The sequence below is a fragment of the Pseudomonas sp. TE3911 genome (genome assembly GCF_054062775.1).
On record NZ_JBSSFP010000001.1, the window covers coordinates 4978259 to 5035929 of the forward strand.

Annotated in this window: 50 protein-coding genes and 2 pseudogenes (2 of these 52 running past the window's edge); 29 read left to right on the forward strand and 23 right to left on the reverse strand. The window is 60.2% G+C overall.

All coding sequences use genetic code 11. From position 1 onward, the window contains the following. From hemE to ACVWXD_RS22620, 11 genes and pseudogenes are all read right to left on the reverse strand, one after another. A protein-coding gene (gene hemE, locus ACVWXD_RS22570) for a uroporphyrinogen decarboxylase (protein ID WP_032890274.1) crosses the window boundary here: on the reverse strand, positions 1 to 452 show its beginning. The gene continues 616 nt to the left of window position 1, outside the view; 452 of the gene's 1068 nt are visible here — the first part of the coding sequence; it begins with the start codon at positions 450 to 452; the stop codon falls past the left edge of the window. 240 nt (positions 453 to 692) lie between these two features. After that, on the reverse strand, positions 693 to 2111 hold the full coding sequence (locus ACVWXD_RS22575) for an FAD-dependent oxidoreductase (RefSeq protein WP_099602017.1): 1419 nt from the start codon (positions 2109 to 2111) through the stop codon (positions 693 to 695). A 32-nt stretch (positions 2112 to 2143) separates the two neighbouring features. After that, positions 2144 to 6589 (reverse strand): glutamate synthase large subunit, encoded by a 4446-nt coding sequence (gene gltB / locus ACVWXD_RS22580; protein WP_122753833.1) that lies wholly within the window; start codon positions 6587 to 6589, stop codon positions 2144 to 2146. Positions 6590 to 6942: 353 nt separating this feature from the next. Then, complete coding sequence (locus ACVWXD_RS22585; RefSeq protein ID WP_095186123.1) at positions 6943 to 8505, reverse strand: SPOR domain-containing protein; 1563 nt, start codon at positions 8503 to 8505, stop codon at positions 6943 to 6945. A 10-nt stretch (positions 8506 to 8515) separates the two neighbouring features. Next, positions 8516 to 9616, reverse strand: coding sequence for a 3-dehydroquinate synthase (gene aroB / locus ACVWXD_RS22590; protein ID WP_122682122.1), 1101 nt, complete (start codon positions 9614 to 9616; stop codon positions 8516 to 8518). Between the two features lie 125 nt (positions 9617 to 9741). Beyond that, positions 9742 to 10260 (reverse strand): shikimate kinase AroK, encoded by a 519-nt coding sequence (aroK, locus tag ACVWXD_RS22595; RefSeq protein ID WP_010213757.1) that lies wholly within the window; start codon positions 10258 to 10260, stop codon positions 9742 to 9744. Positions 10261 to 10264: 4 nt separating this feature from the next. Continuing rightward, positions 10265 to 11521 (reverse strand): annotated as a pseudogene (locus tag ACVWXD_RS22600) (type IV pilus secretin PilQ); the annotation flags it as partial. Between the two features lie 138 nt (positions 11522 to 11659). Beyond that, positions 11660 to 12631 (reverse strand): pilus assembly protein PilP, encoded by a 972-nt coding sequence (locus ACVWXD_RS22605; RefSeq protein WP_181643786.1) that lies wholly within the window; start codon positions 12629 to 12631, stop codon positions 11660 to 11662. After that, positions 12628 to 13179: a PilN domain-containing protein gene (locus ACVWXD_RS22610; protein ID WP_095186126.1), complete on the reverse strand. Its 552-nt coding sequence runs from the start codon at positions 13177 to 13179 to the stop codon at positions 12628 to 12630. Before ACVWXD_RS22610 ends, ACVWXD_RS22605 begins: the two co-directional genes overlap by 4 nt. Further along, a complete protein-coding gene (gene pilM / locus ACVWXD_RS22615) occupies positions 13176 to 13832 on the reverse strand; it encodes a type IV pilus biogenesis protein PilM (RefSeq protein ID WP_181643787.1) in 657 nt (218 codons plus the stop codon). The genes ACVWXD_RS22610 and pilM overlap by 4 nt, the downstream gene beginning before the upstream one ends. 23 nt (positions 13833 to 13855) lie before the next feature. After that, positions 13856 to 14002, reverse strand: coding sequence for a hypothetical protein (locus tag ACVWXD_RS22620; RefSeq protein WP_158234805.1), 147 nt, complete (start codon positions 14000 to 14002; stop codon positions 13856 to 13858). 51 nt (positions 14003 to 14053) lie between these two features. Here ACVWXD_RS22620 and ACVWXD_RS22625 point away from each other — a divergent pair, with 51 nt between their 5' ends. Beyond that, positions 14054 to 16513 carry a penicillin-binding protein 1A gene (locus tag ACVWXD_RS22625; RefSeq protein WP_371854028.1) on the forward strand — a complete coding sequence of 820 codons (2460 nt, stop codon included), beginning with the start codon at positions 14054 to 14056 and terminating at the stop codon, positions 16511 to 16513. Between the two features lie 211 nt (positions 16514 to 16724). On the opposite strand, the gene ACVWXD_RS22630 is transcribed toward ACVWXD_RS22625, so the two are convergent. From ACVWXD_RS22630 to rpmE, 3 genes are all read right to left on the reverse strand, one after another. Next, positions 16725 to 17993, reverse strand: a complete 1269-nt coding sequence (locus ACVWXD_RS22630) for a malic enzyme-like NAD(P)-binding protein (protein WP_032890259.1) — start codon at positions 17991 to 17993, stop codon at positions 16725 to 16727. A 181-nt stretch (positions 17994 to 18174) separates the two neighbouring features. After that, positions 18175 to 18981: a thermonuclease family protein gene (locus tag ACVWXD_RS22635; protein ID WP_095186128.1), complete on the reverse strand. Its 807-nt coding sequence runs from the start codon at positions 18979 to 18981 to the stop codon at positions 18175 to 18177. A 14-nt stretch (positions 18982 to 18995) separates the two neighbouring features. Continuing rightward, positions 18996 to 19226: a 50S ribosomal protein L31 gene (gene rpmE / locus ACVWXD_RS22640; RefSeq protein WP_049710411.1), complete on the reverse strand. Its 231-nt coding sequence runs from the start codon at positions 19224 to 19226 to the stop codon at positions 18996 to 18998. Positions 19227 to 19448: 222 nt separating this feature from the next. Here rpmE and ACVWXD_RS22645 point away from each other — a divergent pair, with 222 nt between their 5' ends. The 10 genes from ACVWXD_RS22645 to ACVWXD_RS22690 all read left to right on the forward strand — a co-directional run bounded on the left by ACVWXD_RS22645 (position 19449) and on the right by ACVWXD_RS22690 (position 32247). Beyond that, entirely contained in the window at positions 19449 to 21668 is a 2220-nt protein-coding gene (locus ACVWXD_RS22645) for a primosomal protein N' (RefSeq protein ID WP_122753829.1), read from the forward strand. Positions 21669 to 21778: 110 nt separating this feature from the next. Next, on the forward strand, positions 21779 to 23515 hold the full coding sequence (argS, locus tag ACVWXD_RS22650) for an arginine--tRNA ligase (protein ID WP_457371336.1): 1737 nt from the start codon (positions 21779 to 21781) through the stop codon (positions 23513 to 23515). Between the two features lies 1 nt (position 23516). Continuing rightward, entirely contained in the window at positions 23517 to 24218 is a 702-nt protein-coding gene (locus ACVWXD_RS22655) for an SPOR domain-containing protein (RefSeq protein ID WP_457371337.1), read from the forward strand. A gap of 258 nt (positions 24219 to 24476) precedes the next feature. Then, complete coding sequence (gene hslV / locus ACVWXD_RS22660) at positions 24477 to 25007, forward strand: ATP-dependent protease subunit HslV (protein ID WP_010563201.1); 531 nt, start codon at positions 24477 to 24479, stop codon at positions 25005 to 25007. A gap of 37 nt (positions 25008 to 25044) precedes the next feature. After that, positions 25045 to 26382, forward strand: coding sequence for an ATP-dependent protease ATPase subunit HslU (hslU, locus tag ACVWXD_RS22665; protein ID WP_032890250.1), 1338 nt, complete (start codon positions 25045 to 25047; stop codon positions 26380 to 26382). Positions 26383 to 26531: 149 nt separating this feature from the next. Beyond that, on the forward strand, positions 26532 to 26909 hold the full coding sequence (locus tag ACVWXD_RS22670; RefSeq protein ID WP_032890248.1) for a gamma-butyrobetaine hydroxylase-like domain-containing protein: 378 nt from the start codon (positions 26532 to 26534) through the stop codon (positions 26907 to 26909). A 249-nt stretch (positions 26910 to 27158) separates the two neighbouring features. Continuing rightward, positions 27159 to 28838: a class II poly(R)-hydroxyalkanoic acid synthase gene (phaC, locus tag ACVWXD_RS22675; RefSeq protein ID WP_095186132.1), complete on the forward strand. Its 1680-nt coding sequence runs from the start codon at positions 27159 to 27161 to the stop codon at positions 28836 to 28838. Between the two features lie 144 nt (positions 28839 to 28982). After that, positions 28983 to 29828: a poly(3-hydroxyalkanoate) depolymerase gene (phaZ, locus tag ACVWXD_RS22680; protein ID WP_032890243.1), complete on the forward strand. Its 846-nt coding sequence runs from the start codon at positions 28983 to 28985 to the stop codon at positions 29826 to 29828. Between the two features lie 88 nt (positions 29829 to 29916). Further along, complete coding sequence (gene phaC / locus ACVWXD_RS22685) at positions 29917 to 31599, forward strand: class II poly(R)-hydroxyalkanoic acid synthase (protein ID WP_032890241.1); 1683 nt, start codon at positions 29917 to 29919, stop codon at positions 31597 to 31599. Positions 31600 to 31626: 27 nt separating this feature from the next. Further along, a complete protein-coding gene (locus ACVWXD_RS22690) occupies positions 31627 to 32247 on the forward strand; it encodes a TetR/AcrR family transcriptional regulator (RefSeq protein ID WP_032890239.1) in 621 nt (206 codons plus the stop codon). 7 nt (positions 32248 to 32254) lie between these two features. Here the strand turns inward: ACVWXD_RS22690 and ACVWXD_RS22695 are convergent, their stop codons facing one another. Next, the gene (locus ACVWXD_RS22695) at positions 32255 to 32950 is read right to left on the reverse strand and encodes a response regulator transcription factor (protein ID WP_032890237.1); all 696 of its coding nucleotides are present in this window, start codon (positions 32948 to 32950) and stop codon (positions 32255 to 32257) included. A 336-nt stretch (positions 32951 to 33286) separates the two neighbouring features. On the opposite strand from ACVWXD_RS22695, the gene ACVWXD_RS22700 reads away from it, so the two are divergent. From ACVWXD_RS22700 to ACVWXD_RS22725, 6 genes are all read left to right on the forward strand, one after another. Next, the gene (locus ACVWXD_RS22700; protein WP_032890638.1) at positions 33287 to 33868 is read left to right on the forward strand and encodes a fimbrial protein; all 582 of its coding nucleotides are present in this window, start codon (positions 33287 to 33289) and stop codon (positions 33866 to 33868) included. A gap of 101 nt (positions 33869 to 33969) precedes the next feature. Then, the gene (locus ACVWXD_RS22705; RefSeq protein WP_401380827.1) at positions 33970 to 34737 is read left to right on the forward strand and encodes a fimbrial biogenesis chaperone; all 768 of its coding nucleotides are present in this window, start codon (positions 33970 to 33972) and stop codon (positions 34735 to 34737) included. Positions 34738 to 34745: 8 nt separating this feature from the next. Then, a complete protein-coding gene (locus ACVWXD_RS22710) occupies positions 34746 to 35510 on the forward strand; it encodes a fimbrial biogenesis chaperone (RefSeq protein ID WP_179179634.1) in 765 nt (254 codons plus the stop codon). Positions 35511 to 35668: 158 nt separating this feature from the next. Beyond that, the gene (locus ACVWXD_RS22715) at positions 35669 to 38269 is read left to right on the forward strand and encodes a fimbria/pilus outer membrane usher protein (RefSeq protein WP_457371338.1); all 2601 of its coding nucleotides are present in this window, start codon (positions 35669 to 35671) and stop codon (positions 38267 to 38269) included. A 2-nt stretch (positions 38270 to 38271) separates the two neighbouring features. Beyond that, complete coding sequence (locus ACVWXD_RS22720) at positions 38272 to 39219, forward strand: fimbrial protein (RefSeq protein WP_260367458.1); 948 nt, start codon at positions 38272 to 38274, stop codon at positions 39217 to 39219. A gap of 18 nt (positions 39220 to 39237) precedes the next feature. After that, the gene (locus ACVWXD_RS22725; RefSeq protein WP_032890229.1) at positions 39238 to 39759 is read left to right on the forward strand and encodes a fimbrial protein; all 522 of its coding nucleotides are present in this window, start codon (positions 39238 to 39240) and stop codon (positions 39757 to 39759) included. A 70-nt stretch (positions 39760 to 39829) separates the two neighbouring features. Here the strand turns inward: ACVWXD_RS22725 and ACVWXD_RS22730 are convergent, their stop codons facing one another. The 3 genes from ACVWXD_RS22730 to ACVWXD_RS22740 all read right to left on the reverse strand — a co-directional run bounded on the left by ACVWXD_RS22730 (position 39830) and on the right by ACVWXD_RS22740 (position 41592). Next, a complete protein-coding gene (locus ACVWXD_RS22730; RefSeq protein WP_099602009.1) occupies positions 39830 to 40777 on the reverse strand; it encodes a phasin family protein in 948 nt (315 codons plus the stop codon). A gap of 12 nt (positions 40778 to 40789) precedes the next feature. After that, positions 40790 to 41212, reverse strand: coding sequence for a phasin family protein (locus ACVWXD_RS22735; protein ID WP_032890224.1), 423 nt, complete (start codon positions 41210 to 41212; stop codon positions 40790 to 40792). Positions 41213 to 41316: 104 nt separating this feature from the next. Next, complete coding sequence (locus tag ACVWXD_RS22740; protein WP_053140503.1) at positions 41317 to 41592, reverse strand: polyhydroxyalkanoic acid system family protein; 276 nt, start codon at positions 41590 to 41592, stop codon at positions 41317 to 41319. A gap of 144 nt (positions 41593 to 41736) precedes the next feature. On the opposite strand from ACVWXD_RS22740, the gene ubiE reads away from it, so the two are divergent. The 12 genes and pseudogenes from ubiE to ACVWXD_RS22800 all read left to right on the forward strand — a co-directional run bounded on the left by ubiE (position 41737) and on the right by ACVWXD_RS22800 (position 51874). Beyond that, the gene (ubiE, locus tag ACVWXD_RS22745; RefSeq protein WP_003171186.1) at positions 41737 to 42507 is read left to right on the forward strand and encodes a bifunctional demethylmenaquinone methyltransferase/2-methoxy-6-polyprenyl-1,4-benzoquinol methylase UbiE; all 771 of its coding nucleotides are present in this window, start codon (positions 41737 to 41739) and stop codon (positions 42505 to 42507) included. Further along, positions 42507 to 43130 carry a ubiquinone biosynthesis accessory factor UbiJ gene (locus ACVWXD_RS22750; protein WP_095186134.1) on the forward strand — a complete coding sequence of 208 codons (624 nt, stop codon included), beginning with the start codon at positions 42507 to 42509 and terminating at the stop codon, positions 43128 to 43130. The genes ubiE and ACVWXD_RS22750 overlap by 1 nt, the downstream gene beginning before the upstream one ends. Continuing rightward, positions 43127 to 44731, forward strand: a complete 1605-nt coding sequence (ubiB, locus tag ACVWXD_RS22755; RefSeq protein ID WP_032890218.1) for a ubiquinone biosynthesis regulatory protein kinase UbiB — start codon at positions 43127 to 43129, stop codon at positions 44729 to 44731. The genes ACVWXD_RS22750 and ubiB overlap by 4 nt, the downstream gene beginning before the upstream one ends. A 41-nt stretch (positions 44732 to 44772) precedes the next feature. Then, on the forward strand, positions 44773 to 45165 hold the full coding sequence (gene hisI / locus ACVWXD_RS22760; RefSeq protein WP_032890216.1) for a phosphoribosyl-AMP cyclohydrolase: 393 nt from the start codon (positions 44773 to 44775) through the stop codon (positions 45163 to 45165). A gap of 2 nt (positions 45166 to 45167) precedes the next feature. Beyond that, the gene (locus ACVWXD_RS22765; RefSeq protein WP_003209299.1) at positions 45168 to 45500 is read left to right on the forward strand and encodes a phosphoribosyl-ATP diphosphatase; all 333 of its coding nucleotides are present in this window, start codon (positions 45168 to 45170) and stop codon (positions 45498 to 45500) included. A gap of 26 nt (positions 45501 to 45526) precedes the next feature. After that, positions 45527 to 45805, forward strand: coding sequence for a twin-arginine translocase TatA/TatE family subunit (locus ACVWXD_RS22770; protein WP_032890214.1), 279 nt, complete (start codon positions 45527 to 45529; stop codon positions 45803 to 45805). A gap of 10 nt (positions 45806 to 45815) precedes the next feature. Next, positions 45816 to 46226: a Sec-independent protein translocase protein TatB gene (tatB, locus tag ACVWXD_RS22775; RefSeq protein WP_095186135.1), complete on the forward strand. Its 411-nt coding sequence runs from the start codon at positions 45816 to 45818 to the stop codon at positions 46224 to 46226. Beyond that, positions 46223 to 47014, forward strand: a complete 792-nt coding sequence (tatC, locus tag ACVWXD_RS22780) for a twin-arginine translocase subunit TatC (RefSeq protein WP_032890209.1) — start codon at positions 46223 to 46225, stop codon at positions 47012 to 47014. Before tatB ends, tatC begins: the two co-directional genes overlap by 4 nt. Further along, positions 47011 to 47718, forward strand: a complete 708-nt coding sequence (locus tag ACVWXD_RS22785; RefSeq protein ID WP_032890208.1) for a 16S rRNA (uracil(1498)-N(3))-methyltransferase — start codon at positions 47011 to 47013, stop codon at positions 47716 to 47718. The genes tatC and ACVWXD_RS22785 overlap by 4 nt, the downstream gene beginning before the upstream one ends. 277 nt (positions 47719 to 47995) lie before the next feature. Further along, positions 47996 to 48964: pseudogene (locus tag ACVWXD_RS22790) on the forward strand (methyl-accepting chemotaxis protein); the annotation flags it as partial. Between the two features lie 144 nt (positions 48965 to 49108). Continuing rightward, positions 49109 to 49822 (forward strand): methyl-accepting chemotaxis protein, encoded by a 714-nt coding sequence (locus ACVWXD_RS22795; RefSeq protein ID WP_371854030.1) that lies wholly within the window; start codon positions 49109 to 49111, stop codon positions 49820 to 49822. A gap of 144 nt (positions 49823 to 49966) precedes the next feature. Continuing rightward, positions 49967 to 51874, forward strand: a complete 1908-nt coding sequence (locus tag ACVWXD_RS22800; RefSeq protein WP_163034937.1) for a methyl-accepting chemotaxis protein — start codon at positions 49967 to 49969, stop codon at positions 51872 to 51874. 26 nt (positions 51875 to 51900) lie between these two features. On the opposite strand, the gene ACVWXD_RS22805 is transcribed toward ACVWXD_RS22800, so the two are convergent. The 5 genes from ACVWXD_RS22805 to mdoH form a co-directional block, all read right to left on the reverse strand. Continuing rightward, entirely contained in the window at positions 51901 to 52635 is a 735-nt protein-coding gene (locus ACVWXD_RS22805) for an amino acid ABC transporter ATP-binding protein (RefSeq protein WP_032890203.1), read from the reverse strand. Then, entirely contained in the window at positions 52628 to 53587 is a 960-nt protein-coding gene (locus ACVWXD_RS22810; protein ID WP_457371339.1) for an amino acid ABC transporter permease, read from the reverse strand. Before ACVWXD_RS22810 ends, ACVWXD_RS22805 begins: the two co-directional genes overlap by 8 nt. Positions 53588 to 53767: 180 nt before the next feature. Further along, complete coding sequence (locus tag ACVWXD_RS22815) at positions 53768 to 54565, reverse strand: transporter substrate-binding domain-containing protein (protein WP_032890199.1); 798 nt, start codon at positions 54563 to 54565, stop codon at positions 53768 to 53770. A gap of 220 nt (positions 54566 to 54785) precedes the next feature. Continuing rightward, positions 54786 to 55586: a transporter substrate-binding domain-containing protein gene (locus tag ACVWXD_RS22820; protein WP_032890197.1), complete on the reverse strand. Its 801-nt coding sequence runs from the start codon at positions 55584 to 55586 to the stop codon at positions 54786 to 54788. A gap of 184 nt (positions 55587 to 55770) precedes the next feature. Continuing rightward, on the reverse strand, positions 55771 to 57671 hold the 3' portion of the coding sequence (gene mdoH, locus ACVWXD_RS22825; RefSeq protein ID WP_032890196.1) for a glucans biosynthesis glucosyltransferase MdoH. 670 nt of this gene lie beyond the right edge of the window; 1901 of the gene's 2571 nt are visible here — the last part of the coding sequence; its start codon lies off the right edge, out of view; its stop codon occupies positions 55771 to 55773.

Sequence of the window (57671 nt, forward strand, 5' to 3'; positions counted from 1 at the left end):
GTCCAAGGGCTGCCCGAGAAGCCGATCAGTGGCACACGGCCGTTCAGCTCGCGGCGGATAGTGCTGACGGCGTCCATCACGTAGCCGAGGTCTTTGTGCGGATCAGGGATCGGCAAGGCTTCGATATCGGCCAGGGTGCTGACGACTTTCTTGAAACGCGGGCCTTCGCCGGTCTCGAAGTACAGGCCTTGGCCCATTGCATCAGGGATGGTGAGGATGTCGGAAAAGAGGATGGCCGCGTCCAGTTGAGGGTAGCGGTCCAGCGGCTGCAGGGTGACTTCGCAGGCGAACTCCGGGTTCATGCACAGGCTCATGAAATCGCCGGCGTGGGCGCGACTGGCGCGGTATTCCGGCAGGTAGCGACCGGCTTGACGCATCATCCACACAGGGGTGACGTCCACGGGTTGCTTGAGCAGGGCACGAAGGAAACGGTCGTTCTTGAGGGCAGTCATGTCGGCATCCGCAAAAAAAGTGCGGGCATTTTCTCAGAGCGCGACGCAAAAGGCACGGCAAGAGCGGTGCCTTTTGTCTATCGGGTCAATTTGTCGCGGACATGGAAGCGCTGCAAAACCAATGTGGGAGGGGGCTTGCACCCGATAGCGGTGTGTCAGTCTCAGTATCTGTCACTGAACCACCGCTATCGGGGGCAAGCCCCCTCCCACATTTTTGACCGCACTTCAGCCTGAAATGGGTTAGACGTTCAGGTAGTCCAGGATCCCTTCGGCGGCATTGCGGCCTTCGAAGATCGCGGTCACCACCAGGTCAGACCCGCGCACCATGTCGCCACCGGCAAAGATTTTCGGGTTGCTGGTCTGGTGCTTGTACTGGCCTTGTTCCGGGGCTACCACACGGCCCTGGCTGTCGGTTTGGATCTCGAACTGCTCGAACCACGGCGCCGGGCTTGGGCGGAAACCGAAGGCGATGACCACGGCGTCGGCCGGGATGATCTCTTCGGAACCCGGGATCGGCTCGGGGCTGCGACGGCCACGGGCGTCCGGTTCGCCGAGACGGGTCTCGACCACCTTCACACCTTCGACACGGTCTTCACCGACGATCGCAATCGGCTGACGGTTATAGAGGAATTTCACGCCTTCTTCCTTAGCGTTCTTCACCTCTTTGCGCGAACCCGGCATGTTGGCTTCGTCACGGCGATACGCGCAGGTCACCGACTTGGCGCCCTGACGAATCGAGGTACGGTTGCAGTCCATCGCGGTGTCGCCACCGCCGAGTACCACGACCTTCTTGCCTTTCATGTCGACGAAATCTTCCGGCGACTTTTCAAAGCCCAGGTTGCGGTTGACGTTTGCGATCAGGAAGTCGAGCGCGTCATACACGCCAGGCAGATCCTCACCGGCAAAGCCGCCCTTCATGTAGGTGTAAGTACCCATGCCCATGAACACGGCATCGTATTCGGCGAGCAGTTGCTCCATGGTGATGTCTTTGCCGATTTCGGTATTGAGGCGGAACTCGATACCCATGCCGGTGAACACTTCACGACGGTGGCTCAGTACGGTTTTTTCCAGCTTGAACTCGGGGATACCGAAGGTCAGCAGGCCACCGATTTCCGGGTTCTTGTCGAACACCACCGGGGTCACGCCGCCACGCACCAGCACGTCGGCACAGCCAAGGCCCGCCGGGCCCGCACCGATGATCGCCACGCGCTTGCCGGTCGGCTTGACCTTGGACATGTCCGGGCGCCAGCCCATGGCGAACGCGGTGTCAGTGATGTACTTCTCCACCGAACCGATGGTCACCGCACCGAAGCCGTCGTTCAGGGTGCAGGCACCCTCACACAGACGGTCCTGCGGGCACACCCGGCCGCAGACTTCCGGCAGGGTGTTGGTCTGGTGCGACAGCTCGGCGGCGGCGAGGATGTTGCCCTCGGCCACCAATTTCAGCCAGTTGGGAATGAAGTTGTGCACCGGGCACTTCCATTCGCAATACGGGTTACCGCACCCCAGGCAGCGATGGGCCTGGTCGGCCGAGTGCTGGGGTTTGAAGGGTTCGTAGATTTCCACGAACTCTTTCTTGCGTTGACGCAACAGTTTCTTCTTCGGATCTTTGCGCCCGACATCGATGAACTGGAAGTCGTTATTCAGACGTTCAGCCATGTTAAAACCTCATCAAACTCTTCAGGCGCATATCACTGCGGGTTGGCACGGATGCTGGAAAGCAACGATTTCAGGTTGGCAGCCTTGGGCTTGACCAGCCAGAAACGACGCAGGTAATCATCGAGGTTCTCGGCGAGGTTACGGCCCCATTCGCTGCCGGTCTCCTCGACGTACTCGTCCAGCACGTGCTGCAAGTGGTTCCGGTAGGATTCCATGGCTTCGCCGCTGATCCGCTGGATCTCGACCAACTCGTGGTTGACCTTGTCGACGAAGGTGTTGTCCTGGTCGAGCACGTAGGCGAAACCGCCAGTCATGCCCGAACCGAAGTTGTAACCGGTCTTGCCCAGTACCGCGACAAAGCCCCCGGTCATGTACTCGCAGCAGTGATCGCCAGTGCCTTCCACCACGGTGTGGGCACCGGAGTTACGCACGGCGAAACGCTCACCGGCAGTACCCGCGGCGAACAGCTTGCCACCGGTAGCGCCGTACAAGCAGGTGTTACCGATGATGGCACTCTCCTGGCTCTTGTAGACGCTGCCTTTAGGCGGAACGATCACCAGCTTGCCGCCGGTCATGCCCTTGCCCACGTAGTCGTTGGCGTCGCCTTCCAGGTACATGTGCAGGCCGCCGGCGTTCCACACGCCAAAGCTCTGGCCAGCGGTACCCTTGAAGCGGAAGGTGATTGGCGCTTTCGCCATCCCTTGGTTGCCATGCTTGCGCGCGATTTCACCGGAGATGCGTGCGCCGATGGAACGGTCGCAGTTGCAGATATCCAGAGCGAATTCGCCACCACTGGCGTCATTGATAGAGGAACCGGCCATTTCGACCATCTTCTCGGCCAACAGGCCTTTGTCGAACGGCGGGTTGCGATCCACCTGGCAGAATTGTGGCTTGTCTGCCGGGATGTGATCGCTCCCCAACAACGGCGTCAGGTCCAGGTGCTGTTGCTTGGCGGTCTGGCCTTCGAGGATGTCCAGCAGATCGGTGCGACCGATCAGCTCTTCCAGCGAACGCACGCCCAGCTTGGCCAGCCACTCACGGGTTTCTTCGGCGACGTAGGTGAAGAAGTTCACCACCATGTCGACGGTGCCGATGTAGTGATCCTTGCGCAGCTTCTCGTTCTGAGTGGCGACGCCGGTGGCGCAGTTGTTCAGGTGGCAAATGCGCAGGTATTTGCAGCCCAGGGCGATCATCGGCGCGGTGCCGAAACCGAAACTCTCGGCGCCGAGGATCGCGGCCTTGATCACGTCGAGGCCGGTTTTCAGGCCGCCGTCAGTCTGCACACGGACCTTGCCGCGCAGGTCGTTGCCGCGCAGGGTCTGGTGAGTTTCGGCCAGGCCGAGTTCCCAAGGTGCGCCGGCGTACTTGATGGAGGTCAGCGGGGATGCACCGGTACCGCCGTCGTAGCCGGAGATGGTGATCAGGTCGGCATAGGCCTTGGCCACACCGGCGGCAATGGTGCCCACGCCCGCTTCCGCTACCAGTTTCACCGAGACCAGCGCCTGCGGATTGACTTGTTTCAGGTCGAAAATCAGCTGCGACAAGTCTTCAATCGAGTAGATGTCGTGGTGCGGCGGTGGCGAAATCAGGGTCACGCCAGGCACTGCATAACGCAGCTTGGCGATCAGACCGTTGACCTTGCCGCCTGGCAGCTGGCCGCCTTCACCGGGCTTGGCGCCCTGGGCAACCTTGATCTGCAGCACTTCGGCATTGACCAGGTATTCCGGGGTCACGCCGAAACGGCCAGTGGCAACCTGCTTGATTTTCGAGCTCTTGATGGTGCCGTAGCGCGCCGGGTCTTCACCGCCTTCACCGGAGTTGGAACGCGCGCCCAGGCGGTTCATGGCTTCGGCCAGTGCTTCGTGAGCCTCAGGCGACAGAGCGCCGAGGGAAATACCGGCGGAGTCGAAGCGCTTGAGGATCGATTCCAGCGGCTCAACTTCGCTGATGTTCATCGGCGTGTCCAAGGTCTTCACCTTGAACAGGTCGCGGATCATGGACACCGGGCGGTTATCCACCAGCGAGGTGTATTCCTTGAACTTGGCGTAGTCGCCCTGCTGCACGGCGGCTTGCAGAGTGCTCACCACGTCCGGGTTGTACGCGTGGTATTCGCCACCGTGCACGAACTTGAGCAGGCCGCCTTGCTGGATCGGCTTGCGCGCGCTCCAGGCTTCGGCAGCCAGGGCTTTCTGTTCGGCTTCGATGTCGACGAAACGCGCGCCTTTGATACGGCTCGGCACACCACGGAAGCTCAGGTCGCAGACTTCTTCGGACAGGCCGATGGCTTCGAACAATTGAGCACCGCGATAAGACGTGACGGTGGAGATGCCCATCTTGGACAGGATCTTCAACAGGCCTTTGGTGATGCCTTTACGGTAGTTCTTGAACACCTCATAGAGGTCGCCCAGCACTTCACCGGTACGGATCAGGTCGCCCAGCACTTCGTACGCGAGGAACGGGTACACCGCCGAGGCGCCGAAGCCGATCAACACCGCGAAATGATGCGGGTCGCGGGCGGTGGCGGTTTCGACAAGGATGTTGGAGTCGCAGCGCAGGCCTTTTTCGGTCAGGCGGTGGTGCACCGCTCCGGTGGCGAGCGAAGCGTGGATCGGCAGCTTGCCTGGGGCAATATGGCGGTCGGTCAGCACGATCTGGGTACGACCGGCGCGCACAGCTTCTTCGGCCTGGTCGGCGACGTTGCGCACAGCGGCTTCAAGGCCGAGGCTCTCGTCGTAGTTCAGGTCAATGATCTGGCGGTCGAAACCTGGACGCTCCAGGGTCATCAACGAACGCCACTTGGCCGGGGAAATAACCGGCGAGCTGAGGATCACGCGGGAAGCGTGCTCAGGCGATTCCTGGAAGATGTTGCGCTCGGCACCGAGGCACACTTCCAGGGACATCACGATGGCTTCGCGCAGCGGGTCGATCGGTGGGTTGGTCACCTGGGCGAACTGCTGGCGGAAATAGTCGTACGGCGTGCGCACGCGCTGGGACAGTACAGCCATCGGCGTGTCATCGCCCATGGAGCCGACGGCCTCGTAACCTTGCTCGCCGAGCGGACGCAGCACTTGGTCGCGCTCCTCGAACGTGACCTGGTACATCTTCATGTACTGCTTGAGCTGGTCAACGTCATAGAAAGCCGAACCGTGGTCGTTGTCTTCCATGGTCGCCTGGATGCGCAGGGCGTTCTTGCGCAGCCATTGCTTGTACGGGTGACGGGACTTCAAGCGGTTGTCGATGGCGTCGGTGTCGAGGATCTGCCCGGTTTCGGTGTCCACGGCGAGGATCTGGCCAGGGCCTACGCGACCTTTGGCGATGACGTCTTCAGGCTTGTAGTTCCACACGCCGATTTCCGACGCGAGGGTGATGAAACCGTTGGTGGTGGTGACCCAGCGCGCTGGGCGCAGACCGTTACGGTCGAGCAGGCACACCGCATAGCGGCCGTCGGTCATAACCACGCCAGCCGGGCCGTCCCACGGCTCCATGTGCATCGAGTTGTACTCATAGAACGCCCGCAAATCGGGGTCCATGGTCTCGACGTTCTGCCACGCAGGCGGAATGATCATGCGCACGCCGCGGAACAGGTCGATGCCACCGGTGACCATCAGTTCGAGCATGTTGTCCATGCTGGAGGAGTCGGAACCGACGCGGTTAACCAGCGGGCCGAGCTCTTCCAGGTCCATCAGATCGTTGGCGAACTTGGTGCGACGGGCCACGGCCCAGTTGCGGTTGCCGGTGATGGTGTTGATCTCGCCGTTATGGGCGAGGAAGCGGAATGGCTGGGCCAGCGGCCATTTCGGCAGGGTGTTGGTGGAGAAGCGCTGGTGGAACACGCAGATCGCTGTTTGCAGGCGCTCATCGCTCAGGTCTGGATAGAAGGCGGTCAAGTCCGCCGGCATCATCAGGCCTTTATAGATGATGGTCTTGTGGGAAAAGCTGCAGATGTAGTGGTCGGCATCGGCGGCGTTGGCCACGGACGAGCGACGACGGGACGTGAACAGCTTGATTGCCATGTCCTGGTCGCTCAGGCCGTCACCGGCGATGAACACTTGTTCGATCTGCGGCAGGCGCTCCAGGGCCAGGCGGCCGAGCACGCTGGTGTCGATTGGCACTTTGCGCCAGCCGACCAGTTGCAAGCCGGCAGCGACGATCTCGCGGTTCATGTTCTCGCGAGCGGCTTCGGCTTTGACCGGGTCCTGGTTGAAAAACACCATGCCCACGGCGTACTGCTTGGGCAGGTCGACAGCGAAATGCTCTTTGGCGACCGCGCGCAGGAATTGGTCGGGCTTTTGAATCAGCAAGCCACAACCGTCACCGGTCTTGCCGTCGGCGTTGATCCCACCGCGGTGGGTCATGCAGGTCAGGGCCTCGATGGCCGTTTGCAAAAGGGTATGACTGGGCTCGCCCTGCATATGGGCTATCAGGCCGAAACCGCAGTTATCCTTGAATTCATCGGGTTGGTACAGACCTGCTTTCATAGACACTTTCTCACCAGGCTGCCTCTTATACCGAGGCAAATTTCTTTTCAATTCAACCGGTTACCTTCCACGCCGAACGTACGCCGGCTTAGCGGGGGCAAAAGGGAGGTCATTGTACACACCGACACAGACGCTCACAAATTTAGCGACGAAATGTCGCAAATCTATGTCGCATTTATGAAAGGTTTAAAGCGATATGCTGTGCTAGTCAAAACTTTTTTAATTCTGACCGCTACGACTCAAAAGCTACTGTGACGCAGACACCACAAAGCGCGCGGCTTCTGGGAAGCTGCACGCACTTGAGGATTTTTTTGAGGTGCCGGGAGGGCGGCTTGGGTAAAGCCGCCGGATCTTCAGCGAGTTGCTGCCAGTTCTTGTTGAACGCTGGCAACAGTGCGAGGCCAAGGTTTACCAGCCTGAACCTTCGCTGGCAAGGATTTGATCGCAGAATCAGCTGCTGCACGGCTGGAGAAGTTGCCGTAGGTGATCACGTAAAGAGGCTTGCCGTTGAGCACTTTCTTGAAATAACGGTACTCGCCGCCCTGCTCTTTCACGAAGGCCTGAGCGTTGGCTTCGGAGCTGGTGCCGAGGATCTGCACCACGAAGTTACCGGTCGGCTGGCTGGCGTACCAGCTGCTGCCGGCGGCGCCTGCTTTGGCGACAGTGGCAGGTTTTTCCGCAGGCTTGGTCACCGGCGCGGGTTTGGCTGCTGGAGCAGGCGCTACGGGCTTGGTGACAGGTGCAGGCTTGGCAGTCGCGATAGTTGGCGCTGGCGTCGGCACTGCGGCTGGCTTGGCGGCCGGCTGACCCGCTGGCACACCCGCAGGTGGCGCGGTGGTAGTCACGGTCGGCGGTGTAGCGCTGGAGCCCTCTACGGGCACGCCGTCGTCGCCTTCGGAGATGCCACCGGCTTCTTCGGCGAGTGGGCCGCGCATCACAGGCTGACCAACCATTGGCAGGTTGGTCGGTTGGCCGGAATTGGCGAACTCGACATTCGGCGTGGGTTTACCCAGTGGCAACTGCGCCTGTTCGGTTGGCGCGCTGGCGGTGGTCGGCGCCTTGTTGCGACCCGGGATCAACCAGGCGGCGGCAACAGCGACCACGACAACGGCAGAAATCGCCAGTACGTGCTTCTTAGGCATAGTGAACCCCATCTTTGGACGCTTGACCGCAGAGCGGCTGGCAATCATGGCTTCGATCATTGCATCGCGGGCAACCTGGTTGATGGTGCCAGGCCAGCCGTCGGAGCTTTCGTGAATATCAGAGATCTGATTTGCCGTGAAAAGTTCGATACCGGCCCCGGCGCCTTCGAGGCGTTGAGCCAGGTATTCACGGGTTTCTTCCTCTTCGTACGGCTGCAGTTCGATGACGTGGAACAGCTCCTGATCACCACTGATCTGCTCCAGATCGGCGATCAGCGACGACTCACCGAACAGGAACACATGGGGACGACCTTCCGGCGTACCCGCCGCCAGCGCCAACAGCGCTTCCAGTGCGGATTCGTCGAGCTGCTCGGCGTCATCCACCAGCAGGTAGACTTCCTGGCCGGTCAGGCCAAGTTGCACGATTTGTTTGAGAATCGCGCTCGGCTCAGCAGTGGATACGTCCAGGGCCTGGGCAACCTGGCGCAGCACGCCGGCCGCATCACCGGCACCACGGGCAGACACCACCACGCTCTGTACCGATTGTTTGTTGGTGCTGGCAACCAGGGCCTGGCGCAGCAAGGTCTTGCCGCTGCCCAACGGACCGGTCACGACCAGCAGTAGCTGGCTGTAGCGCGCCAAGTGGTGCAGCTGCCCGAGCACCGGCTTGCGCTGGGCCGGGAAAAATTTGAAACCAGGCACCCGTGGAGCAAAAGGGTCGTGGCTTAACTGGTAATGGCCGAGGAACGCCTCGTCGGCATGCAAACTAGTCATCGGGATCTTATTAACCTTTAAGCTGGGCCAGGGCGCGGTAATCCGCTCCCAGCGTGGCCTGTAAAATCTCTTTCGGATAATCGTCGGTCACTAACGCTTCGCCCATGCGGCGCAGCAGCACCAGTCGTAGTCGACCGTCGATCACTTTCTTATCTATCGCCATGTGTTCGAGAAAGTCGGCCTCGGTCATCTCCTCAGGCGGAATGACCGGCAAACCGGCGCGCTGGAACAGGCGGATACCGCGATCACGCTCCTGGGCGCTGATCCAACCCAGGCGTTGCGACATCTCAAGTGCCATCACCGTGCCAGCCGCTACAGCCTCCCCGTGCAACCACACACCATAGCCCATGTGCGTTTCGATCGCATGGCCGAAGGTGTGGCCGAGGTTCAAAGTGGCCCGTACACCGGATTCCCGTTCGTCGGCATTCACCACCAGCGCCTTCGCGGCACAGGAGCGGGAAATCGCTTCGGTGAGCGCCACCTGGTCGAGGCCGCGCAAGGCGTCCACGTGTTCTTCCAGCCAGGTCAGGAACGGCTCGTCGCAAATCAGCCCGTACTTGATGACTTCCGCCAGGCCCGCCGACAGCTCGCGTGGTGGCAGGGTGTTGAGGGTCGCGGTATCGATCAGCACGGCTTGGGGCTGATAAAACGCGCCTACCATGTTTTTGCCAAGCGGATGGTTGATACCTGTCTTGCCGCCCACCGACGAATCGACCTGGGACAGCAGGGTGGTCGGCACCTGAATAAAGTCCACGCCACGCTGGTAGCAGGCCGCCGCAAAGCCGGCCATGTCGCCGATCACACCGCCGCCCAAGGCAATCACGGTGGTGCGACGGTCATGGCGCGCGGTCAGCAGGCCATCAAAGATCAGTTGCAGGGTTTCCCAGTTCTTGTGGGCTTCGCCGTCGGGCAAAATCACGGAAATCACTGAGTACGCCGCCAGGCTGCGGCTCAGACGCTCAAGATACAGCGGCGCGACCGTTTCGTTGGAGATGATCGCCACTTGCCGCCCGGCAATATGCGGTGCGAGCAACTCGGGCTGGTCCAACAGACCTTCGCCAATATGGATCGGGTAGCTGCGCTCGCCTAGATCGACCTTAAGTGTCTGCATGTGTCCCCGCGTTGAAGATGTGTTGACGACCGGCAACGTCGAGACCCGACGTCGCCTGATGGCTCTACGCCACACCCTGCAGGGTGATAGCGCGCCGCCGAGAATAGCGCATTTCGGGCCTGGCTTTAACGGGGTGGCAGCCGTTGCAGGCGCTCAAGAATGTCGAGGACCACCATGCGAGGCGGCCGCTCATCGGTTTCCACCACCAGATCGGCGATTTCCCGATACAGCGGATCGCGCAGCGTGAGTAGGTCCCGCAAGGTTTTTTCCGGGTTGGCCGTGCGCAGCAACGGGCGATTACGATCACGGGCGGTGCGGCCTACCTGCTGCTCGACCGACGCATGCAAATAGACCACCCGACCACCGGCATGCAGCGCCCGACGATTTTCATCGCGCATCACCGCGCCACCGCCGGTGGCCAATACCACGCCGTCGCAGCCGCACAGCTCAGCGATCATCGCCTGCTCGCGGTCACGAAAGCCCAGCTCGCCTTCTTTATCGAAGATCCATGGGATATTGGCACCCGTGCGCAATTCAATTTCCTTGTCGGAATCTTTGAATGGCAGGCGCAGCTCTTTGGCCAGCAAACGGCCGATGGTGCTTTTTCCAGCCCCCATCGGTCCTACAAGAATCAAATTTCGCACAGAATCAACGACTCACAGCAATCGCCTGGTTATTCATAATACGCGGAGTCAGGAATACCAGCAGCTCGGATTTTTTATCCGCCACCACATCGCGCCGGAAAAGGCGGCCAAGATACGGCACATCGCCCAAAAATGGCACTTTATCTACCACTTTGCTTTGGGTATTGGAGAAAACACCGCCAATGACGATCGTCTCTCCATCCTTGACCAACACCTTGGCGTTGACCTCGTTTTTCTTGATCGGCGGTACGTCGTTGAGTTTATTGAGGTAGTCGGGCTCATCCTTGGTGACTTTGACCACCATGATCACATGGTCATCGGGGGTGATTTGCGGGGTAACCTCCAATGAAAGGGAGGCCTCCTTGAACGACACCGACGTCGCACCTTGGGAGGTGGATTCCTGGTAGGGAATTTCCGTGCCCTTCAGAATGCGCGCGGTTTCCTTGTCGGAGGTGACCACCTTGGGCTGTGAGACGATTTCTCCATTGCCGGTTTTCTCCATGGCGGTCAGTTCCAGGTCGAGCAGCAGGTTGTCGGTGATATACGCAATGCCCAGGCCGGAGGTACCAGTAAGCGAACCCAGATCTACGAACGGCGAGCTGGGTGCATTTTCAGGAGTTTGGGCACCGTCCGACTGAGGCTTCTGAATACCTCCGGCGGCCCAATTCCCTCGATTGAGGCGACCTCCCCAGCGCGCACCCAGGCTTTTGTCGTAGTCGACGTTGGCCTCGACAATCCGCGCCTCGATCATCACCTGGCGCACCGGGATATCCAACTGCGCCACGATCCGGCGCAGCTCTTCCAAACGCTCGCCGGTCTGGTAGGCAATGATGTTGTTGGTGCGGTCATCTACGGCCACCGAACCGCGCTCATCCGTCGTTCCTTCAAAGCCGTTCACCGACTGGAACAGCTTGGCCAGGTCCGCCGCCTTAGCGTAGTTGACCTGCAATAATTCACGCCGCAGGGGCGCCAGGTCGGCCATCTGCTTGCGCGATTCCAGCGTGAGCAATTCACGAGCGGCCAACTCCTCGGCGGGCGCCACCAGTAGCACTCCGGCCTTTATCCGTTTATCCAAACCTTTAGTTTGCAGCACAAGATCCAGCGCTTGATCCCAGGGCACATGCTTGAGGCGTAGGGTGATGGAGCCCTGCACATCGTCGCTGACCACCAAGTTGAGGCCGGCCACATCGGCGATTTGCTGCAATACGGCGCGCAGACCAATATCCTGGAAGTTGAGGCTCAGCTTTTCACCTGTATAGGCGCCCGACACCGCATTCCCGGGAGGCGGTAGCTGGATAAGATCCACACGATTGGGCACAGCAACAGCCATCGGTGCCGTGAACGCTATCCATAGCGCCACACCGAAGGACGAGAAAGTCCTTTTCATTGTTTGATTCCGTTATGAGTGGAGGTTTAATACGAGGGTTCGCGGGCGCTCCAGCCATGCGCCCTGTTCATCGGGAAACAACTCGACCAGCTCGATATGGCCGTCATGAATCGCTGTGATTCGACCATGATCCGGCCCGAGGTAATCGCCGACCGCCAGGCGATGCAACGTAGAGGCCTGGCGCAGCAGGACGAAAGTCTGCGCCCCGCGGGACAACGTGCCGACCATGTCGAACTGATCCACAGAGAGACCTTCCAAGGCTCCACGCGAACGAGCCAGGTCTGGGGCAACAGCCGCCCGTCCACGCGAGTGATCGACGTGCAAGGCAAGGAGCTGGAACGGATCACGTAGACCGGAGGCGTCGTAGACAAAGGGTTGTTCTTGCAGGGCTGGCGCGCCCCGTTTAACGCTTTTCTGGCTACGCCAATAGCTCTTGGCCAGCAGATCAAGCCGCAGTAGCTTGCCATCACTTCGGAGAGCAACGTCATGCACCGTAGCGATGCGCGAGAGGCCACCTAGGGCACTCAGAAACGTCGCCAGGTCGTGATAGGCGCCGGTGACGCCGACCTGGACAGGCTGTTCGTTATAGAGTGGCCGAGACAGCTCATCCAACGGCGTGACGCTCTCTATCACCAACCCATTAGCCAGTGCTAACCGAGCGATGTCCTCCAGCAAGCCGGGCACCTCGGACTCACCAGGCAATTGCTGAAGAAGCCCGCTGACCTTTTCCTGCATCAGTTGGAACTGGCGAGCCTGGTCTTCAAGATCCGCGGCCACGTCAGTTTTTTCCGCGCGTTGCTGCTGCAGGGCAACACCTTGAACCTCGACCTGTCGCAATCGCTCCCGTGATGAGCTCAGGTATAGAAGGTCACCCACCACCAGCACTATGCCGGCCAGCGCACAGCCCAGCAGGACTTTGCCAGGTAAGGGCCATTTTGCAGCGTTGTGAGTCAGCGCGGAAAATTCGAGCCTGGGCAGGCTCATGGCTGGGCCTCGGAGGATTCTCCCTGGCGTACCATCAACTGGAATTCGTTGGTGCCGCGAGCGCCGTCGGCTCGCACATGTTGCAGGCGCGTAGAGTGTGCACCTTCGGAGGCTTCCAGGCGGCGCATCAACTGGGCAATGTCCTGGCTGGATTCAGCGCTGCCACTGATACTCACCGTATCGCCTTTGGCGACGACCTCATGCAAATGCACGCCATCAGGGACCGCACGGGCCAACTGATCGAGCAGTTGTGCGCCGGCGGAGCGATTATCGTGCAAGTCTTGTACGACCTTCATGCGTTCCGCCAGTTGCTGGCTTTGCACCTGAAGGTCATCAATGGTCTTGATACGCGAGTCCAGCACGGCGACGTCCTTGCTCGCATGATTATTGCGCGTCACCTGCCGGTCGATCGCCTGGTCGATCACCTGATCCGCCAGCCACACCGCCGCAAGCGCCACGCAGGCAAACGCCGCCAGCAGCATCAGGAAATATTTACGCCGCCGTTCCGCCAGCGCCTGGCGCCAAGGCAAAAAATTGATTCGTGTCATCCAGCGAAACTCCTCAGGGCCAACCCGCAAGCGACTCCCATCCCAGGGGCATCGACGACCCACTGTGTACCATCAACTCGATGGCCAAGTGTGAAGCTGGCGAAATCCTGACTGCAAGCGTGCGCCAATGCAAACTCTTCGATGTCCACGACACTGGTCGCCAACCCAGCCAGCGCCAAAACGGCTTCACGGGCCTCGACGTGCTCCTTGAGACAGGCTGCCAGCAATACCTCGACCCGCGCTGCCCCCTGCGCCGAAATGCCCTGAACCTGAAAATCCAGTGCCACTTCATCCAGCGGATAAGGAATGTATTGATCTGCTTCCATCTGAATCCTCCAGGCCATTTCGTCATCACTCAGCCCTGCAGGCATTTCAATTACCCGAGTAATCACCGAAGGCCCCGCAACGGCAACAGCCGCCCGCTTGGCCGACGTGCCAAGCCGAGACAGTGCGATGTAAAGCGCCTGCCCAATACCTTCCAGGTCCAGCAGGGTGCCATCGACTACCGAATGGGCAGACAGCGCCTGTGTGGCGTAGCTTTGCACGGTGTAACCGCTGGCTGAACGACTGATTTCAACCAGCTTGATCCCCGCTTCATTGATGTCGACGCCCAGGACGGTGTCGTCTTTTCGCCTGAAAAATCCCTTTTCCATAAAACTCCCCAAAACTTTCCCTGTCATAACGCCTGATTGCGGCTGGGCGCCGCGCATTCGGTCGGCATGTTGAAGTGGCGCGAATGACGCCCCAACCCGAAAAATGCTTTAATGCCCAGCGTTTTTTCCCGCTTTTTCTCTGCTGCCCGGGTCGATCCATCGTTTGCCATGCATGCCCCGACGCCTAACTCATTCTTTTCTCTGGAAATCCAAAAGCCTTGATTCGTCTGCTGAAGTTTTTCGGGTACTCCATTGTCGCGATCGTCTGCGGGCTACTGCTCGTACTCAGCGGGGCCTACCTCTACCTTAGTCCGGGTTTACCCTCCGTAGAGGCACTCAGAAGTATCCAGTTGCAGATTCCTTTGCGGGTCTACAGCAGCGATGAAAAACTGATCGCGGAGTTCGGCGAAATGCGCCGCACACCGATCCGTTTTGCCGACATTCCGCCCAATTTCATCAGCGCCCTGCTGTCAGCCGAAGATGATAATTTTGCCAACCACTATGGCGTCGACCCCAGCAGCCTGGTTCGCGCCGCCACACAATTGGTAAAAAGCGGACACATTCAATCCGGCGGCAGCACCATCACCATGCAGGTGGCGAAGAACTTCTTCCTCACAAGCGAACGCAGCTTTTCGCGTAAAGCCACCGAGATCCTGCTGGCATTGCAGATCGAGCGTCAGCTGACCAAGGACGAGATCCTTGAGCTTTACGTTAACAAGATCTACTTGGGTAACCGCGCCTACGGCATCGAAGCCGCGTCCCAGGTGTACTACGGCAAGTCCATTCGCGACGCCAGCCTGGCGCAGATGGCGATGATTGCCGGCCTTCCAAAGGCGCCTTCGCGCTTCAACCCACTGGCCAACCCGGCGCGCAGTAAAGAGCGCCGCGACTGGATCCTTGGGCGCATGTACAAACTGGGCAAGATCGACCAAGCCGCTTATGAAAGCGCGATAGCCGAACCACTGAACGCCAGCTATCACGTACCGACGCCGGAAGTGAACGCACCTTATATCGCTGAAATGGCACGTGCGGAGATGGTCGGCCGTTATGGCAGCGAGGCCTACACTGAAGGCTTCCGCGTGACGACGACGGTTCCGAGCAACTTGCAGGACATCGCCAATGACGCAGTGCATTCCGGCCTGATCACTTACGACCAGCGCCACGGCTACCGAGGCCCTGAATCGCGCTTGCCGGGCAAAACCCTGAGCGCCTGGACGACCGAGCTGGGTAAACAGCGCGCGATCAGCGGGCTGGAGCCGGCCATCGTCACCCAGGTGAAGAAAGATGGCCTGCAGGTACTGACACGCACCGGCGAAGCCCACGTAGCCTGGGACAGCATGAAGTGGGCACGCCCGTTCCTGAACACCAACAGCATGGGCCCGATGCCCAAGCAGCCGTCAGACGTCGCGCAAGTGGGCGACCTGATCCGCGTGCTACGCCAGAAAGACGACAGTCTTAAATTCAGCCAAGTACCGCTGGCCCAAGGTGCGCTGGTCTCGTTGGACCCGCAGAACGGTGCAATCCGCGCCCTGGTGGGTGGCTTCGCCTTTGAGCAGAGTAACTACAACCGTGCCACCCAGGCCAAGCGCCAGCCGGGCTCAAGCTTCAAGCCGTTTATCTATAGTGCCGCACTGGATAACGGCTACACCGCCGCCAGCCTGGTCAACGATGCACCGATCGTGTTTGTCGACGAGTACCTGGACAAGGTCTGGCGCCCGAAAAACGACACCAACACGTTCCTTGGCCCTATCCGTATCCGCGAGGCGTTGTACAAGTCGCGCAACCTGGTGTCGATCCGCTTGCTGCAGGCGATGGGCGTCGGCAAGACCATCGATTACATGACGCGTTTTGGCTTCAGCAAGTCAGACCTGCCTCCTAACCTGTCCCTGGCGCTCGGCACAGCAACCCTCACGCCGATGGAAATCGCCACCGGCTGGAGCACGTTTGCCAACGGCGGCTACAAAATCGCGCCGTACCTGATCGACAAGATCGAAAGCCGCAATGGCGACACCCTGTTCACCGCCAACCCACCGCGCGTGCCGGGTGATGTGGTCAACGGCGTGGCGGCCACTGACGGGTTGGCAGCGCCGAGCAACGGCGGTATTACCATCGAGCCGACACCAGGCGCCTCGCCAGCCGTAAACACCGCTGCAACCGAACCACAGGCACCTGCCGTGGCCGAGCGCATCGTGGATGGCCGCACGACGTATATCCTCAACAGCATCCTCGAAGACGTGATCAAGAAAGGCACCGGACGCCGCGCACTGGCCTTGGGCCGTGCGGACATCGCGGGCAAGACCGGTACCACCAACGAATCCAAGGACGCCTGGTTCTCCGGCTATAACGCCGACTACGTGACTACCGTGTGGACTGGCTATGACCAGCCCGAAAGCCTCGGTCGTCGAGAGTTCGGTGGCACCGTCGCACTGCCGATCTGGATGAGCTACATGGGCGCAGCCTTGAAAGACAAACCGCTGCATACCCAGCCGGAGCCGGAAGGCATCCTTAGCCTGCGAATCGACCCGGTGAGTGGCCGTGCGGCATCGCCAAGCACGCCGAATGCGTACTTCGAACTGTTCAAGAGCGAAGACACGCCGCCGTCGGTCAATGAACTGGGTAACGGCGTTGCACCGGGCAGCCCGCTGCCGGCAGATGAGGCGGCGCCGATCGACCTGTTCTAACGGAGTCTGTGTTTGAACACAGATCCAATGTGGGAGGGGGCTTGCCCCCGATACCAGTGGAGCAGCCAACTCATCAAGTGGCTGACACTCCGCCATCGGGAGCAAGCCCCCTCCCACCTTTGGTTCTGCGCAGGCCGTGGTTTTTATAGCCACACAGCAAAAAGCCCCGACTCGCGAGAGCCGGGGCTTTTTGTTGGTGCGCTACAACGGCTTAGCCGTTGAACACATCATCCACGCTTTGCAGCGGGTAGTTCTTCGGATACGGCAGGGTGGCCACACCGGTCTCGATGGCGGCTTTGGCCACGGCATCGGAGATCAGGGTGATCAGGCGCTTATCCATTGGTTTCGGAATGATGTACTCACGACCGAATTCCAGCTTGGCACCACCGTAGGCATCGCACACGTCCTGAGGCACCGGCAGCTTGGCCAGTTCACGCAGGGCATTGGCGGCGGCTACTTTCATCTCTTCGTTAATGCGCTTGGCGCGAACGTCCAGGGCACCACGGAAGATGAACGGGAAACCCAGAACGTTGTTGACCTGGTTCGGGTAGTCCGAACGACCGGTGGCCATGATCACGTCGTTGCGGGTGGCGTGAGCCAGTTCCGGCGAGATCTCTGGGTCCGGGTTGGAGCAGGCGAATACGATCGGGTTGGCCGCCATGGACTTCAGACCTTCGGCGCTCAGCAGGTTCGGGCCGGACAGGCCGACGAACACGTCTGCACCGTCAAGGGCGTCAGCCAGGGTGCGCTTGGAGGACGGGTGGGCAAACATCGCCTTGTACTGGTTCAGATCGGTACGCTCGGACTGGATCACGCCCTTGCTGTCGACCATGTAGATGTTTTCCAGCTTGGCGCCCATGCTCACGATCAGCTTCATGCAGGAGATAGCCGCGGCACCGGCGCCCAGGCAGACGATTTTGGCGTCAGACAGGGTTTTCCCAGCGATTTCCAGGGCGTTGATCATGCCGGCCGCGGTAACGATCGCGGTGCCGTGCTGGTCATCGTGGAATACCGGAATGTCGCACTGCTCGATCAGGGCCTTTTCGATCTCGAAGCACTCAGGTGCCTTGATGTCTTCCAGGTTGATGCCACCGAAGGTGATGGAGATACGCTTGACGGTGTCGATGAAGGCCTGCGGGCTCTCGGAATCGACTTCGATGTCGAAAACGTCGATGCCGGCGAAGCGCTTGAACAGCACGCCTTTACCTTCCATGACTGGCTTGGAAGCCAATGGGCCGAGGTTGCCCAGGCCAAGAATCGCGGTGCCATCGGAAATCACTGCAACCAGGTTGCCCTTGCCTGTGTACTTGTACGCCAGCTCGGGATCACGAGCGATTTCACGTACGGGCTCAGCCACGCCGGGGCTGTAGGCCAACGACAGATCGCGGGCGGTGGCAGTGGCTTTGGTGAGCTCTACACTCAGCTTTCCTGGACGAGGATGGGCATGATATTCGAGAGCGGCAGTTTTCAAATCAGACATATCGGCATTCCGCTTTTACTGTTGGTCGACGGACCGCCGAGGATACTCGTGTCGTAAAGCCCCTACAAGACTGGGCAGTCACAGGTGTCAAGGCCCCGAAACGACGTACTTTAGTCTAAAGCCACGGTATACAAGGGCTAGACTGTTCACAATCGACATAAAAAATGTCTACAATTTTTTATTAAAACGTCAATTTGATCATGCTGGAATCGGTCAGCGGCAACAGCCAACGCGCATGATCGTGTTTCAGGCCGCCGCGCTTGGAGCGATCCTGCACCCAACCCCGAGCCTCGACTACCTTGCCTTGCAGACCATTAAGCAGACCGACATCGAATGTGTGGGCCAGATCGGGTGCAATGCGTAATACCAGTGAACGCTCCAATTCTATCCAGATGCCACCTCGATTGCGTTCGATCTTGCTTACGCGGCCGCTGACCAAGGCAAAGCCGGATTGCTTGAGCTGCGCCACGGGCTGTATTGGCGATTGCCGCCAGAGGCCCAGACTTGCCTGACGGGCGCGGTTTTCAGCGGCTTGCTGGCAGGCGACGAGATCCACATTGGGTGCGACGCCCACCTGGAATCCAAGGCCCTCAGCCAGCAATTGCGCCTCCAGGTTCTCGCCATTGCCACCGTAAAGGTGGGCCAGGGTACGACCGTAATGATCTTTAGGCTCGCGCCCCGGCACCAGGCCGACGCGACCGCCGCTGGCCGCCACCAACGCCTGCAAACGCTGGCGAGCGGCGACAGAATAGGGCTCATCGGTTCGGCCCTTTTTGCCGGTCTCCGGCGCATTAAGGCCGATCATCCGCACGCTGCGGCCATCCTTGAGACGTACGGTATCGCCATCAACCACACGCTGCACCTCGACCTGGGACACGGACGTCGGTGCAGGGCAAAACACCTCGGCCTGAACAGCCGACAGCCAAATCCCAGGCACAAAAAAGGCGCCCGCAAGGGACGCCTTTTTCAACAGCTGGCAAAAGCCCATAAGGCCTTTGAGCCTTACTCTGCTGGAGTAGCAGGCTTCTTGCCGAAAGCACCAAAGCGATCTGCGAAGCGCTGTACGCGGCCGCCGGTGTCCAGAGTCTTCTGCTTACCGGTGTAGAACGGGTGGCACTCGTTGCATACGTCAGTACCCAGTGGCTTGCACAGGTTCGAGCGAGTTTCGAACTTGTTGCCGCAGCTGCAGGTTACTTCGATGGTTTCGTACGCTGGATGGATATCGGCTTTCATGGCACTTCCTCGGGCTAGCGTGCCGCCACTCGACACTATTGTCGAATACCGCACGTAATTAGGCCGCGGATTCTACCAGACCTTTTTAAACGCGCAAGCGGCCCTTGCGGCCGATTCCCAACATAAAAGCTCCTTTCATCAGAAAACCATGGCATACCCAAGCCTTGCCCTGTCTGCTAGGCTCCCGCCCTTCCTCATCACCCTCCTTATATGGAACCCCGCGTGCCCGACGCTATTTTGCGCCTAGCCCTGCCCTCGCCCCTGCGCCGCCTGTTCGACTATCGGGCCCCGGCCGGCGTGCTGCGAGCGCAATTGCAGCCAGGCATGCGCGTGCGCGTGCCCTTTGGCCGACGGGAAATGATCGGCGTTCTGATAGAAGTCGCCGATCACAGCGAAGTCCCGGCCGAAAAGCTCAAACCGGCCCTGGCCATCCTGGACGCCACCGCACCATTGCCGCCCGCGCTGTTCAAGCTGTGCCTATGGACCGCCCAGTATTACCAGCACAGCCTGGGCGACACCTTGAGCTGGGCGCTGCCGGTGCTGTTGCGTCAGGGCGAGTTGGCCGAAGCACGCCAGGAGCGTTTCTGGTCGACGGTGCCCGGTGCCCGTCTCGATGACCCGCGCATCGCCCGTGCCCCGCGCCAGCGTGAAGCCCTGGCAACCCTGGCCCAGCATCCACACGGCGTAGCGCATCAGCTATTGAGCAAGCTGATGCTGAGCAAGGACAGCCTCGACCTGCTGCTAGCCAAAGGCCTGGTGCAGGTGGAAATCCGCAAGCACGCCCCCGACCCGCGCCACGAACATTGGCTGGCCCAGCCGGAATTACCGCTGAACCCCGAGCAACGCGCGGCGTATGAAGCGATTCGCGCAGGTTTCGACAGTTTCCATGCGTTCCTGCTGGCCGGCGTCACCGGCAGCGGCAAGACCGAAGTCTATTTGCAGTTGATCCGCGAAACCCTGCAGGCCGGCAAGCAGGCACTGGTGTTGATCCCTGAGATCAACCTCGGCCCGCAAACCCTGGCGCGTTTCGAACAGCGCTTCAACGCTCGCATCGCACTGGTGCACTCGGCGGTCAACGACCGTGAACGTCTCGAGTCGTGGCTGGCCGCGCGAGATGGCGAGGCTGACATTATTATCGGCACCCGTTCGGCGCTGTTTACGCCGATGAAAAACCCCGGCCTGATCATCATCGACGAGGAGCACGACGGCTCCTATAAACAGCAGGAAGGCCTGCGTTACCACGCCCGCGACCTCGCACTGGTGCGCGCGCGCCAGGAAGACATTCCGATTGTGCTCGGTTCGGCTACCCCATCCCTGGAAAGCCTGCACAACGCCTACACCGGCCGTTATGGGCTCCTACGCTTGAATGAGCGCGCCGGCGGCGCCAAGCAGCCTCGCTTCATGCGCCTGGACGTCAAAAGCCGTCCGCTGGACAGCGGCATTTCCGGGCCGATGCAGCAAGCCATCGGCCAGACCCTTGCCGCTGGTCAGCAAGTATTGGTGTTTCTCAACCGCCGCGGCTTTGCGCCGACACTGCTGTGCCATGACTGCGGCTGGATGTCTGAGTGCGAGCGCTGCGATGCGCGCATGACCGTGCACCAACGCCACGGCGAGCTGCGCTGCCACCACTGCGGCCATGTGGAACGTGTGCCTCGCCATTGCCCACAGTGCGGCAAGGTGGACCTGCGTCCGGTGGGCGCGGGCACCGAACGTGCCGAAGAGCGCTTGGGCATTCTGTTTCCGGATTACCCGGTACTGCGAGTCGACCGCGATAGCACGTCGCGCAAAGACGCGATGAATCAGCTGTTCGCCACTATTCAGAAAGGCCAGCCGTGCATCCTGGTGGGCACGCAGATGCTCGCCAAAGGGCACCACTTTCCACGGGTGACACTGGTGTCGATCCTGGATGCCGACGGTGGTTTGTTCTCCGGGGACTTCCGCGCCAGCGAGCGCATGGCGCAGTTGATCGTGCAGGTCGCGGGTCGTGCCGGGCGCGCGGAGGAACCGGGCAAGGTGATTATTCAGACCCACCTCGCTGACCATCCTTTGCTGATCCAACTGACCGAACAAGGCTATTTTGCCTTCGCCGAACAAGCACTGAGCGAACGCCGTTCCGCCGGCCTGCCGCCGTTTGCGCACCTGGCATTGCTGCGAGCAGAAGCGCACAAGCCCGGCCAGGCCGAAGGTTTTCTTGATGAAGCATGCAGCGTCGCCGAAGGTTTACTGGGCGAACTGAGCCTGACCGGCATCGAACTGCTCGGCCCGGTGCCCGCGCCCATGGAGCGCCGCGCCGGACGCTATCGCGCTCAGCTACTCTTGCAGGCAACCTCACGCGCACCGCTGCATCGACTATTAAGTAGCTGGCTGCTTGCCCTGGAGCAAATGCCCAGCGGCCGACAAGTGCGATGGTCGTTGGATGTAGACCCGGTAGATTTGTATTAACCCAGGCCACAGGTCCCACGAAGGTTGGCAAGCCCGCCCTCGCCACGGATAATGCCCAGTTTTTCCACCTGCGCATCGCGCGCCGCCGCTTGCGGTCGAAAGAGAACACCATGAAAGACACCATTCGCCAGCTGATCCAACAAGCCCTCACCCAACTCGTCAACGAAGGTGTGTTGCCTGAAGGCCTGACGCCGGCGATCCAGGTGGAAAACACCCGAGACAAGACCCACGGCGACTTCGCCAGCAACATCGCGATGATGCTGTCCAAGCCGGCTGGCATGAAGCCGCGCGACCTGGCGGAAAAAATCATCGCCGCGCTGCCGGCTGATGAGAGTGTGACCAAGGCCGAAATCGCCGGCCCTGGTTTTATCAACTTCTTCCAAAACACCCAGGCCCTGGCTTCGCGCCTGGATGCAGCCCTCGCCGATGCCAAGATCGGCGTACGTAAGGCCGGCCCGGCTCAGCGCGTGGCCATTGACCTGTCGGCACCTAACCTCGCCAAAGAGATGCACGTCGGCCACCTGCGCTCGACCATCATTGGCGATGGCGTGGCGCGGGTGCTGGAGTTCCTGGGCGACACCGTGATCCGCCAGAACCACGTGGGCGACTGGGGCACCCAGTTCGGCATGCTGATGGCCTATCTGCAGGAAAACCCGATCACCAGCAACGAGCTGTCGGACCTGGAGAACTTCTACCGCGCCGCCAAAAAGCGTTTCGATGAATCCGAAGAGTTCGCCGACCGGGCCCGTGGCCTGGTGGTGAAACTGCAGGCCGGTGACAAGGAATGCCTGGATCTGTGGGGCCGCTTCCGTGATATCTCGCTGTCCCACTGCCAGGAAATCTACGAGCTGCTCAACGTCAAGTTGACCATGGCCGACGTGATGGGTGAAAGCGCCTACAACGACGACCTGATCAATGTGGTCAACGACCTCAAGGCCAAGGGCCTGCTGGTCGAGAGCAACGGCGCGCAGTGCGTGTTCCTCGAAGAATTCAAGACCGCCGACGGCGAGCCGCTGCCGGTGATCATCGTCAAGGCCGATGGTGGCTACCTCTACGCCACCACCGACTTGGCCGCCGTGCGCTACCGCAGCGGCGTGCTCAAGGCGGATCGCGCGCTGTATTTCGTCGACCAGCGCCAAGCCCTGCACTTCCAGCAGGTGTTCGAAGTGGCGCGCCGTGCGGGCTTCATCACCCACCCGATGCACATGGAACACATGGGCTTCGGCACCATGAACGGCGCCGATGGCCGTCCGTTCAAGACCCGCGACGGCGGCACGGTGAAGCTGATCGACCTGCTGAACGAAGCCCAAGAGCGTGCCTACAACCTGGTGAAGGAAAAGAACCCGGACCTGGCCGAAGCCGACCTGCGCAACATCGCCCGCGTAGTGGGGATTGGCGCGGTGAAATACGCCGACCTGTCCAAGCACCGCACCAGCGACTACAGCTTCAACTTCGAACTGATGCTCAACTTCGAAGGCAACACCGCGCCGTACCTGCTGTACGCCTACACCCGCGTGGCCGGTGTGTTCCGCAAGCTGGGCAAGGACTTCAGCGAAGTCGAAGGCCAGATCGTGCTGGACGCGCCTCATGAACAGGAACTGGCCGCCAAACTGGCGCAATTCGGCGAAGTGCTGAACAGTGTCGGCGAGAAAGGCACGCCGCATATCCTCTGCACCTACCTGTATGAAGTCGCCGGATTGTTCTCCAGCTTCTACGAGAACTGCCCGATCCTCACCGCCGACGACGAAGCCCAGAAGCAAAGCCGCCTGCGCCTCGCCGCACTGGCTGGACGGACCCTCAAGCAAGGCCTGGAACTGTTGGGCCTGGAAACTCTGGAGCGTATGTAAGTTGGCTGCCAAGAAAAAACCTGCACCCAAGCGCGGCGCCAGCCGCTACCAGGCCCCGGCGAAGAAGCCGATTCCGGGCTGGTTGTGGATGGCCATCGGCCTCACGGTTGGCGCGTTTATCGTGTTCCTGATGAAGCTGGACCCAGGCCAGGGCGATGACGTCAAACGGGTCAAACAGGAACAGCAGAAAGCCACGAAAATGGCCGAAGCCAATAAGACAGCGCCTAGCCCGACTGCACCAGTGAAGCCGAAATACGACTTCTACACGTTGCTGCCGGAATCGGAAGTGATCGTGCCGCCTGACGCCGTGCCGGAGAAAACCCTGCCGACGCCGCAAGTGCCGCCCCCCCCGGTGACCCCAGCGGAAGCCGCGAAAATCGACACTGCGCGGGCCCAGGCAGCGCTGGCCGGGATTACTCCGCCGCCCGCACCACCGGTTGCGGAGACCAAAGCCGCACCTGTGACCAAGTTCTTCCTGCAAGCGGGCTCGTTCCCGAAACAGGCGGATGCGGATCGTGTGCGTGCGCAGATTATTCTGCTGGGCCAGACGGTGACGGTGGAGTCCGGCACTGTAAAGGACGCGACCTGGTATCGCGTCCTGGTGGGGCCGTTCAGCAACCGCGAACAGCTGACCGTGGCACAGAAACAATTGGCCGGCGCAGGGTTTAGCAACCTGTTGTTACAACAACGCCAGAGCCGCTGATTTCGAAGACACAACAGCATTAATGTGGGAGGGGGCTTGCCCCCGATGGCGGTGTATCAGTCACCAGATTCATTGACTGACACTCCGCCATCGGGGGCAAGCCCCCTCCCACATTTGGTTTTGCAGCGCTCTGAAATGTGTGTCAGACCGATAAACACCACTCGTCCGCCATAAACCCCTACGGTTGAAATCCCCCCCGCCACCCCCATATGAGTTTCCATCAGGGCATTTTCGCCCCGCTGCGTGGAGACTCTCCCCTTGACCACCATCGTTTCAGTACGTCGCCACGGCAAAGTCGTCATGGGCGGCGACGGCCAGGTTTCCCTGGGTAATACCGTGATGAAAGGCAACGCGAAGAAAGTCCGTCGCCTGTACCACGGCCAGGTGCTCGCCGGCTTTGCTGGCGCTACCGCCGACGCTTTTACTCTCTTCGAGCGTTTCGAAGGCCAGCTTGAGAAACATCAGGGCCACCTTGTGCGCGCCGCTGTGGAGCTCGCTAAAGAATGGCGCACCGACCGCTCCCTCAGCCGCCTGGAAGCCATGCTGGCTGTAGCAAACAAAGACGCTTCGCTGATCATCACCGGCAACGGCGATGTGGTTGAACCCGAGCACGGCTTGATCGCCATGGGCTCCGGTGGCGGTTACGCCCAGGCCGCGGCGAGCGCACTGTTGAAGAAAACCGACCTGTCGGCCCGCGAAATCGTCGAAACCGCCCTGGGTATCGCCGGCGACATTTGCGTGTTCACCAACCACAACTTCACCATTGAGGAGCAGGACCTCGCCGAGTAAGCCGTAGGCTTATTCCCGCTTGAGGCCGCCAAAAACTATGTCCATGACTCCCCGCGAAATCGTCCATGAACTCAACCGCCATATCATCGGCCAGGACGATGCCAAGCGCGCCGTTGCCATCGCGCTGCGTAACCGCTGGCGCCGGATGCAACTGCCCGAAGAATTACGCGTTGAAGTAACACCGAAGAACATCCTGATGATCGGCCCGACCGGTGTCGGTAAAACCGAAATCGCCCGGCGCCTGGCCAAGTTGGCCAATGCCCCGTTCATCAAGGTCGAAGCGACCAAGTTCACCGAAGTCGGCTATGTGGGCCGTGACGTCGAGTCGATCATCCGTGATCTGGCCGACGCCGCCCTGAAGATGCTGCGCGAACAGGAAGTGACCAAGGTCAGCCACCGCGCCGAAGACGCCGCCGAAGAACGCATCCTCGATGCCCTGTTGCCACCGGCACGCATGGGTTTCAACGAAGACGCAGCGCCGTCGTCCGATTCCAACACCCGCCAACTGTTCCGCAAACGCCTGCGTGAAGGCCAGTTGGATGACAAGGAAATCGAGATTGAAGTCGCCGAGGTCTCCGGCGTCGATATTTCCGCACCGCCTGGCATGGAGGAAATGACCAGCCAGTTGCAGAACCTGTTCGCCAATATGGGCAAGGGCAAGAAGAAAAGCCGCAAGCTCAAGGTGAAAGAGGCGCTCAAGCTGGTACGCGACGAAGAAGCCGGGCGCCTGGTGAATGAGGAAGAGCTCAAGGCCAAAGCCCTGGAAGCTGTCGAGCAGCATGGCATCGTGTTTATCGACGAAATCGACAAGGTGGCCAAGCGCGGCAATTCCGGCGGCGTCGATGTGTCCCGCGAAGGCGTACAGCGCGACCTGCTGCCGCTGATCGAAGGCTGCACCGTGAACACCAAGCTGGGCATGGTCAAGACCGACCACATCCTGTTTATCGCTTCCGGTGCGTTCCACCTGAGCAAGCCAAGCGACCTGGTGCCGGAGTTGCAAGGTCGTCTGCCGATTCGCGTAGAGCTGAAGGCACTGACCCCTGGCGACTTCGAACGCATCCTCAGCGAACCGCATGCGTCGCTCACTGAGCAGTATCGCGAGCTGTTGAAAACCGAAGGCCTGGGCATTGAGTTCCTGCCGGACGGTATCAAGCGCTTGGCTGAGATCGCGTGGCAGGTCAACGAGAAGACCGAAAACATCGGCGCGCGTCGCCTGCACACGTTGCTTGAGCGCTTGCTTGAGGAAGTGTCTTTCAGCGCCGGCGACATGGCCGGTGCGCAGAATGGCGAGGCGATCAAGATCGACGCCGAATACGTCAACAGCCACTTGGGCGAATTGGCACAGAACGAGGACTTGTCGCGGTATATTCTGTAAGCCTCACACAGAACTGCTTTGCTTCAAATGTGGGAGGGGGCTTGCCCCCGATAGCGGTGGATCAGTCAGCTTATCTATAGCTGACCCACTGCAATCGGGGGCAAGCCCCCTCTCACATTTTTAAGCCGGTTTATTCAAGAGCACCTCATATGGCCAAGTTTCCTACTGCTGTAAACCTGCACAAAACCTCAAACACCCTCGGCCTCACCTACGGGCCCGACGAGGTATACCAACTTCCCGCCGAACTGCTGCGCACCCACTCGCCTTCCGCCGAGGTCCAGGGCCACGGCAAACCCATCCTGCAATTCGGCAAGCTCAACGTTAAGTTGATCAAAGTAGAACCGGCCGGTCAGTACGCACTGAAATTGACCTTCGACGATGGGCATGACAGCGGACTGTTCACTTGGGACTACCTCTATCAATTGGCCGTGCGTCAGGACGCGTTGTGGACCGATTATCTCGCCGAGCTCAAAGCCGCCGGCAAAACCCGCGACCCGAGTCAGTCGGTCGTGCGGCTGATGCTCTAGTCCAGGCTTCTCGCTCATTAGAGGGCATTTTCTAATTTCATCTGTTTGAATGCCCTGTCGCGTGGTCAACGATTGGCCCGCTTGCGAAAAAAATTAAACTCGGGTAACCAATGGAACTGGCAAGTTCCCTGCATTTGACGATGCGGTATCAACGGTCACCCGAGTCGCAGTACCAGGCTTGTGTTGTGTATCGAAACTTGGTGCACGGCGGTACCCGGTACTCGTCTTTCGGACAATGGAGCGTCGTAGATGAGTAACAAGAACAACGATGACTTGAAACGCCAGGCCTCGGAAAACACCCTGGGGCTCAACCCGATCATCGCGTTACGCAAAAAGGATTTACTGGCCTCGGCCAAGATGGTGCTGACTCAAGCCATCAAGCAACCGTTGCACAGCGTCAAGCACGTCGCCCACTTTGGCGTTGAATTGAAGAATGTGATGTTCGGCAAATCGGAGCTGGTGCCAGAGAGCGACGACCGTCGCTTCCACGACCCGGCCTGGAGCCAGAACCCGCTCTACAAGCGCTACCTGCAAACCTACCTGGCGTGGCGCAAGGAACTGCATGACTGGATTGGCGACAGCAACCTGTCGGACCAGGACATCAGCCGCGGCCACTTCGTAATCAACCTGATGACCGAAGCCATGGCCCCCACCAACAGCGCAGCCAACCCGGCGGCAGTCAAACGCTTCTTTGAAACCGGCGGTAAAAGCCTGCTCGACGGCCTGTCACATTTGGCCAAGGACATGGTGCACAACGGCGGCATGCCGAGCCAGGTCAACATGGGCGCCTTTGAAGTGGGCAAGTCCCTTGGCACCACTGAAGGCGCGGTGGTGTTTCGCAACGACGTGCTGGAGCTGATCCAGTACAAGCCAATCACCGAGCAGGTGCATGAGCGCCCGCTGCTGGTCGTACCGCCGCAGATCAACAAATTCTACGTATTCGACCTGAGCCCGGAAAAGAGCCTGGCGCGCTTCTGCCTGCGCAACGGCCAGCAAACCTTTATCGTCAGTTGGCGAAACCCGACCAAGGCCCAGCGTGAATGGGGCCTGTCGACCTATATCGAGGCGCTCAAGGAAGCGGTCGATGTGGTCACGGCGATCACCGGCAGCAAAGACATCAACATGCTCGGCGCCTGCTCCGGAGGCATTACCTGCACCGCTCTGCTCGGCCACTACGCGGCGCTGGGTGAGAAGAAGGTCAACGCCCTGACCTTGCTGGTGAGTGTGCTGGACACCACCCTGGACACCCAGGTGGCGCTGTTTGTGGATGAGCAGACCCTGGAAGCGGCCAAGCGCCATTCCTACCAGGCCGGCGTGCTGGAAGGCCGCGACATGGCCAAGGTATTCGCCTGGATGCGCCCCAACGACCTGATCTGGAACTACTGGGTCAATAACTACCTGCTGGGCAACGAGCCGCCGGTGTTCGACATCCTGTTCTGGAACAACGACACCACACGTTTGCCGGCCGCCTTCCATGGCGACCTGATCGAACTGTTCAAAAACAACCCGCTGGTACGCGCCAACGCACTGGAAGTGTGCGGCACGCCCATCGACCTCAAGCAGGTCACGGCGGATATTTATTCACTGGCCGGTACCAACGATCACATCACACCCTGGCAGTCTTGCTACAAGTCGGCGCAGTTGTTTGGCGGCAAAGTGGAATTTGTGCTGTCCAGCAGCGGGCATATCCAGAGCATTCTCAACCCACCGGGCAACCCCAAGGCGCGCTACCAGACCAGCGACAGCCTCGCGGGCAAGCCTCTGGAATGGCAGGAAAACGCAACCAAGCACACCGATTCCTGGTGGCTGCACTGGCAGGTATGGCAGGCAGAGCGCGCCGGGAAGCTGAAGAAGGCGCCGACGACATTAGGCAACAAAACCTACGCCGCAGCCGAAGCGGCACCTGGAACCTACGTACATGAGCGTTAGATTGAAATGGGATCAAATGTGGGAGGGGGCTTGCTCCCGATGCAGGCGACACGGAGCGCCTGCTACACCGCGTTGATGCTATCGGGAGCAAGCCCCCTCCCACGTTGACCCAATACCTACCGGACTACCTCACAGGGCTTGAGCATGCCGCAACCGTTCATCTTCCGCACCATCGACCTGGATGGCCAGACCATCCGCACGGCGGTGCGCCCGGGCAAGCCTCACTTGACGCCGCTGCTGATCTTCAACGGCATCGGCGCCAACCTTGAGTTGGTGTTTCCGTTCGTCCAGGCCCTGGACCCGGACCTGGAGGTGATTGCATTCGATGTGCCAGGCGTCGGCGGCTCATCTACCCCCAAGCGGCCCTATCGTTTTCCCGGCCTGGCCAAGCTCACCGCGCGCATGCTCGACTATCTCGACTACGGCCAGGTCAACGCCGTAGGCGTGTCCTGGGGTGGTGCACTGGCGCAACAGTTTGCCTACGACTACCCGGAGCGCTGCAAGAAACTGATTCTGGCAGCTACGGCGGCTGGCGCAGTGATGGTGCCGGGCAAGCCCAAGGTTTTGTGGCTGATGGCAAGCCCACGCCGCTACATCCAACCGTCCCATGTGGTGCGTATCGCGCCGATGATTTATGGCGGTTCTTTCCGCCGCGACTCGAACCTCGCCGCCGAACATGCGAGCAAGGTGCGATCTGCCGGCAAACTCGGTTACTACTGGCAGCTGTTCGCCGGGCTGGGCTGGACCAGCATCCATTGGCTGCACAAGATCCGCCAGCCCACCCTGGTGCTGGCGGGGGACGACGACCCGCTGATCCCCTTGATCAATATGCGCATGCTGGCTTGGCGCATCCCCAATGCGCAATTGCACATCATCGATGACGGCCACCTGTTCTTGATCACCCGGGCCGAAGCCGTGGCGCCGATCATCATGAAGTTCTTGGAAGAGGAGCGAATGCGTGCAGTGATTCATCCACGCCCGGCGGTGTAAGGACGCAACGCCGCGCAACTTGCCAGGAACCGACTATGGTTCTGAATTGGCGTGCCTGTTTGATGGCTAGACGAAGGAGTGTTGGCTCATGCGAGAAAGACCCGTGACGAACCCGGCGCCTACCCCTGCTGCGTTCATCAATGCGCAAAATGCGATCACCGGCCTCAGGGGCAGGGACTTGCTCTCGACCTTGCGCAGCGTCGCCGCTCACAGCTTGCGCAACCCGGTGCACACCGCCCGGCATGCCTGGGCCTTGAGCGGCCAGTTGGGTCGGGTGCTGTTGGGCGAGACCGTGCACGAGCCCAACCCCCATGACAGCCGCTTCAGCGATCCCACCTGGAAGCTCAACCCGCTCTACCGTCGAAGTCTGCAAGCCTATTTGAGCTGGCAGAAGCAGACACGTCACTGGATCGACGACAGCGCCCTGAGCGCCGATGACCGGGCCCGCGCACACTTCGCCTTCTCCCTGCTCAACGATGCCGTCTCCCCCTCCAACACCCTGCTCAACCCGCTGGCCGTCAAAGAGTTGCTCAACTCCGGCGGCAACAGCGTGGTGCGCGGTGTGGCCAATTTGTTCGAAGACCTGCTGCACAACAACGGTTTGCCACGCCAAGTGAGCAAGCACGCGTTCGAAGTTGGCAAGACGGTTGCCACCACCCCTGGCTCGGTGGTGTTTCGCAATGAGCTGCTGGAGCTGATCCAGTACAAGCCCATGAGCGAAAAACAGTACGCCAAGCCACTGCTGATCGTGCCGCCGCAGATCAACAAGTACTACATTTTCGACTTGAGCCCGGCCAACAGCTTTGTGCAGTACGCGCTCAAAAACGGACTGCAGACCTTTATGGTCAGCTGGCGCAACCCGGATGTGCGCCACCGCGAGTGGGGCCTGTCCACCTACGTTGCGGCGCTGGAGGAAGCGCTTAACGTATGCCGGGCAATCACCGGCGCCCGAGAAGTCAACCTGATGGGTGCCTGCGCCGGCGGCCTGACCATCGCCGCCTTGCAAGGCCACTTGCAGGCCAAGCGTCAGCTACGCCGCATCTCCAGCGCCAGCTACCTGGTGAGCCTGCTGGACAGCCAGATCGACAGCCCCGCCACCCTGTTCGCCGACGAGCAAACCCTGGAAGCCGCCAAACGCCGCTCCTATCAAGAGGGAGTGCTGGATGGGCGCGACATGGCCAAGGTCTTCGCCTGGATGCGCCCCAATGACCTGATCTGGAATTACTGGATCAACAACTACCTGTTGGGCAAGGAACCGCCGGCCTTCGACATCCTGTACTGGAACAACGACAACACGCGCCTGCCCGCCGCGCTGCATGGCGACCTGCTGGACTTCTTCAAGCACAACCCGCTGAGCCATCCCGGCGGCCTGGAGGTGTGCGGCACGCCCATTGACTTGCAAAAGGTCACCGTGGACAGCTTCAGCGTGGCCGGCATCAACGACCACATTACGCCATGGGACGCGGTGTATCGCTCCACACAACTGCTGGGCGGCGAGCGGCGCTTCGTGCTGTCCAACAGCGGGCATATCCAGAGCATCCTCAACCCTCCGGGCAACCCCAAGGCCAACTACGTCGAGAACCAGAAACTGAGCAGCGACCCACGCGCCTGGTACTACGACGCCAACCATGTCGAGGGCAGTTGGTGGCCGCAATGGCTGGAGTGGATCCAGCAGCGCTCGGGCGTGCAACGCGAAACCCTCACGGCTCTGGGCAACCAGAATTACCCACCGATGGAAGCGGCGCCGGGCACCTATGTGCGAGTGCGCTGAGCTCAACGATCACATTAAGAAGACTGGATGAAGACCCGCGACCGTATCCTTGAATGCGCCCTGCAGTTGTTCAACCAAAAGGGCGAGCCGAATGTATCAACCATGGAGGTGGCCAATGAAATGGGGATCAGTCCCGGCAACCTCTACTACCACTTCCATGGCAAGGAGCCGCTGATCATTGGGCTTTTTGAGCGTTTTCAAGGTGAGCTGGCGCCGTTGCTTGATCCGCCCGCAGACGCACAATTGAAGGCTGAGGATTACTGGCTGTTCCTGCACCTGATTGTCGAGCGAATGGCCCACTACCGGTTTCTGTTCCAGGACTTGTCCAACTTGGCCGGACGCCTACCGAAGCTTGCCAAAGGCATTCGCAACCTGCTTACAGCGCTCAAACGTACCCTGGCATCATTGCTGGCGCGATTGAAGGCAGCGGGGCAAGTGGTCAGTGACACGCAGGCACTGGGGCAATTGGTGGAACAGATCACCATGACCTTGCTGTTTTCCCTGGATTACCAGCGGATACTTGATCGCGAAGGCGAGATACGGGTCGTGGTGTACCAGATCATGATGCTGGTAGCGCCGCACCTGCTATTGCCGACACGGCTGACGACGGAGCGGTTGGCGCTGCGTTATTTGGATGAGCCCGTTTGACGGGCCGTCATCCCGGCTCGCCGAACTGGTAACTGAACTTGAAGAGTTCGCTGTCACTGCTAATGCCCAACTTGCGATACGCCGATTGCTTCTGCGTGCTGATGGTACTTGCACTACGCGAAAACTTCGCAGCAATTGAATTTACCGTCATACCATCGAGAAAACACCGCAACACTTCCTGCTCTTTAGGTGTTAGGCAAGCGTTCATTTGCAACGAAGTTGAAGGCTCCACTCTCGATTTCATATTGAGAACATCAAGTATTGATTGCATACCCTGCAGTGCGGGCACCATACACGGCTTCAAGTAAATCCGGCCTTGAGCAACCGTTCGAATTGCCGTCACCAGTTCGGTCAAGTTCTGGGTCTTGCCCAGTACCCCCCAACATCCTGCCTTCAAAGACAATGAAACCGTGGCAGGCGTGTAATGCGAACACACGATCAGTGGCCTGCACTGGCTGAAGCGCCTGCTCAGGGCCTGGATCAGGCTGAGGCCGTCGCTGTCCGATGGCGCCAGGACAAAGTCCATGACCACAACGTTCGGAGGTCGCCGAGTAAGCGCTTCCAGCAGTTCCCCAGCCGTGCCGAAAGAGCCGATCACATCAAGGTCAGGCGCAGCGCTCAAGCCCAGCTCAATTCCCTGCCGAACCATCTCATGGTCATCTAAAAGCATGACGGTGTACGTAGTGGGCATAGAAGTAGGCATACAAAAAACCCGCATAAGTAAATACAACACCGCACCTTTGAATACGCGTGCTGCAATTACGGTATACCCAGTTACAGGCAGGCATCAATACTACGGGGCAATAAGCGCAAGTCCTTCAGCACGCTCCTACAGAAAAACATTAGTCCTACAGAAAAGTCTTAAGCTAAAAAGTTTTCGAATAATTACGAAATAAAACTCAGCACTTTTCTATAGATGAAGTTCGCACTCCCAGACAAATTATGCCTTCCGCCATTCGAGTAGAACTCGAAACACACTTCAGGCGTCACGCCTTAACCTGCGGCGGGCTTCTTTTACAAATTCACGACTGGGATGACCATGAAAATCACCGCTCTTTCCCCTGTTGCGGCAGTACTCGCTTTGACTGCGGCACTGTCACAGCCGGCATTCGCCGCCAACGATGGCGTTATCAATTTCACCGGCCTGGTGACCGATGTGACCTGCACCGTCGAGGGCGCAGCACCTGGCACAGGCGCCGTCGTCAAAGACGTTAACCTGGGTGGCGTCTCTGCCTCTCGCTTGGCGACGGCGGGTAGTCGCGCCAACCTGACGGGTTTCACCATTCGCATTGGCGGGCCTGGCGAAGGCAGTTGCACCAATGGCCGTACCGCCATGGTGGCTTTCGACCCAACCAGCCCGGCCATTGACGTGGCCACCGGCCGCTTGAACATCGACGGCCACGATGATCCTTCCGACACCACCAATGCCAAGAACGTACAGGTAGAAGTAACCAATCGTGATGGCTCCCCGATCAATGTCTACACCGAGAAATCGGAGGGCGTGGTGATCGTCGACAACCAGGCGATTATTCCACTGGCAGCGCAGCTGTATGCCAGCGGTGCCGCCACCGAAGGCACGGTTAAAACCCGCGTCGGCTTCCTGATCGAATACGCCGAGTAAGAGGTGGACACGTCTGTACCCACAGACCTTGTACGCCCAGGACCTGCCATCGCCGCGCAGGTCCACTTCCAGCCTCGAAGAGACTTCAGATGATTAAACGAATGGCTCGCCGCGCCCTCGCCACCTGCGCTTTTGGGCTGATATCGCTGCACGCGCTCAGCACACAGGCGGGCGTGATTGTCCATGGCACGCGCGTGATCTACCCCGCAGAACAACAGGAAGTCGTTGTGCGGCTGGAAAACAAGGGCAGCCGCCCGGCGCTGGTGCAGGCCTGGCTGGATACCGGTGATCGACATTCAACGCCGGCGACTGCGCAGACCCCGTTCACCCTGACGCCGCCATTGTTTCGTATCGAGCCATATCAACAGCATGCCTTGCGCCTGCGCTATTCCGGTGAGCCGCTACCCGAGGATCGCGAAAGTCTGTTCTGGTTGAACGTACTGGAAGTACCACCGCTTTCCGCCGATGCCGCGCAAAACAACCAGATCGAATTGTCGTTCCGTACTCGCCTGCGGGTGTTCCTGCGCCCACAAGGGCTGGCATATCCCATCGCCAGCGCCGCGTCAAAACTGCAATGGAAACTGGTACCCCATGACAATGGCTTCGCCCTGCAAGCCACCAATCCCACGCCGTACCATATTTCAATCGCCTCGGTTGACTTGCTGAGCGAGGGCAAGCGCTTCAGTAAAGCCGCAAACAAAGCGGCCAACGACGGACTGTTACTGCCCGCCGGTGACGTAAAACTGTTTGCGCTGCCGCTGCTGCGTAATCGCCCCCACGACAAGCCCGAAGTCGAATTCACCACCGTCAGCGATTTCGGCGCCCGGGTGCGTCACTCCGCTGGCGTCGCACTGTCGTCCGCAGGATAACCCGTCGTATGAAAGCAACTTCGATTTCGCGCTGCTTAACCAGGTTCGCAGCGGCGCTCGCACTGCTCAGTCCGCCCATGGCGCAGGCGAGTGTCGTGATCAATAGCACACGGATTGTTTATCCGCAGCAGGACAAGGAAGTCACGGTAAGGCTCGAGAGCAAGAATCAGGCGCCCGTCCTGATGCAAGTGTGGCTGGACAAAGGCGACGAGTACTCGACGCCGGATGTGGACGACATACCGTTCGTTGTCACACCGCCGATCTTTCGCATTGAGCCGGGCAAGCAACACGTGGTGCGCCTGGCATACACCGGCGAAACGCTGCCATCGGTACAGGAAAGCCTGTACTGGTTCAACGTGCTGGAAGTGCCTTCTCAGGCCCCGAGCGCTGGGCAGAACAACCAGTTGCAACTCGCCTTCCGCACCCGGATCAAGGTTTTTTTCCGGCCACCCGACCTGCCCTCCGCGGTTGAGGCTGCGCCCGCAAAGCTGCAGTGGCGCAGCGTGACAACCGAGCGCGGCGTGATGCTGGAAGTGTATAACCCGACGCCCTATTACGTGAGCTTCGACAAGATCGAGGTCATCGCGAAGGGGCAGCGCCATGCCCGAGAACCCGCGGCATCGAGCGCCGACAACATGGTTTCGCCCCACGGCCGCAACCACTTCCAACTGACAGGGTTCAAGGCATTACCTGCGAGCGAGACGACCGTCGAATTCCAGACCCTCGACGACTTCGGTCTCACGATTTCGCACAGCGCCAAGGTGTCGTCATGACCGCCACGCCATAGCGACGCCAGGGCCTGCTCAGCGTCTCTTCAGTCCGCCCCTTCGGCCTTCTTGAGAATCAAACATGTCCGTTCAGTGCCCGTCCGTCGGGGCAGGGACGCGCTTTGCCGCAATTCGGACAACACCTATTCCTGTGGACGGTATCCATGCGTTCGAAAAAACCCGCCAGGACCAAAAACTGGCCCCTGTGTCCTCATCGATTGACGTTGATAACCCGTAGCCTCTTGTTGCTTGGAGGTGCCCACGCCGCAGGTGCACAGGGTGCCGAGCAGGTGATATTCAACCCGGCCTTTTTCCCCGACGGGGCGAACGGCTTGCAGATCGATCTTGCAAAGTTCAGTCAAGGCAACGTCGTCCTGCCCGGCACCTACCGCTCGGACGTTTACCTCAATGGCCAGTGGAGCGGACGCGAGTCCCTGACATTCAGCGCCATGGAAGGGCAAGACACGGCTCAACTGTGCCTGGAGCGGGAGGCGCTCATGAGGGTCGGTGTCGACATGGACGCCATCGAACAGGACGCCGCCGAGTCGGCATTGTCCAGCTGTGCCGATATCTCCAGCTACCTGCCCGGCGCCAGCAGCCGGTTCGACGCGGGTGAAAACCGCCTGGACCTGCAGATTCCACAGATCTACCTGGCGCGCAAGGCCCGTGGTTATGTCGACCCCAACCATTGGGACGGCGGTATCGACGCCGCCTTCGTGCGCTACAACGCCAACACCTTCCTGACCCAGGCCAACGGCAGGTCGGTCAGCTCCAATTACCTGGGTATGAACACCGGGCTCAACCTGGGTGCATGGCACTGGCGTCACAACGGCAGTTACAGCCAGTCTACGGTGGGCTCCGGCTACCAGAGCAGCAGCACCTACGTGCAGCGTGAAGTGAGCGCACTGCAGTCTCAATTGATGGTGGGCGAAATCTACACGCCGGGTGAGCTGTTCGACAGCGTACGTCTGCGCGGCGCCAGCCTGTTCAGCGATGATCGGATGCTACCGGACTCCCAGACCGGTTTTGCACCGGTGGTGCGCGGCGTTGCCGAGACCAATACACGGGTCACCGTGCGCCAGCGCGGCGTGCTGCTGGACGAGGTGACGGTCGCGCCCGGTCCTTTTGTGCTCAACGATTTATTCCCCACCGGATACGGCGGCGACCTGACCGTTACCATCACCGAGGCGGACGGCCGCAAGCGGGAGTTCATTGTGCCCTTCGCCGCCAACGCCAACCTGTTGCGCCCCGGTTATAGCCGCTACGCGCTGAGCATCGGCCAGCTTGATGAAATCGGCCTTCGGCACCCGCCCAACGTCATGCAAGCGACCTACCAGCACGGTCTCAGCAATGTGCTGACCGGCTACACCGGGACGATAGTGGGCCAGGATTACAACTCCCAGCTACTAGGCGCTGCGTTCAACACCCCAGTGGGCGCGCTGTCCGTTGACGTGACCCACTCGAATGCCGACCTGCCCGGGCACGGCTCGCGGGAAGGGCAAAGCCTGCAGTTGCGCTACAGCAAGAACTTCGCCGCCACCGGCACTCACTTCGCACTCGGTGCCTACCGTTACTCCACCGAAGGCTTCCTCAGCCTGGGCGACGCGGCACGGGTTCGCGATCTTGCCATCGACGGACTCAACCTAGAAAACGTATCGCGCCTGCGCGACAGGATGGACATCAGCCTTAACCAGAACCTGGGCAACGGTTCGGTCTACCTCACCGGTTCCTCGCAAAACTATTGGAATCGCACAAGCGGCAACCTGACCTTAACCGCCGGGTACAGCGGGTCTTGGAAGGGCCTTCATTACACAGTCAGCGCACAACGCACCCGGGACTTGCTCAGTGACCGTGTCGACAAGCAAGTGGACCTGACCTTAAGCCTGCCACTGGGCAGCGGCGCACGGTCCCCGACCCTGACCACCACGGCCTTTCGCGGCGACCACAGCAGTGGGGAACGTGTGACCGTCGGCGGCAACCTGGGCGAACGCAACGAACTCAGCTACGGGCTGGCTGCCAGTCGGACTCACGGCAGCGGCAACAGCACGAGCGCCGACGTGAAATACCAGGCCAGTCACGGCGTGCTGTCGGCCGGTTATGGCCAGAGCAGCGACTACCGCGCCACTTCATTCGGCATGACCGGTGGCATCGTCGCCCACGCGGGCGGCGTGACCTTTGCCCCGGAACTGGGCGACACCATTGGCATCGTCCAGGCACCTGACGCACAGGGTGCACGGATCAACGGTAACCACAGCGCGCAGGTCGGCAAGAGCGGTTATGCCGTGGTGCCAAACCTCACTCCTTACCGCCAGAACGTGGTGGAGCTGGACCCCAAAGACCTTTCCGTAGACGTGGAACTCAAGACCGCCGCCCAGAACGTCGCTCCCCGTGCCGGTTCGGTGGTGAAGCTGGAGTTCGAGACGGTCAGCGGCCAGGCCTTGCTGATCACGGCAGTGCGCGAAGATGGCAGCCCATTACCGTTCGGTGCCGATGTCTTCGATGAAGACGGCGCCAGCGTAGGGGTGGTCGGGCAAGGCGGTAAGGCATTTGTTCGCGTGTCTCGTACCCACGGGGAGTTGACGGTCAAGTGGGGAAAAGCAGCATCGGCGGCGTGCCACCTTCGCTACGAACTGCCAGCAGATATGTCCAGCAGGGAGACTTCACGCTTGACGCAATTGGGCGCCGGCACGTGTGAAACGATCGCGGACCTCGTCGTGCAGCCACCCGCCAATGTACTCGCCCACTCCCTCTCATCGCGGAGTTGAAGATGAAGCACTCAGTTAAATTGATGTCCACACTACTGTTGTTCAGCCTGCCAATCGTGGCTCATGCGGCATGTGACAGGTACATGAACAGCACACTCACCCTTAACCTCCCTGCCACTATCACCGTTCCGGACAGCCTCCCTCTGGGCGGGGAAATCATCAGTCGTGCATTCAGTGGCACAGCACCCGCTTTTTTCGCCAACTGTTACTCCCTGTTTACAGCGGTAACGGGACGATACCAGACACTAGATCCGACGTACTCACCCATCTATCGCACCGAAGTAGCGGGGGTAGGGGTGCGCCTGCGCATCACGGATGCCAGGAGAATCACCAATTTCTATGCACTGCATAATCAGCAAGGAACAGCCCACCCATCCATCGTGAGCCCCAGCTTCACAGCTGCAGAGCTGAAGTTCTACAAAATCGGGCCTGTAACAGACGGGCTGGTGCCAGCCGGAAACATTTGGGTAGAAAGAAGAGATAGACGTCCAGAAATGTTTACCCTGCGGCTCGGCAATGCGGTGCGTTTTATAAGACCCGCCGCCACCTGCGACCTCGCGACCGGCGACGTCAACCGCACGATCGCGCTCGACCCCATCAAAGTGAGCACACTTCAAAACGCGACCTACACCGGCGAACGTAATTTCGAGCTCACCGCCACCTGCACCAACGCATCCAATGTGACCTTTCGGTTTTCCGGCACACCCGCGCCCGGCAACGACCGACTGTTCGCCAATACAGGCACTGCGCGTGGCGTGGCGGTGTGGCTGTATTCACGCCTCAACGGAGGTGTCCAGAACATCATCCCCAATGGGGCCGACGGTGCTCGCACGGTGACGGTTTCCGGCAACCGAGCAGTCCTGCCGCTCGGCGCTGCGTACCACAAAAACGGCACGGTCAGCCAAGGCACGCTCGACAGCACGGCCATCGTCAACATCACTTATAACTAAAACCCTGAGGACTATGAAATGAGCATTCGAGCCCTACCCTTGCTGCTGGCGATCTCCGCCAGCCTGGCCGCGAACGCGGTTCAGGCTGCGACCACCGGCACGTTGCGCTTCACCGGCCAGGTCAACGCCGGCACCTGCAACCTGGCCGCTGGCGATGTGACACGCACCATCACCCTGCCAGCCATCAAAGTGTCTGACTTTGATTTATCTGAAGAAACGGGCACAGCGGAGTTCGAGATCACCGCCGAGTGTGAGTCGGACATTAAAAATGTGTTCTTTCTGTTCGCGGGCACTCCGTCCACCGGCAACGGCGTACTTTTCGCCAACACGGGAACCTCAGGCGGAACGGCACTCTCGCTGTCCCACCGAAACGTCGCGTACATCCCCGCCAACGGCACTGTCGCCCAGCGCACGCGACAGATCGCCACAAGTGGCGGAAAAGCGCTGCTACCGATGAATGCGTCGTACCGCAAAACAGGAGCCGCCATTTCAGCAGGCACCCTGGAAAGTGCTGTCACCGTTTCCATCACTTACAACTGATGAAGGCGTAAACACACGCAAAAAAAACCCGACCTTCTCAGGCCGGGCATTTTTATGAGTCCCGGAAAAATCAGGACTGACTGGATGGCGTCGGGGTAACCGGCGTTGCAGTCGGGCTCACGGCAGCTGGCGTCGGTGCTGCAACCGAGTTGGCTGATGAAGCGGTTGGCGTCGTCGCGGTAGCAGGCTTGGCCGCAACGGCTGGCTTGGTCGCTGCTGGTTTTTTGGCAGCGGCGGGCTTCTTCGCCGCAGCAGGTTTGGCGGCTGGTTTTGCCGCAACAGGCTTGGCTGCGGGTTTGGCCGCAGCGGTTTTAGCCGCTGGCTTGGTCGCAGGTTTGGCAGCGGCCTTGGCGGCCGGTTTGGCGGCTGCTTTCGCTGCTGGCTTGGCAGCGGCTTTGGCGGCCACTGGTTTAGCGGCTGGCTTGGCGGCGGCGGTTTTGGCGGCAGGTTTGGCAGCCGTTTTTGCGGTAGCTTTTGCCGGCGCCTTGGCAGCAGGTTTGGCGGCGGCTTTAACCAGCGGCTTGGCAGCGCTTTTCGCGGCCGGTTTGGCAGCAGCGGTTTTAGCCGCTGGCTTGGCAGCCGGTTTCGCGGCTGCGGTTTTCACCGGAGTTACTTTGGCGCCGGTGAGTTTCTCGATCTGCCGGGTCAGGGTATCGACCTTGGTGTGCAGTGCCTTGACTTCAGTACGGCTCGGCACGCCAAGTCGCGAAATCGCCTTGTTAAGACGTGTATCCAGCGCCCCTTCAAGTTCACTCCAGGTGCCCAGCACCTGCTTCTTCGCATCACTGATGCGCGAACCGGCAGTCGCCTTAGCGGCATTAACTTGTTTGCCAACGGTGCTCTTGGTCAACTTCTCGGCCTTCTCGCCGTCTTTAACCAGGGTCTCGAAGAGTTTGTTGCCGTCAATGTCGATCTTCGAGTACACACCTAAACCAGCGAGCCAGATTTTGCGGGAATATTCTTCAACTTTCCCGACCCACGAGCTGCCTTCTTTCTGAGTAGTCTTTTTAACAGCCATCCCGATGTCTCCTTAGTGTTTACGCGCGACACGTTCGAGCAATGCCGTCAGCTCTTCGAGCTTAGCAGAGAGTGTCTCCACGTCATGTTTAGACGCAATGCCGATTCGATTCAAGGCACTTGCAACACGAGTGTCAAAAGCTTTTTCAACTTTATCCAGCTGAACTTCTACCAGACCTTTGACAGCGGAGACATTGCTCTTTACTTGGTCAATCTGACTGTTGGCGGCATCAAGTTGTTCAACTGCAACTTTTTTACCTTTACTTTCAACATGTTGACCGCTCTTTACGAGCTCTTTGAAGTACTCGCTGCCCTCGCTGCCGACCTTGGCATAAGCACCGAGTCCTGCAAGCCAGATCTTGCGGGCGTAGGTTTTAACGTCAGTCAGGGCGCCGGTCTGTACGTCGATTTTTTTCTTCAAGATAACTTTGGCCATGGTGCACCTCACGCAGAATAGGGTGGAGGAACGGCCCGCAGGAGTTGAGGGCTTGGGCACAAAGTAGGAGGAAAAATTAGAATCGGCACCCTAAGAACAATCGATCAGGCCAATGCTTTATCCAAGGCTTTCTCGATTTCAGACTTGATCGTGCCACTCATGGCCGACATCAACAGCCCCAACTCCACATCAATACGCAGCGAATCATCCGCCACTAATACTGTTCCTTTAACCCCGGAGCGCTTGAGGTTCAAGGTATCGCCGGACCACGACGGCTCAAGCCCATATTGCTCCTTGAGTTTGTGCGCCAACTTCTCGGCCTTTGCCCGTGCGCCTTCTTTACCCAGGGAATGTGCACGCTCAACGGTTATACGGGCCATTGCAATGACTCCTCTTTATAGGGATTTGAATACCTTCGCTGCGGCAAAAGGCCTCGGTGACCACCTATCTTACCTGCAGCCTTGCCAAGACAAAGCAAGCCTTGGGGATTATCATGTCCCGCATTCTCTTTTGGTGACAGCGATATGACTGATCAGCGCAAAGGCAGCGATGCCGAACCCACCACTCACTTCGGCTTCAAGAACGTTCCGGAAAGCCAAAAAGCGGAAAAAGTCGCTGAGGTGTTCCACTCCGTCGCCGCCAAGTACGACCTGATGAACGACGTGCTCTCCGGCGGTATGCACCGCCTGTGGAAGCGCTTCACTATCGAGTTGTCGGGTGTGCGCACCGGCAACCGTGTGCTGGACATCGCCGGTGGCACCGGCGACCTGGCCGCCAAGTTCTCCAAGCTCGTCGGGCCGACCGGTCAGGTCGTGCTGGCAGACATCAACGGTTCGATGCTCAAGGTTGGCCGTGACCGCCTGCTCGACAAGGGTGTGGCCGGCAATATCGAATTCGTCCAGGCCGACGCTGAAAAGCTGCCGTTCCCCGACAACCATTTCGACTGCGTGACCATCGCCTTCGGCCTGCGCAACGTGACCCACAAGGAAGACGCGATCCGCTCGATGCTGCGCGTCCTCAAACCGGGCGGCCGCCTGTTGGTGCTGGAGTTCTCCAAGCCGACCAATGCGCTGATGTCCAAGGTCTACGACACCTACTCCTTCGCCTTCATGCCATTGATGGGCAAGCTGATCACCAATGACGCCGAAAGCTACCGCTACCTGGCCGAATCGATCCGCATGCACCCTGACCAGGAAACCCTGAAGTCGATGATGGTAGAAGCCGGTTTCGACCGTGTGACCTACCACAACATGACCTCGGGTATCGTCGCCCTGCACCGCGGCATCAAGCCCTGATGCTGCTCGCAGGCCTGCTCGCCAGCGTCGAACACGGCCTCAACCGTGTGCTGCGCCTGGACAGTACCGCCTTGGCGCGGCTCGCGCATTTAGAGGGCAAGGTCATTGCCGTCGACTGCACCAGCCCCGCCTTGCAGCTTTTTATCTTGCCCAGCGACGAAGGCCTGCTGCTGGCCAGCCAATGGGCCGCCGAAGCCGACTGCACTCTGCGCGCGCCGGCGTCGAGCCTGTTGCACCTGGCCCTGAGCCGCAACAAGACCGCCATCCTGCACAGCCCTGAAGTGGCGCTGGAAGGCGACAGCGCGGTGCTGATGGACTTGGCCGCCGTGCTGCAAGACCTGGAGCTGGACTGGGAATACGAGCTGTCCCGCTGGATCGGCCCCGTGGCCACCCAGTTGATAAGCGGGCACCTGCGCAGCCGCACGCGCTGGTACCAGCAAGGGTTTGCCAGCCTCAACCAGAACCTCGCCGAATACCTGAGCGAAGAATCGCGCACCCTGGTCGGGCAGCAGGAAGCGCAAGCGCGCTTTCGCGAACTCGACAAGGCCAAAATCGACCTGGAACGCCTTGAGGCGCGCTTCGAGCGCCTGAGCCGTTCCCTTGATCCAAGCGATAACGCATGAAGCTGCTCGCCGTCCGCCGTTTGTTTCGTATCCAGCGCGTCGTAATCCGCTACCGCCTCGATGACTTGCTGTTCGCCCTACCCTTGCCGTGGTTTCTGCTGGCGGTGCGCTATGTGCTGCCGTGGCGCTGGTTTCCGCGCAAGCAACTGGAGCTGAACCGCGGTGCGCGTCTGCGTCTGGCGCTTCAGGATTTGGGGCCGATCTTCATCAAGTTCGGGCAGATCCTCTCGACGCGCCGCGATCTGCTGCCCGAAGACATCGCCGACGAATTGATGCTGTTGCAGGACCGCGTACCGCCGTTCGATTCACAGCAGTCGATGAAACTGATCGAAGAACAGTTGGGCAAGAAGATCAGCGAGGTCTTCACCCGCTTCGACGTCGAGCCGCTGGCCTCGGCCTCCGTGGCACAAGTCCACGCGGCGCAGCTCAAGACTGGCGAAGAAGTGGTCGTGAAGGTCATTCGCCCAGGCCTGAAGCCGATCATCGGTCAGGACCTCGCGTGGTTGTTCATCCTCGCCCGCGCTGCCGAACGTTTCTCTGCCGACGCGCGCCTGCTGCACCCGGTGGACGTGGTCGCCGACTACGAAAAAACCATCTACGACGAACTCGACCTGCTGCGCGAAGCCGCCAACGCCAGCCAACTCAAGCGCAACTTCGAGGGCTCGCAGCTGCTGTACGTGCCGCAAGTGTATTGGGACTGGTGCCGCCCGAAAGTGCTGGTGATGGAGCGCATCTACGGCGTGCAGGTCACCGACCTCGCCACCCTGGCCGACCAGCGCACCGATATGAAGATGCTCGCCGAACGCGGTGTGGAGATCTTCTTCACCCAAGTGTTCCGCGATAGCTTCTTCCACGCGGACATGCACCCGGGCAACATCTTCGTCAGCACCGTCAACCCGTGGAGCCCGCAGTACATCGCGATCGACTGCGGCATCGTCGGCAGCCTTACCCCGGAAGACCAGGACTACCTGGCGCGCAACCTGTTCGCCTTCTTCAAGCGTGACTACCGCCGCGTGGCGCAGTTGCACATCGACTCAGGCTGGGTGCCGGCGGAAACCAAACTCAACGAATTCGAAGCAGCGATCCGCACCGTGTGCGAACCGATCTTTGAGAAACCGTTGAAAGACATCTCCTTTGGTCAGGTGCTGATGCGCCTGTTCCAGACCGCGCGGCGCTTCAATATGGAAGTGCAGCCGCAGTTGGTACTGCTGCAAAAAACCTTGCTCAACATCGAAGGCCTGGGCCGTCAGTTGTACCCGGACCTCGACCTGTGGAACACCGCCCAGCCGTTCCTCGAACGCTGGATGCGCGAGCGCATGAGCCCGAAAACCGTGTTGGGTAACCTGCACAGCCAAATGGAACAACTGCCGCACCTGGCCAACATGACTCGCGACTTGCTTGAGCGCATGTCCCAGCCCCACGCCAAGGACCCGGAACCGCCGTGGCGCAAACGCAAGGATGACTGGTTCCTGCGCCTGCTCGGCGCCGCGCACCTGGTGGGCGGTGTGATGCTGGCCATTGGTGGGCCGTTGAATCAACTGGGCCACTGGCCTGCGGGGATCATGGTCGCCGTGGGTGTTTATCTGATCGTGCGTCGATAGCCAATCCGGTTATACACTGTCGCAAATTGCCGGAGCCGAACATGAAAGACTGGCTGGACGAGATCAAGTGGGACAGTGACGGCCTGGTGCCGGCCATTGCCCAGGACTACAAGACCGGGCGCGTGCTGATGATGGCCTGGATGAACCGCGAGGCCCTGAGCCTCACCGCCACTGAGCAGCGTGCCATTTACTGGTCACGTTCCCGTGGCAAACTGTGGCGCAAGGGCGAAGAGTCCGGGCACGTGCAGACCCTGCACGAGATGCGCATCGACTGCGACGCCGACGTGGTGATCCTCAAGGTCGAGCAGATCGGCGATATCGCCTGCCACACCGGCCGTCACAGTTGCTTCTATCGCGTGTTCGAGAACGGCGAGTGGAAAACCGTCGAACCGGTGCTCAAAGACCCGCACGCCATTTATTCCGCAGGACACTGACCATGAGCGATACCCTGAACCGCGTGGCCCAGGTGCTGGAAGACCGCAAAGGTGCGGACGCCGACAGCTCCTACGTCGCCAGCCTGTACCACAAGGGGCTGAACAAAATTCTGGAAAAGCTCGGCGAAGAATCCGTCGAGACCATCATCGCCGCCAAGGATGCGCAAATCAGCGGCGACTGCAGCGATGTCATCTATGAGACCGCCGACTTGTGGTTCCATAGCCTGGTCATGCTCGCCCAACTGGGGCAGCATCCACAGGCAGTGCTGGACGAACTGGACCGTCGCTTCGGCTTGTCCGGGCATGCCGAAAAGGCCTCGCGCCCGTCCGCTTGAATAACTAAGACTAGAGGATTTGCAGCATGGGCATTTTTGACTGGAAACACTGGATCGTCATTCTGGTGGTCGTGGTACTGGTGTTCGGCACCAAGAAACTCAAGAACCTGGGCACCGACGTGGGCGAGTCGATCAAGGGCTTTCGTAAAGCCATGAACGACGACGAAAAGCCTGCCGACCCCGCCGCCAATCCCGTACCGCCGGTCCAGCCTGTGCACCCGCAGGCCGCCCAGCCGATCACCGAGCGTCGCACCTTCGACGTGCAGGCTGAGAAAGTCGAAGAGCCGACCCGCAAAGACTCGTGAGCACTGAATAATGTTTGGTATCAGCTTCTCTGAACTGCTGCTCGTCGGCCTCGTGGCCCTGTTGGTACTGGGGCCGGAACGCCTGCCCGGTGCCGCGCGCACGGCCGGCCTGTGGATCGGGCGCCTGAAACGCAGTTTCAACGCGATCAAACAGGAAGTTGAACGGGAAATCGGCGCCGACGAGATCCGCCGCCAACTGCACAACGAGCACATTCTGTCGTTGGAGCAGGAAGCACGGAAGATTTTGTCCCCTGTCCAGGAGCCCGCCAAGCCGGTGGAGCCTGTGGCCGAGCACAGCATTGCGCCAGCGGTTGAGCCTACGCCCGCCGCCCCGACGCCTACCGCGCCAACCGAGCCTGCGCCGACGCCCGTTGCGTCGCCCGCGCCCCATGACCCTACATTGCCGCCGCGAGCCCCATGAGCGCTGATAAACCGGAAAACGACCAGCACATGCCGCTGGTCTCGCACCTCACCGAGCTGCGTACGCGCCTGCTGCGTTGCGTAGCGGCCATCTTCATCATCTTTGCCGGGCTGTTCGCCTTTACCCAGCAGATCTATACCTTCGTCTCCACGCCGCTGCGCCAGTACCTGCCGGCCGGCGCGACGATGATCGCCACGGATGTTTCATCGCCGTTCCTCACGCCGTTGAAACTGACGATGATGGTTTCGCTGTTCCTGGCGATCCCGGTGATCCTGCATCAGATCTGGGGCTTTATCGCGCCGGGCCTGTACAAGCACGAGAAGCGCATCGCGGTGCCGTTGCTGGTATCGAGCATCCTGCTGTTCTACACCGGCATGGCGTTCGCGTACTTCCTGGTATTTCCGTTGATCTTCAAGTTCTTCGCCGCTGCTACTCCGGCCGGCGTGGAGATGATGACCGACATCACCAGCTACCTCGACTTCGTGATGACGCTGTTCTTCGCCTTTGGCGTGGCCTTCGAAATCCCGGTGGCCGTGGTGCTGCTGGTGTGGATCGGCGTGGTCAACGTGGCCTACCTGAAGAAGATCCGCCCGTACGTGATCATCGGTTGCTTCGTGGTCGGCATGATCCTGACGCCGCCGGACATCTTCTCCCAGACCCTGCTGGCCGTGCCGATGTGGATGCTGTTCGAGATCGGCATCCTGTTCAGCGGTTTGATCAGCAAGCGTGGCGATCACCCGGATGACCAACCCGTCGACGACGAACAGCCGCCAGCGACCCAGCCGTGAACCTGCTGCTGCTTGAAGAGGCCGACTTTATTGCGGCCGACCGGGTGATCCTGCGCGATCGACGCCTGGTGCATATGCAGGAGGTCCACCGCGCCGCCGTAGGCGACAGCCTGCGCGTGGGGCGCATCGGCGGGTTGATGGGCGCAGCGCAATTGTTGCGCCTGGAAGCCAGCGAAGCCGAGCTGCAAGTGAGCTTCGACCAACCGCCTCCAGCCAAGCTGCCCCTGACCCTGCTACTGGCCCTTCCCCGCCCGAAAATGCTGCGCCGGGTGCTGCAAACCGTTGCTGCCATGGGCGTGCCGAAGGTGGTGCTGGTCAACAGTTACCGAGTGGAAAAGAGCTTCTGGCAGACCCCGTTCCTGGAGCCCGAGGCGATCCGCGAGCAACTGATCCTTGGCCTGGAACAGGCGCGGGACACGGTGCTGCCCGAGATCATCATCGAAAAGCGCTTCAAGCCATTCGTCGAAGACCGCCTGCCGGCCATGACCGAAGGCACCCTTGGCCTGATCGGCCATCCAGGCGATTACCCAGCTTGCCCCCGTGGGCTGGATGAGCCGGTTACCCTGGCAATCGGCCCGGAAGGCGGCTGGATCCCCTACGAAGTGGACCTATTGGCCAAGGCTGGCTTGCAGCCGGTACAACTCGGCGCACGGATCCTACGGGTTGAAACCGCCGTCACCGCCCTGCTCGCCCGCCTCTTCTAACAACAGCGCTGTCCCCCTGTGAGAGGGGCTCGCCCCCGATGACGGTTTGTCAGCTGATAAATATATCGACCGATCCCCCCTATCGGGCGCAAGCCCCTCGCCATTAGAGCTGCGTCGCTACAGAATCCCGGGCGCAGGCCGATAACCCCTGAATAAGTCCAAGCCTTGTTCCAGGGGAGTTCGCAGCATGTATCGTTGGTTAGCCGAAAAGCTGGGGAATGTCAGCGTCAAAACCAAGTTGGGCGTAGGTTTCGGCCTGGTGTTACTACTCACACTGATGATCACCTTCACCGGCTGGACCGGCCTGGGCGATGTGATCAGTCGCGGTGACAAGCTGGGCTTTATCTCCAGCCTCAATGGATTGACCAAGGACCTGCGCCTGGCTCGCCGGGACTATGAATTGCGCCATGGCGAACAAGGCCCAGGCGCGGTCAGCGAATTGCTGGACAAGCTCAATAGCGGCCTGAATAAAGCCCGCAACCTAATTGAACAACCCGCCGACGCGGCCCTGGTCGATGAACAGTTGGCCGCCGTGGACCAGTACAAGCGCGCATTCGGCGACATGGTGCAAGCCAGCGCCAACCGTGAAAACGCCCGCAGCAAGCTGGGAGATACCGCTGACAACGCGGTGCTCAAGATCAATGAGATCGAGAAGGCCCTGCTGCAAGGCGACAGCGTCACCCAGTTCAACACTGTGGTGGAAGCGAGCAAACTGATACAGCAGGCGCGCTTCCAAGTGCGCGGCTATACCTACAGCGGCAAGGTCGAAGCCGAGCAACCCGCACTGGATGCCATCGACAATGCCCTGAAGAAAATCACCAGCCTCAACGGCCAACTGCCTGAGCAATATTCGACCAACCTGCAACAGGCCAGCGTCTCGCTGCAAGCCTACCGCGCCGCTGTCAGCCAGTACCGCGACTCGCAGGTGGCCAGCGCTGCAGCCCTTAAAACCATGAGCGATCAAGGCGATCTGTTGCTCGGCCACAGCGACAAACTGACCCTCTCCCAAACCGTGGTGCGCGACACCGATGCCGCGCAAGCCAAGTCTCTGTTGCTGCTGGCAACTGTGCTGGCGTTGATCTTTGGCCTGGTGGCGGCCTGGGCGATCACCCGCCAAATCATTATCCCGCTGGACCAAACCCTCAAGGTCGCCGAGCGCGTCGCCTCGGGTGACCTGAGCCACAACCTGACATCTTTGCGCCAGGACGAGCTGGGGCAGTTGCAGAGGGCTATGCAGAGCATGACCGTGGGCTTGCGCGAGTTGATCGGCGGCATCAGCGAGGGCGTGACCCAGATCGCCAGCGCTGCCGAGCAACTGTCGGCTGTCACCGAACAGACCAGCGCCGGGGTCAACAGCCAGAAGGTCGAGACCGACCAAGTAGCCACCGCCATGAACGAGATGGCCGCGACCGTGCAGGAAGTCGCGCGCAACGCCGAAGAAGCCTCCGAGGCCGCCGCAGCGGCTGACCAGCAGGCCCGCGAAGGCGACAAGGTGGTCGGTGAAGCCATCGCCCAGATCGAGCGCCTGGCCACTGAGGTCGGCAATTCCACAGTCGCCATGGGCGACCTTAAACGGGAAAGCGACAAGATCGGCAGCGTGCTCGACGTGATCAAATCCGTGGCCCAGCAAACCAACCTGCTGGCCCTCAACGCCGCAATCGAAGCCGCCCGCGCCGGTGAAGCCGGACGTGGCTTCGCGGTGGTGGCCGATGAAGTGCGTAGCCTGGCCCAGCGCACGCAGAAGTCCACCGAAGAGATCGAAGAGCTGATTGCCGGCCTGCAGAGCGGCACCCAACAGGTGGCGACCATCATGGACAACAGTCGCAGCCTCACCGACAGCAGCGTCGAGCTGACCCGCCGTGCCGGCAGCGCATTGGAGAACATCACCCGCACGGTCTCGACTATCCAGACGATGAACTCCCAGATCGCCACCGCCGCCGAACAGCAAAGCGCTGTGGCGGAAGAGATCAACCGCAGCGTGCTGAACGTGCGCGATGTCTCGGAGCAGACGGCTGCGGCCAGTGAAGAAACCGCCGCGTCGAGCACCGAACTGGCGCGCCTGGGCACGCATCTGCAAGCACTGGTGGGTCGCTTCCGAGTCTGACCTCCCTCCCCGCGCGGCGACCTGTCCTGGGTCGCCGCCTGCAATCTATGAAACTTCCTACACGTTTATCAGCCCCTCCCGATCTTCAAAGACACTAGCGTTCAGGTCAGTTCAGTGTGCTCACGCACTTGTCGGAGGTTAATCATGCTTCGTCGAATGACTCACCTGCTGGGTAACGCCAGTGTCACCCTCAAATTGGCCCTGGGCTTTGCCCTGGTACTGGCCCTGAGCCTTGTCATTGCCGTGACCGGCTGGCAAGCATTAGCGGCGTCCCTTTACCGATCACAAACGCTGAGCGTGCTGGCACAACTGGCGGTGGCTGGCGAAGAACTGCGCACCGACAGAATCCTCTATCGCACCCTGGACGACGCCGAAAGCCTCAGTCGATTGAGCGCGAGTATGGAGAAAGTCGACAAGGCCCTGGCGGAGCTGTCCAACCGACTTAAGGTGCCGAAAGCCATTCAATATCTGCAGGAGATGACGCGGATGTCTGCCACGTTCAAATCCACACTCAAGGGCGTGCCCGCGCTGGTGGAAAAACGCGAAAGTGCCCGGGAACAGCTGACACAGAGCACCACGCGGGCCGGCGATGTTCTGGCACAACTGGCTAGCGACTTGCCTGATCAGGAAGATGAAAAAGCCCTGGATGCCGTCGAAAACCTACGCCAGGCCATGGAACAGGCCGAGGACCGTGCCAAGAGCCCGGCTTGGGCTTCAAGTTCGCTGGATGCGTATGGACAAGCCGTGGTTGACGCAGAACGCAGCCTCGAACTCGCCCAGGCTGAAGTGGCCAAACTGGCGGTCGACAGTGACGCGATGAAAAACGCCGTGCTCAGTATCCGCACCCAGCTGACCCGCCTTAAAGACACCCAACTCACAACCGAAAGTAGCCAGAACCAGTTGGAGCAGCAGTTGGATCAGTTGCTCGCGCAGAGTGACCTCTTGAGCCAGGATCAGACCCAGCGACGCGACAGAGAAGCCGACCAAGCCCGCACCCAGACCTTGGGTATTGCGGCTGCCGCGGTGCTCTTCGGCGCCTTGGCCGCCTGGGTGATTGCCGGACAAATCGTGCACCCGCTGCGCAAGGCGCTCATGGTGGCCAACCGCATTGCCGAGGGTGATCTGAGCAACGAAGTGCAGTCACAGCGCCGCGATGAACTGGGCCAGTTGCAACGCAGCATGAGCCAAATGACGCTGAACCTACGGGGGTTGGTTGGCAACATCAGCGACAACGCACGGCAAATCGCCAGCGCCGCCGAAGAGCTCTCTGCCGTCACTGAGCAAACCCGCGCCGGGGTGAATAATCAGCGCGATGAAACCGAGCAGGTGGCGACGGCCATGAACCAGATGCTGGCCACCGCCCAGGAAGTGGCGCGCCACGCCGAGCAAGCATCGATTGCCGCCGGCCAGGCCAATCAGCAGGCTGAACTGGGCGATCAGGTGGTCACGGATGCCGTGGCACAAATTGAACACCTGGCCCATGAGATGGCTCGCTCAAGCGAAGCCATGTTGGGGCTGCAACGGGAAAGCCAGAAAATCGGCAGCGTGCTGGACGTGATCAAGTCCGTGTCGCAGCAGACCAACCTGCTGGCGCTCAATGCCGCGATTGAAGCCGCACGGGCCGGTGAGGCAGGCCAGGGCTTCGCCGTGGTCGCCGATGAAGTGCGCAGCCTCGCCCGGCGGACCCAGCAGTCCGCCGAAGAAATCGAAGAGTTGATTGGTGGCCTGCACAGGGGCACCCAACAGGCGGCCGACATCATGGACTACAGCCGCACGCTGACCGACAACAGCGTCGGCCTGACTCGCAACGCCGGGGACGCCCTGACGGAGATCGCCCGCACCGTGGCCATCATCCAGGAAATGAACCCGCAGATTGCCGCAGCGGCCGAGGAGCAAAGCGCGGTGGCCGAAGAGATCAATCGCAGCGTCTTGAAGGTCCGCGATGCCTCGGAGCAAACCGCTGCCGCCAGCGAACAGACGGCGGCGGCGAGTATCGAGTTGGCGCGACTGGGAACGGATCTGCAGCAGTGCGTAGGGAGGTTCAAGATATGAACCTCCCGGTTTCAGTGGCCTTGGGCTTACAGAACCTGACGCAGGAACGCTTGGGCACGCGGGTCTTTTGGCGAATCAAAAAACTCGGCCGGTGCCGCATCTTCCAACAACTTGCCGTGATCGAAGAACAACACACGGTCCGCCACTTCGCGGGCGAAGCCCATTTCGTGGGTAACGCAGACCATCGTCATGCCTTCCAGAGCCAAGGTCTTCATCACGTCCAGCACTTCGCCGACCATTTCCGGGTCGAGGGCCGAGGTGGGCTCGTCGAACAGCATCACCTTGGGCTCCATCGCCAGCGCCCGGGCGATCGCCACCCGTTGTTGCTGGCCGCCGGACAGGCGTGATGGGAACTCGTTGGCCTTCTGTGCAATGCCGACCTTTTCCAGCAGGGCCAAGGCCTTGGCTTCGCGCTCTTGCTTGCCGCGCTTGCGCACGACTTTTTGCGCCAGGCACAGGTTCTCCAACACGGTCATGTGGGGGAACAGGTTGAAGTGCTGGAACACCATGCCGACTTCACGACGATAGGCGTTCACGTCGGTTTTCGGGTCGGCCAGTTGCAGGCCGTCGATGCTCACCGAGCCCGAGTCGAACTCTTCCAGACCATTGAGGCAACGCAGGAAAGTCGACTTGCCGGAGCCGGACGGGCCGATCACCACCAGCACTTCGCCCTTGGCCACCTGGGTGGTCACATGGTCTACCGCACGCACTACATGACCACGGGTGTCGAAGACTTTTACCAGATCGCGGACTTCAATCACTTTGGGCGAGCCTCCGCTCAAGCCGGCTGGCCATTTTCGACAGCGGCAGGTTGATCAGCAGGTACAGGCCTGCGACGCAGAACAGGATTTCAAACGGCGAGAACGAGGTCGTGATGACTTCGCGACCGCTCTTGAGCAGTTCGGTAATGGCGATCACCGAGACCAGGGACGTGTCTTTCACCAAGCTGATGAATTGCCCTGCCAAGGGCGGCAGTACGCGCTTGAAGGCTTGCGGCAGCACCACATGGCGCATCGACTGGCTGGCACTCAGGCCCAAGGAGCGCGCGGCTTCGTTCTGCCCGCGGGTGATGGACTGCACGCCGGCGCGAACGATTTCGGCCACATAGGCGCCGGTGAACAGCGACAGCGCGGCGATCCCGGCAAATTCCCGTGACAGGTTGAGCACCGTGCCAATGAAGAAATAGAAAATGAAGATTTGCACCAGCAGCGGGGTGCCACGTACCAGTTCGACGTAGATCGTCGACAGATCACGCAAGGTCGGGTTGTTGGAAAGTCGGCACAAACCGGTGGCAAGGCCAATCGCCAGGCCCAAAATCCCGGAAACCACCGACAGCCACAGCGTGGTCCACAACCCCCACATCAGCGGGCCCAACGCCCAATGACGATTCACACCAATGACATCGCCTTCGGCCACGTCATCACCGCGCGCCACTTGCAGATTGTTGTCGGCAACCGTCACCTTTTGCTCGTTGCCAGCGTCGTTGCGCAGGGTCACTTCGGCGACGTCGCCGTTACGAACCAGCTCAATGACGGTGGAGATGTCCGCTGCACGCTGTGCTTCTTCGGCCTGGTAGGCGAAGTATTGCGGCACGCGGTTCCAGCGCCATTCGTAGGACATCAGCGAGGTAGCGTAGTACAAGGCGCCGGCCAGGCCGACCAGCACGACCACGGTCAGCAGGTGCCAGGGCCATTGGGCTTTTTTCTGTTTCATTACTCGACATCCAAAAAATTCGAAGGCATGCGCCTTTGTGTAGTGAGCGGGCTTGCCCCGCGCTGGGGGCAAGCCGCCCCAAAATCATGCGCCTCGGTATTTCTGAAACACCGCTGCGTCTGGATTTAGGGCGGCTTCGCCCCCCAACGCGGGGCAAGCCCGCTCACTACAGGACAGCCTTTATTCCATGTCCTTGAGCCACTCTGAGCTCTTGAACCACTTGTCATGAATGCGATCGTAGGTGCCGTCGTTCTTGATCTGGTGCAGGAAGTTGTTGATGAAGTTGATGCTGTCGTAATCACCTTTCTTCAGGCCAAACGCCAATGGCTCGAAGGTGAAGGGTTCGTCCAGGAACACCAGCTTGCCGTTGCCGACTTTCTTCTCGGCAACCACGTTGTACGGTGCGTCATACACAAAGGCATCGGCCTTGCCGTTGACTACGTCCAGCACGCCTTCCTGCTCGTTGTCATAGCCGTGGTACTTGGCTTTGGAGATCAGCTTCTTGGCGACCATTTCACCGGTGGTGCCAAGCTTGGAGGTCAGGCGGTATTTCTCGTCGTTCAGGTCTTTGTAGGACTTGATGGTGCCTTCCAGGTCCTTGCGAATCAGCAGGGTCTGGCCGACCACGATGAAGGGTTCGCTGAAGTTCAGGCGCAGGTTGCGCTCCTGGGTCAGGGTCATGCCGCTGCCGATCATGTCGAATTTGCCGGTCAGGAACGCTGGGATGATGCCGTCATAACCCGTGGAAACCAGCTCCAGCTTGACGCCCATGGACTTGGCCATGGCCTTGAGGATGTCAACTTCGAAGCCGATGATCTCACCGCGCTTGTCTGTCATCTCGAACGGCATGTAGGTCGGATCCATGCCGACTTTCAGCGTGCCGCGCTTGACCGCATCGTCGATGGCGCCAGCCTGGGCCGCATTGGCCGCGACCAGCGCGGTGACGCCAAGCAGCAGCATCGAAAGATACTTTTTCATCATCAAGTCCCCTGAACGATTCTTATAAGGTCGGCGCGCAAAAAGGGCTGCACCATTTCGGGGTGCGATCCTAACCCACTCGTTGCCCGTCACAAAGGTTTCACGGGCAATTGTTATCAGGGTATGTAGGAAAAGACCCACGACGCTGCGGTCAACCGCAGGGGTAGACACTTGCGCAACCTGACACGGCAATGGGTTGATATGTAAGCAGTTATGACTTTCAGTCGAGTTCTGCCAGCCAGGTGGTGTCTTTGAACCACTTGTCATGCAGCCGATCATAGGTCCCATCCTGGGCCACCTGGTTCAAGAAATGGTTGATCCAGTTAATGCTGTCGAAATCGCCCTTTTTTACGCCAAACGCCAAGGGTTCGAATGTAAACGGTTGCTCCAGCGCCAGCAGCGTGCCGTTCTCCGCCCGGTTCACCGCGATCAGGTTGTAGGGTGCGTCATGGATAAAGGCATCGGCCTCCCCCGCCACGACCTGGCGAACCCCTTCCTCCGGCGTGGCAAAACTACTCAGTCGGGCCGCCCCCAAAAACCGTTGAGCCGCTGCTTTGCCGGTGGTGCCCTCAGTGACAGCGATTCTGTAGCCGGCATCGTCCAGGTCTTCAATACTGCTGACCTTGCCCGCCAGACGGGGGTGCAGCAGTACGCTCTGGCCCACCACGATGAAAGCGTCACTGAAGTTCAGCCTTAAGTTGCGCTCCTGAGTGACAGTCATACCACTGCCGATCAAGTCGAATTTTTTCGCCAGCAAGCCCGGCAACAGTTCGGTGTAGGGCATCACGACCAGTTCAAGTTCCACCCCCAGCGCCTGGCTCATCACGTTGAGCAGGTCAATTTCAAAGCCGACAATGCGCCCCTGTTTATCGGTCATTTCGAAAGGGATATAGGTGGGGGTGGTGCCAACCTTGAGCACACCACGCCGGACGGCGTCGTCAATCGCACCCGCGTGCACCTGGCTGATTTGAATCAATGCAGCAGCGCTGATAAGCAATGCCGAACAATACCTTTTGAGCATGAATCCCTCGCAGCCAAGAAAATTGGGGGGCGATCCTAACCTAGTCGCGGGCACGCAAATACGCCTCGGACGAGGGTCTTTTGTTTCGAAATAACAGGGCGTCAGGAAGACAAAGAAGAGGCGGGAAACGCTGTAGGACCAGCGCTTCGAACACCCCCGAGGTGAGCCCTCGGGGGTGTCTGAATCAGGCCGGTTGGGCCTGGGAGGACAGCGGTTGCAGCGGTAGCAACGGCGCGTGCGGGTCGGCCTTGATCGAATCACGCCAAGCGGCGAGCCACTCGGCATGTCCTTCGCTCCAGACCTGCTCGTGCAGGCGGGCAAGGGCCACCGGATCACTGAGCAACGCCAGACGCTCACCGTTGTTGAGGCCGGCCGGGCCGACTTTCAACGCGTGACGAACACGTTCGATACGCAGGTACTCGATAGGCTCAGCCTCACGGTGACGCGAGGTCGCCAGGGCGCAGGCCAGGGCGTTCTGCTGAGGATCAACCACCGAACGCACGAACCCGTCATTGAGGGCGTGCCAACGGTTTTCATGGGTGTACTTCTCCGTCGACAGCAGGGCTTGCGGCGGGTTGTACTCCTCAGGAATCAGAAACAGGCTCTCGTCACGGGACTTGAGGCCCAGCTTGACACGGCTGGAGATCACCGACACCGGGATCGACAGCATCAGCGAACCCACGATCGGCACCAGCCACCACAGGAAGCTTGGGTTCAGCCACACCACCAGCAGCGCCCACAGGAAGCCCAGCACGGTTTGCGGACCGTGCCGCTTGACCGCTTCACTCCACGGCGTGGAATCGTCGTCACGCTGTGGCGAGTTCCAGGTCGCGGCCCAGCCGAGGAACGCGGCAAGAACGAAACGGGTGTGGAAGATCATGCGCACAGGCGCCAGCAGCATTGAAAACAGCATCTCCAGCAGCATCGACAAGGTCACCTTGAACTTGCCACCGAACTCTTTCGCGCCCTTGGCCCAGATCAGGATGATGCTCAGCAACTTAGGCAGGAACAGCAACACGATGGTGGTGGAGAACAGCGCCACCGCCTTGTCCGGATGCCATTGCGGCCACAGCGGGTACAGCTGGCGGGGAGCCATGAAGTACTGCGGCTCCATCAGCGTGTTCACCGCCAGCAAGGCTGTGGACAACACCAGGAACAGAAACCACAACGGTGCCGACAGGTAGGACATCACGCCGGTCAGGAACACCGCGCGGTGCACCGGGTGCATGCCTTTAACCAGGAACAGGCGGAAGTTCATCAGGTTACCGTGGCACCAGCGACGGTCACGCTTGAGTTCGTCCAGCAGGTTCGGCGGCAGTTCTTCGTAGCTGCCAGGCAGGTCGTAGGCAATCCACACGCCCCAGCCGGCACGGCGCATCAGCGCAGCTTCAACGAAGTCGTGGGACAGGATGGAGCCGGCGAACGCGCCTTTACCCGGCAACGGCGCCAGGGCGCAGTGCTCGATGAACGGCTTCATGCGGATGATCGCGTTGTGACCCCAGTAGTGGGATTCGCCCAACTGCCAGAAGTGCAGGCCGGCGGTAAACAGCGGGCCGTACACACGAGTGGCGAATTGCTGCATGCGCGCATACAGGGTGTCCATGCCCGACGCACGGGGCGCGGTCTGGATAATCCCGGCATCCGGCGTGGCTTCCATCAAGCGCACCAGGCTGGTCAGGCATTCGCCGCTCATCACGGAGTCGGCGTCGAGCACGACCATGTACTTATAGTCACCGCCCCAGCGACGGCAGAAGTCGTCGAGGTTGCCGCTCTTGCGCTTTACGCGACGGCGACGGCGGCGATAGAAGATCTTGCCGAAACCACCGGCCTCGCGGCACACGTCGAGCCAGGCTTGCTGTTCGGCGATGCAGATGTCGGCGTCATTACTGTCGCTGAGCACGAAAAAGTCGAAGCGGTCCAGGTCACCGGTAGCGGCCACAGACTCAAACGTCGCACGCAAACCGGCGAATACACGCGGCACGTCTTCGTTGCAAATCGGCATCACCAGCGCGGTACGGGCGTCTTTCGGAATCGGCTCGTCGCCGGCACTTTTACCGGAGATACGATATTTATCGTGTCCGGTAA

Bases quoted from the DNA above. Each gene is read 5' to 3' on its own strand.
- phaC (WP_095186132.1), top strand. From the start codon at position 27,159: ATGAGTAACAAGAACAACGATGACTTGAAACGCCAGGCCTCGGAAAAC.
- ACVWXD_RS22750 (WP_095186134.1), top strand. From the start codon at position 42,507: ATGCTGCTCGCAGGCCTGCTCGCCAGCGTCGAACACGGCCTCAACCGT.
- ACVWXD_RS22740 (WP_053140503.1), bottom strand. From the start codon at position 41,592: ATGGCCCGTATAACCGTTGAGCGTGCACATTCCCTGGGTAAAGAAGGC.
- tatC (WP_032890209.1), top strand. From the start codon at position 46,223: ATGAGCGCTGATAAACCGGAAAACGACCAGCACATGCCGCTGGTCTCG.
- ubiB (WP_032890218.1), top strand. From the start codon at position 43,127: ATGAAGCTGCTCGCCGTCCGCCGTTTGTTTCGTATCCAGCGCGTCGTA.
- ACVWXD_RS22610 (WP_095186126.1), bottom strand. From the start codon at position 13,179: ATGACACGAATCAATTTTTTGCCTTGGCGCCAGGCGCTGGCGGAACGG.
- ACVWXD_RS22800 (WP_163034937.1), top strand. From the start codon at position 49,967: ATGCTTCGTCGAATGACTCACCTGCTGGGTAACGCCAGTGTCACCCTC.
- ACVWXD_RS22815 (WP_032890199.1), bottom strand. From the start codon at position 54,565: ATGAAAAAGTATCTTTCGATGCTGCTGCTTGGCGTCACCGCGCTGGTC.
- ACVWXD_RS22795 (WP_371854030.1), top strand. From the start codon at position 49,109: ATGAACGAGATGGCCGCGACCGTGCAGGAAGTCGCGCGCAACGCCGAA.
- gltB (WP_122753833.1), bottom strand. From the start codon at position 6,589: ATGAAAGCAGGTCTGTACCAACCCGATGAATTCAAGGATAACTGCGGT.
- ACVWXD_RS22705 (WP_401380827.1), top strand. From the start codon at position 33,970: ATGGCTCGCCGCGCCCTCGCCACCTGCGCTTTTGGGCTGATATCGCTG.
- hisI (WP_032890216.1), top strand. From the start codon at position 44,773: ATGAAAGACTGGCTGGACGAGATCAAGTGGGACAGTGACGGCCTGGTG.
- ACVWXD_RS22820 (WP_032890197.1), bottom strand. From the start codon at position 55,586: ATGCTCAAAAGGTATTGTTCGGCATTGCTTATCAGCGCTGCTGCATTG.
- ACVWXD_RS22620 (WP_158234805.1), bottom strand. From the start codon at position 14,002: ATGGCAAACGATGGATCGACCCGGGCAGCAGAGAAAAAGCGGGAAAAA.
- ACVWXD_RS22575 (WP_099602017.1), bottom strand. From the start codon at position 2,111: ATGGCTGAACGTCTGAATAACGACTTCCAGTTCATCGATGTCGGGCGC.
- pilM (WP_181643787.1), bottom strand. From the start codon at position 13,832: ATGGAAAAGGGATTTTTCAGGCGAAAAGACGACACCGTCCTGGGCGTC.
- ACVWXD_RS22715 (WP_457371338.1), top strand. From the start codon at position 35,669: ATGCGTTCGAAAAAACCCGCCAGGACCAAAAACTGGCCCCTGTGTCCT.
- ACVWXD_RS22670 (WP_032890248.1), top strand. From the start codon at position 26,532: ATGGCCAAGTTTCCTACTGCTGTAAACCTGCACAAAACCTCAAACACC.
- ACVWXD_RS22720 (WP_260367458.1), top strand. From the start codon at position 38,272: ATGAAGCACTCAGTTAAATTGATGTCCACACTACTGTTGTTCAGCCTG.
- ACVWXD_RS22770 (WP_032890214.1), top strand. From the start codon at position 45,527: ATGGGCATTTTTGACTGGAAACACTGGATCGTCATTCTGGTGGTCGTG.
- phaC (WP_032890241.1), top strand. From the start codon at position 29,917: ATGCGAGAAAGACCCGTGACGAACCCGGCGCCTACCCCTGCTGCGTTC.
- aroB (WP_122682122.1), bottom strand. From the start codon at position 9,616: ATGCAGACACTTAAGGTCGATCTAGGCGAGCGCAGCTACCCGATCCAT.
- phaZ (WP_032890243.1), top strand. From the start codon at position 28,983: ATGCCGCAACCGTTCATCTTCCGCACCATCGACCTGGATGGCCAGACC.
- ACVWXD_RS22630 (WP_032890259.1), bottom strand. From the start codon at position 17,993: ATGTCTGATTTGAAAACTGCCGCTCTCGAATATCATGCCCATCCTCGT.
- argS (WP_457371336.1), top strand. From the start codon at position 21,779: ATGAAAGACACCATTCGCCAGCTGATCCAACAAGCCCTCACCCAACTC.
- ACVWXD_RS22690 (WP_032890239.1), top strand. From the start codon at position 31,627: ATGAAGACCCGCGACCGTATCCTTGAATGCGCCCTGCAGTTGTTCAAC.
- ACVWXD_RS22585 (WP_095186123.1), bottom strand. From the start codon at position 8,505: ATGACTAGTTTGCATGCCGACGAGGCGTTCCTCGGCCATTACCAGTTA.
- ACVWXD_RS22810 (WP_457371339.1), bottom strand. From the start codon at position 53,587: ATGAAACAGAAAAAAGCCCAATGGCCCTGGCACCTGCTGACCGTGGTC.
- ACVWXD_RS22725 (WP_032890229.1), top strand. From the start codon at position 39,238: ATGAGCATTCGAGCCCTACCCTTGCTGCTGGCGATCTCCGCCAGCCTG.
- ACVWXD_RS22735 (WP_032890224.1), bottom strand. From the start codon at position 41,212: ATGGCCAAAGTTATCTTGAAGAAAAAAATCGACGTACAGACCGGCGCC.
- tatB (WP_095186135.1), top strand. From the start codon at position 45,816: ATGTTTGGTATCAGCTTCTCTGAACTGCTGCTCGTCGGCCTCGTGGCC.
- hslU (WP_032890250.1), top strand. From the start codon at position 25,045: ATGTCCATGACTCCCCGCGAAATCGTCCATGAACTCAACCGCCATATC.
- ACVWXD_RS22730 (WP_099602009.1), bottom strand. From the start codon at position 40,777: ATGGCTGTTAAAAAGACTACTCAGAAAGAAGGCAGCTCGTGGGTCGGG.
- ubiE (WP_003171186.1), top strand. From the start codon at position 41,737: ATGACTGATCAGCGCAAAGGCAGCGATGCCGAACCCACCACTCACTTC.
- ACVWXD_RS22635 (WP_095186128.1), bottom strand. From the start codon at position 18,981: ATGGGCTTTTGCCAGCTGTTGAAAAAGGCGTCCCTTGCGGGCGCCTTT.
- ACVWXD_RS22695 (WP_032890237.1), bottom strand. From the start codon at position 32,950: ATGCCTACTTCTATGCCCACTACGTACACCGTCATGCTTTTAGATGAC.
- ACVWXD_RS22765 (WP_003209299.1), top strand. From the start codon at position 45,168: ATGAGCGATACCCTGAACCGCGTGGCCCAGGTGCTGGAAGACCGCAAA.
- ACVWXD_RS22710 (WP_179179634.1), top strand. From the start codon at position 34,746: ATGAAAGCAACTTCGATTTCGCGCTGCTTAACCAGGTTCGCAGCGGCG.
- ACVWXD_RS22700 (WP_032890638.1), top strand. From the start codon at position 33,287: ATGAAAATCACCGCTCTTTCCCCTGTTGCGGCAGTACTCGCTTTGACT.
- rpmE (WP_049710411.1), bottom strand. From the start codon at position 19,226: ATGAAAGCCGATATCCATCCAGCGTACGAAACCATCGAAGTAACCTGC.
- ACVWXD_RS22605 (WP_181643786.1), bottom strand. From the start codon at position 12,631: ATGAGCCTGCCCAGGCTCGAATTTTCCGCGCTGACTCACAACGCTGCA.